Source organism: Bacteroidales bacterium (genome assembly GCA_026418905.1).
Taxonomy (GTDB): domain Bacteria; phylum Bacteroidota; class Bacteroidia; order Bacteroidales; family DTU049; genus JAOAAK01.
Genome location: JAOAAK010000003.1, coordinates 57672 through 115342, shown reverse-complemented (window position 1 = coordinate 115342; position 57671 = coordinate 57672). Strand labels below are relative to the sequence as shown.

The 57671-nt window shown below is 35.7% G+C and carries 51 protein-coding genes and 1 tRNA gene (2 of these 52 cut by a window edge); 30 read left to right on the top strand and 22 right to left on the bottom strand.

All coding sequences use genetic code 11. The features are described from left to right. Positions 1–150, bottom strand: partial view of a DUF1343 domain-containing protein gene (locus N2Z72_00720; protein MCX7696199.1) — the start only. It extends 1050 nt beyond the left edge of the window; 150 of the gene's 1200 nt are visible here — the first part of the coding sequence; it begins with the start codon at positions 148–150; the stop codon falls past the left edge of the window. A 17-nt stretch (positions 151–167) separates the two neighbouring features. On the opposite strand from N2Z72_00720, the gene N2Z72_00715 reads away from it, so the two are divergent. From N2Z72_00715 to N2Z72_00695, 5 genes are read left to right on the top strand one after another with little or no spacing between them, the layout of a single operon-like run. After that, the gene (locus N2Z72_00715; GenBank protein ID MCX7696198.1) at positions 168–2513 is read left to right on the top strand and encodes an MMPL family transporter; all 2346 of its coding nucleotides are present in this window, start codon (positions 168–170) and stop codon (positions 2511–2513) included. 12 nt (positions 2514–2525) lie between these two features. Beyond that, complete coding sequence (gene rfbA / locus N2Z72_00710; GenBank protein ID MCX7696197.1) at positions 2526–3392, top strand: glucose-1-phosphate thymidylyltransferase RfbA; 867 nt, start codon at positions 2526–2528, stop codon at positions 3390–3392. 3 nt (positions 3393–3395) lie between these two features. Further along, complete coding sequence (locus tag N2Z72_00705; protein MCX7696196.1) at positions 3396–4343, top strand: NAD-dependent epimerase/dehydratase family protein; 948 nt, start codon at positions 3396–3398, stop codon at positions 4341–4343. A gap of 2 nt (positions 4344–4345) precedes the next feature. Beyond that, positions 4346–5338, top strand: a complete 993-nt coding sequence (locus tag N2Z72_00700; protein ID MCX7696195.1) for a polyprenyl synthetase family protein — start codon at positions 4346–4348, stop codon at positions 5336–5338. Positions 5339–5342: 4 nt separating this feature from the next. After that, positions 5343–6056: a response regulator transcription factor gene (locus tag N2Z72_00695; GenBank protein MCX7696194.1), complete on the top strand. Its 714-nt coding sequence runs from the start codon at positions 5343–5345 to the stop codon at positions 6054–6056. A 31-nt stretch (positions 6057–6087) separates the two neighbouring features. Here the strand turns inward: N2Z72_00695 and N2Z72_00690 are convergent, their stop codons facing one another. Then, the gene (locus N2Z72_00690; GenBank protein MCX7696193.1) at positions 6088–7671 is read right to left on the bottom strand and encodes a T9SS type A sorting domain-containing protein; all 1584 of its coding nucleotides are present in this window, start codon (positions 7669–7671) and stop codon (positions 6088–6090) included. Positions 7672–7831: 160 nt separating this feature from the next. Between N2Z72_00690 and N2Z72_00685 the strand changes: the two genes are divergently transcribed. Continuing rightward, a complete protein-coding gene (locus N2Z72_00685; protein ID MCX7696192.1) occupies positions 7832–10759 on the top strand; it encodes an FAD-binding oxidoreductase in 2928 nt (975 codons plus the stop codon). Position 10760: 1 nt separating this feature from the next. On the opposite strand, the gene N2Z72_00680 is transcribed toward N2Z72_00685, so the two are convergent. The 3 genes from N2Z72_00680 to mnmD are packed head-to-tail and all read right to left on the bottom strand — an operon-like array spanning position 10761 to position 13091. Beyond that, positions 10761–11927 carry a hypothetical protein gene (locus tag N2Z72_00680; protein ID MCX7696191.1) on the bottom strand — a complete coding sequence of 389 codons (1167 nt, stop codon included), beginning with the start codon at positions 11925–11927 and terminating at the stop codon, positions 10761–10763. Beyond that, positions 11927–12403: an NUDIX domain-containing protein gene (locus tag N2Z72_00675; GenBank protein MCX7696190.1), complete on the bottom strand. Its 477-nt coding sequence runs from the start codon at positions 12401–12403 to the stop codon at positions 11927–11929. Before N2Z72_00675 ends, N2Z72_00680 begins: the two co-directional genes overlap by 1 nt. After that, positions 12363–13091 carry a tRNA (5-methylaminomethyl-2-thiouridine)(34)-methyltransferase MnmD gene (gene mnmD / locus N2Z72_00670; GenBank protein MCX7696189.1) on the bottom strand — a complete coding sequence of 243 codons (729 nt, stop codon included), beginning with the start codon at positions 13089–13091 and terminating at the stop codon, positions 12363–12365. Before mnmD ends, N2Z72_00675 begins: the two co-directional genes overlap by 41 nt. 65 nt (positions 13092–13156) lie before the next feature. Here mnmD and fumC point away from each other — a divergent pair, with 65 nt between their 5' ends. Next, positions 13157–14539 (top strand): class II fumarate hydratase, encoded by a 1383-nt coding sequence (gene fumC, locus N2Z72_00665; GenBank protein ID MCX7696188.1) that lies wholly within the window; start codon positions 13157–13159, stop codon positions 14537–14539. A gap of 4 nt (positions 14540–14543) precedes the next feature. Next, positions 14544–14891, top strand: a complete 348-nt coding sequence (locus tag N2Z72_00660; protein ID MCX7696187.1) for a heavy-metal-associated domain-containing protein — start codon at positions 14544–14546, stop codon at positions 14889–14891. On the opposite strand, the gene N2Z72_00655 is transcribed toward N2Z72_00660, so the two are convergent. Then, on the bottom strand, positions 14892–15716 hold the full coding sequence (locus N2Z72_00655) for a 2,3,4,5-tetrahydropyridine-2,6-dicarboxylate N-succinyltransferase (GenBank protein ID MCX7696186.1): 825 nt from the start codon (positions 15714–15716) through the stop codon (positions 14892–14894). It abuts the gene before it with no gap. Between the two features lie 79 nt (positions 15717–15795). On the opposite strand from N2Z72_00655, the gene N2Z72_00650 reads away from it, so the two are divergent. The 7 genes from N2Z72_00650 (at position 15796) to N2Z72_00620 (ending at position 23855) form a co-directional block, all read left to right on the top strand. Continuing rightward, positions 15796–16311 carry a hypothetical protein gene (locus N2Z72_00650; protein ID MCX7696185.1) on the top strand — a complete coding sequence of 172 codons (516 nt, stop codon included), beginning with the start codon at positions 15796–15798 and terminating at the stop codon, positions 16309–16311. A 32-nt stretch (positions 16312–16343) separates the two neighbouring features. Further along, positions 16344–17141: an alpha/beta hydrolase gene (locus tag N2Z72_00645; protein MCX7696184.1), complete on the top strand. Its 798-nt coding sequence runs from the start codon at positions 16344–16346 to the stop codon at positions 17139–17141. 37 nt (positions 17142–17178) lie between these two features. Continuing rightward, entirely contained in the window at positions 17179–18021 is an 843-nt protein-coding gene (locus tag N2Z72_00640) for a DUF2279 domain-containing protein (protein MCX7696183.1), read from the top strand. Between the two features lie 30 nt (positions 18022–18051). Further along, positions 18052–18588: a hypothetical protein gene (locus N2Z72_00635; protein ID MCX7696182.1), complete on the top strand. Its 537-nt coding sequence runs from the start codon at positions 18052–18054 to the stop codon at positions 18586–18588. Positions 18589–18663: 75 nt separating this feature from the next. Beyond that, on the top strand, positions 18664–21075 hold the full coding sequence (locus N2Z72_00630) for a TonB-dependent receptor plug domain-containing protein (GenBank protein MCX7696181.1): 2412 nt from the start codon (positions 18664–18666) through the stop codon (positions 21073–21075). Between the two features lie 87 nt (positions 21076–21162). After that, positions 21163–21624: a hypothetical protein gene (locus N2Z72_00625; GenBank protein ID MCX7696180.1), complete on the top strand. Its 462-nt coding sequence runs from the start codon at positions 21163–21165 to the stop codon at positions 21622–21624. 8 nt (positions 21625–21632) lie between these two features. Further along, positions 21633–23855, top strand: coding sequence for a gliding motility-associated C-terminal domain-containing protein (locus N2Z72_00620; protein ID MCX7696179.1), 2223 nt, complete (start codon positions 21633–21635; stop codon positions 23853–23855). A 64-nt stretch (positions 23856–23919) separates the two neighbouring features. On the opposite strand, the gene N2Z72_00615 is transcribed toward N2Z72_00620, so the two are convergent. After that, positions 23920–24777, bottom strand: coding sequence for an ion transporter (locus N2Z72_00615; protein MCX7696178.1), 858 nt, complete (start codon positions 24775–24777; stop codon positions 23920–23922). A 257-nt stretch (positions 24778–25034) separates the two neighbouring features. On the opposite strand from N2Z72_00615, the gene dxs reads away from it, so the two are divergent. The 6 genes from dxs to N2Z72_00585 are packed head-to-tail and all read left to right on the top strand — an operon-like array spanning position 25035 to position 31601. Next, positions 25035–26942, top strand: coding sequence for a 1-deoxy-D-xylulose-5-phosphate synthase (gene dxs, locus N2Z72_00610; GenBank protein MCX7696177.1), 1908 nt, complete (start codon positions 25035–25037; stop codon positions 26940–26942). After that, positions 26921–27253, top strand: a complete 333-nt coding sequence (locus tag N2Z72_00605) for a DUF3435 domain-containing protein (protein MCX7696176.1) — start codon at positions 26921–26923, stop codon at positions 27251–27253. The genes dxs and N2Z72_00605 overlap by 22 nt, the downstream gene beginning before the upstream one ends. After that, on the top strand, positions 27246–28028 hold the full coding sequence (locus N2Z72_00600) for a radical SAM protein (GenBank protein ID MCX7696175.1): 783 nt from the start codon (positions 27246–27248) through the stop codon (positions 28026–28028). Before N2Z72_00605 ends, N2Z72_00600 begins: the two co-directional genes overlap by 8 nt. Positions 28029–28032: 4 nt before the next feature. Beyond that, positions 28033–30063, top strand: a complete 2031-nt coding sequence (metG, locus tag N2Z72_00595; GenBank protein ID MCX7696174.1) for a methionine--tRNA ligase — start codon at positions 28033–28035, stop codon at positions 30061–30063. A 14-nt stretch (positions 30064–30077) separates the two neighbouring features. Further along, entirely contained in the window at positions 30078–30830 is a 753-nt protein-coding gene (locus N2Z72_00590) for a hypothetical protein (protein ID MCX7696173.1), read from the top strand. Positions 30831–30833: 3 nt separating this feature from the next. After that, positions 30834–31601 carry an MBL fold metallo-hydrolase gene (locus N2Z72_00585; GenBank protein ID MCX7696172.1) on the top strand — a complete coding sequence of 256 codons (768 nt, stop codon included), beginning with the start codon at positions 30834–30836 and terminating at the stop codon, positions 31599–31601. Here the strand turns inward: N2Z72_00585 and mtnA are convergent. Genes mtnA through N2Z72_00570 form a run of 3 tightly spaced genes read right to left on the bottom strand, consistent with a single transcriptional unit; the run spans position 31598 to position 34987 of the window. Continuing rightward, positions 31598–32653, bottom strand: coding sequence for an S-methyl-5-thioribose-1-phosphate isomerase (gene mtnA / locus N2Z72_00580; GenBank protein ID MCX7696171.1), 1056 nt, complete (start codon positions 32651–32653; stop codon positions 31598–31600). The two genes, N2Z72_00585 and mtnA, sit on opposite strands and share 4 nt — an antisense overlap. A 1-nt stretch (position 32654) precedes the next feature. Beyond that, on the bottom strand, positions 32655–33785 hold the full coding sequence (gene nspC / locus N2Z72_00575; protein MCX7696170.1) for a carboxynorspermidine decarboxylase: 1131 nt from the start codon (positions 33783–33785) through the stop codon (positions 32655–32657). Continuing rightward, positions 33782–34987 carry a saccharopine dehydrogenase family protein gene (locus N2Z72_00570; protein ID MCX7696169.1) on the bottom strand — a complete coding sequence of 402 codons (1206 nt, stop codon included), beginning with the start codon at positions 34985–34987 and terminating at the stop codon, positions 33782–33784. Before N2Z72_00570 ends, nspC begins: the two co-directional genes overlap by 4 nt. Before the next feature lie 81 nt (positions 34988–35068). Here N2Z72_00570 and N2Z72_00565 point away from each other — a divergent pair, with 81 nt between their 5' ends. Together N2Z72_00565 and N2Z72_00560 are read left to right on the top strand one after the other, a co-directional pair. After that, positions 35069–37018, top strand: a complete 1950-nt coding sequence (locus tag N2Z72_00565; protein MCX7696168.1) for a cyanophycinase — start codon at positions 35069–35071, stop codon at positions 37016–37018. Positions 37019–37024: 6 nt separating this feature from the next. Then, positions 37025–38485 (top strand): LptF/LptG family permease, encoded by a 1461-nt coding sequence (locus tag N2Z72_00560; GenBank protein ID MCX7696167.1) that lies wholly within the window; start codon positions 37025–37027, stop codon positions 38483–38485. Here N2Z72_00560 and N2Z72_00555 read toward each other — a convergent pair. From N2Z72_00555 to N2Z72_00530, 6 genes are all read right to left on the bottom strand, one after another. Further along, complete coding sequence (locus N2Z72_00555) at positions 38472–41378, bottom strand: glycosyl hydrolase family 18 protein (protein MCX7696166.1); 2907 nt, start codon at positions 41376–41378, stop codon at positions 38472–38474. The two genes, N2Z72_00560 and N2Z72_00555, sit on opposite strands and share 14 nt — an antisense overlap. 103 nt (positions 41379–41481) lie before the next feature. Next, positions 41482–41862, bottom strand: coding sequence for a DUF4878 domain-containing protein (locus tag N2Z72_00550; GenBank protein MCX7696165.1), 381 nt, complete (start codon positions 41860–41862; stop codon positions 41482–41484). A 49-nt stretch (positions 41863–41911) separates the two neighbouring features. Next, positions 41912–42232 (bottom strand): CCC motif membrane protein, encoded by a 321-nt coding sequence (locus N2Z72_00545; GenBank protein MCX7696164.1) that lies wholly within the window; start codon positions 42230–42232, stop codon positions 41912–41914. Then, positions 42216–42827 (bottom strand): sulfur carrier protein ThiS adenylyltransferase ThiF, encoded by a 612-nt coding sequence (gene thiF / locus N2Z72_00540; GenBank protein ID MCX7696163.1) that lies wholly within the window; start codon positions 42825–42827, stop codon positions 42216–42218. The genes N2Z72_00545 and thiF overlap by 17 nt, the downstream gene beginning before the upstream one ends. Before the next feature lie 48 nt (positions 42828–42875). Then, positions 42876–43136: a hypothetical protein gene (locus N2Z72_00535; protein ID MCX7696162.1), complete on the bottom strand. Its 261-nt coding sequence runs from the start codon at positions 43134–43136 to the stop codon at positions 42876–42878. A 12-nt stretch (positions 43137–43148) separates the two neighbouring features. Then, complete coding sequence (locus N2Z72_00530) at positions 43149–44186, bottom strand: hypothetical protein (protein MCX7696161.1); 1038 nt, start codon at positions 44184–44186, stop codon at positions 43149–43151. A 102-nt stretch (positions 44187–44288) separates the two neighbouring features. Here N2Z72_00530 and N2Z72_00525 point away from each other — a divergent pair, with 102 nt between their 5' ends. Beyond that, a complete protein-coding gene (locus N2Z72_00525; protein MCX7696160.1) occupies positions 44289–46442 on the top strand; it encodes a hypothetical protein in 2154 nt (717 codons plus the stop codon). Positions 46443–46505: 63 nt separating this feature from the next. Here N2Z72_00525 and N2Z72_00520 read toward each other — a convergent pair. Beyond that, positions 46506–46594 (bottom strand) — tRNA-Ser (locus tag N2Z72_00520). Between the two features lie 69 nt (positions 46595–46663). On the opposite strand from N2Z72_00520, the gene N2Z72_00515 reads away from it, so the two are divergent. The 6 genes from N2Z72_00515 to rsgA all read left to right on the top strand — a co-directional run bounded on the left by N2Z72_00515 (position 46664) and on the right by rsgA (position 53027). Continuing rightward, on the top strand, positions 46664–49285 hold the full coding sequence (locus tag N2Z72_00515) for a valine--tRNA ligase (GenBank protein ID MCX7696159.1): 2622 nt from the start codon (positions 46664–46666) through the stop codon (positions 49283–49285). Between the two features lie 3 nt (positions 49286–49288). Next, positions 49289–50212 (top strand): calcium/sodium antiporter, encoded by a 924-nt coding sequence (locus N2Z72_00510; GenBank protein ID MCX7696158.1) that lies wholly within the window; start codon positions 49289–49291, stop codon positions 50210–50212. Between the two features lie 98 nt (positions 50213–50310). Then, positions 50311–51300 carry an endonuclease/exonuclease/phosphatase family protein gene (locus N2Z72_00505; protein MCX7696157.1) on the top strand — a complete coding sequence of 330 codons (990 nt, stop codon included), beginning with the start codon at positions 50311–50313 and terminating at the stop codon, positions 51298–51300. A 1-nt stretch (position 51301) separates the two neighbouring features. Further along, positions 51302–51757 (top strand): D-aminoacyl-tRNA deacylase, encoded by a 456-nt coding sequence (dtd, locus tag N2Z72_00500; GenBank protein ID MCX7696156.1) that lies wholly within the window; start codon positions 51302–51304, stop codon positions 51755–51757. Next, the gene (locus tag N2Z72_00495) at positions 51754–52083 is read left to right on the top strand and encodes a nucleotide pyrophosphohydrolase (protein MCX7696155.1); all 330 of its coding nucleotides are present in this window, start codon (positions 51754–51756) and stop codon (positions 52081–52083) included. Before dtd ends, N2Z72_00495 begins: the two co-directional genes overlap by 4 nt. Before the next feature lie 5 nt (positions 52084–52088). Then, positions 52089–53027 (top strand): ribosome small subunit-dependent GTPase A, encoded by a 939-nt coding sequence (gene rsgA, locus N2Z72_00490; GenBank protein ID MCX7696154.1) that lies wholly within the window; start codon positions 52089–52091, stop codon positions 53025–53027. Between the two features lie 4 nt (positions 53028–53031). Here rsgA and N2Z72_00485 read toward each other — a convergent pair whose 3' ends face one another. The 5 genes in view from N2Z72_00485 to N2Z72_00465 are tightly spaced (at most 40 nt apart) and all read right to left on the bottom strand, a layout consistent with a single transcriptional unit that may run on beyond the window. Continuing rightward, positions 53032–54744 carry an acyl-CoA dehydrogenase family protein gene (locus N2Z72_00485; protein MCX7696153.1) on the bottom strand — a complete coding sequence of 571 codons (1713 nt, stop codon included), beginning with the start codon at positions 54742–54744 and terminating at the stop codon, positions 53032–53034. Between the two features lie 7 nt (positions 54745–54751). Further along, on the bottom strand, positions 54752–55774 hold the full coding sequence (locus N2Z72_00480) for an electron transfer flavoprotein subunit alpha/FixB family protein (protein ID MCX7696152.1): 1023 nt from the start codon (positions 55772–55774) through the stop codon (positions 54752–54754). A gap of 17 nt (positions 55775–55791) precedes the next feature. Beyond that, the gene (locus N2Z72_00475) at positions 55792–56664 is read right to left on the bottom strand and encodes an electron transfer flavoprotein subunit beta/FixA family protein (protein ID MCX7696151.1); all 873 of its coding nucleotides are present in this window, start codon (positions 56662–56664) and stop codon (positions 55792–55794) included. Positions 56665–56704: 40 nt separating this feature from the next. Further along, the gene (locus N2Z72_00470; GenBank protein MCX7696150.1) at positions 56705–57451 is read right to left on the bottom strand and encodes a J domain-containing protein; all 747 of its coding nucleotides are present in this window, start codon (positions 57449–57451) and stop codon (positions 56705–56707) included. A gap of 6 nt (positions 57452–57457) precedes the next feature. Further along, positions 57458–57671 carry the final stretch of a mannose-1-phosphate guanylyltransferase gene (locus N2Z72_00465; GenBank protein ID MCX7696149.1) on the bottom strand. The gene runs 881 nt beyond the window's last position, so the window shows 214 of its 1095 coding nt (coding positions 882–1095); its start codon lies beyond the right edge, outside the window — the gene reads right to left on this strand; the stop codon is at positions 57458–57460.

Here is a 57671-nt window from a genome sequence, read left to right as displayed (position 1 = left end):
AACTTTTTTACCTTGAAGTAGAGGAAAATAAAGATATGTTTGGTCTGCACCTGTCAGAAGACAGGTTTGCTGGCAATTAACAATGTAAGTAAAAGATAAATTGACACATACTATCCAGAAAACTATAATATTTTGGTTTTTTTTTCTCATTTTTGCAAAAAAATACAGTGTATAAAATTATAAATTTTATTCTACGATATAGGTTGACCGTACTTATAACTTTTTCTATACTTACTATTTTTTTAGCTTACAGGGGGGTGTGGGTGCCTATGTCATATGAATACGCTCAAATGTTGCCTCAGAGTGATAGTGAGAGTATAACTTATCAGGAATTCAAAAAGCAGTTTGAAGAAGATGGTGCTATTTTTTTTATTGGCTTCAAAGACTCGGCCATTTTTCGACTTAACCATTACAATGAATTTTCAAAACTTAAAGATAGTATCAGAAAGATTGAAGGTGTTAAACTTGTTCTAAGTTTTCAAGATATCTTATTGCTGAAAAAAGATACAATATCGAAAAAGTTTTTTCTTAAAAAGCTTTTTTCTGATTCATTAAGTCAGGAAAAAATCGATTCCCTTTTTAAAGTAATGAAATCTCTTTTGTTTTACAAAGACTTTCTTTTTACCGATAGTCATGCTTATGTGTTGCTCATATATATCAGTAATGAATTCTTGAATTCGATCAAAAGAAATGAAATTCTATCTAGAATTGAAAAATATTGTCAGCTTTTTTCTGATAAGACGGGAGTTACATTGCATTTTTCCGGAATGCCGTACATCCGCACGATGATTACGGAGCTAGCTAAAATTGATATCAAAAGATTTACGATATGGGCTTTTTTGCTTGTCATGATTTTGTTGCTCATATTTTTCCGTTCGATTCGTATTACAGTAATTTCACTGATAATAGTACTGGCAGGTGTGGCATGGACACTAGGTTTGATGGATATTCTAGGCTTTAAAATTACCATCTTATCTGGTGTTTTGCCTGTTATTATTATTATCATAGGTATAGAAAATGCTGTTTATCTCATCATTCGATATCATCAGGAGGTTACGTGTCACAAAAATCAGGCTCTTGCTTTGGTTAATGTTTTGAAACGAACCGGACTTGCTATTTTTCTTGCCAATTTGACTACAGCCATTGGGTTTGGTTCCTTTATGGTAGCTCCGAGTGTGTTATTTAGAGAATTTGGTCTTATTGCTTTTACTTCTATTTTGTCTATTTTTCTTCTGACCATAGTACTAATCCCTGTTCTTTTCAGTTATTTTCCGCTTCCTTTACCTCGTCACATGCACCATTTATCTTTTAAGTGGCGTAACAAATTCGAGGATTTTATTCTTCGTGTGATAGAAGAAAGGAAAAAAATTATATATTTATCTTTTTCCGTAATTGGTTTAATCAGTGTGGTAGGCATTTTTCTCATTCAAAACCGAAGTAGCATGCTAGATGATGTTCCACAAGATCATAGAATGCTTAAAGATTTTGTTTTCTTCGAAGAAAACTTTTCTGGTGTTTTACCTATGGAGATTACTATTGATACGAAAAAGAAGAAAGGTATATTTAGTCTTTCAACTCTGAGAAGAATCGATTCATTGCAATCTTATATTTCTTCATTTCAAGGTGTTTCAAGACCTATTTCAGTAGTTGATGTGGTAAAGTACGCCAAACAAGCTTTTTACCAGGGTGACTCCTCGATGTATGAATTACCTAATGACTATGAAAAAGGTTTTATTTTATCTTATCTTCCCAACTTAAATAATAAAAAAGAGAACAATACCCATATCATTAAATCTTTTATAGATTCATCTTATCAGATTGTGCGAATTAGTTTTAGATTAAAAAATCTTACTACACCACAAATCAAGGCAATTAAGGACTCTATTGCCGGAAAAATGAAGCAACTATTTCCTGAAGAAAAGTATACATGCAGAATAACAGGTGCATCGGTGGTGTTTGAAAAAGGAACTCGCTATTTGGTTGATAATTTGTTTTACAGTGTTGTTCTAACCATCATAGTTATTACCATTTTAATGTTTTTCCTTTTTAGGGATTATCGCTTGATCTTAATCATCATGATAGCCAATATCTTCCCTCTTGTTTTTACAGCTGGCTTTATGGGTTATACTGGAATACCACTTAAGCCATCTACTATCATTATATATAGTATTGCTCTAGGTATTGCTATCGATTCAGCTATTCAATTATTATCAAGATTTAGGCAGCATCTTCGTTCACATTTATATGATATGAAAACATCTCTTAAGAATGCTTTGCGTGAAACATCTCCTGGGATGATATATTCAGGTATTGTTTTGATGAGTGGTTTTTTCATTTTTGTTTTTTCTTTTTTTGGGGGAACAAGAATTTTAGGCTATCTTGTTACGGTGACGTTGCTTATGGCTATTCTTTCTAATTTGATGTTATTGCCTTCACTCATTTTGTCATATGAAAAATATATTTCCCGAAAAGCCATAGAAGATTCTATGCTTGAATTAGAAGAAAATGAATAAAAATAAATTAAAATGAAAGGTATCATTTTAGCTGGAGGATCAGGAACAAGGTTATATCCATTAACTCTTGCTATGAGCAAGCAGCTGATGCCAGTGTATGATAAGCCTATGATCTATTATCCATTATCCGTACTTATGATGGCTGGAATTAGAGAGATCCTTATCATATCTACACCACAGGATTTACCTCATTTTCAAAGATTGCTTAAGGATGGTAGTCAGTTGGGTTGCTACTTTGAATACAGAGAACAACCCGTACCTAATGGCCTTGCCCAAGCATTTGTCATTGGAGATACTTTTATTGGAAAAGATAAGGTCTGTCTTATACTGGGCGACAATATTTTCTATTCGACGGGTTTACAAGAATTGTTGCAGAAAGCTACTGATCCCGATGGAGGCATCATTTTTGCCTATCATGTTTCTGATCCTGAAAGATATGGGGTAGTTGAGTTTGATGAAAATATGAATGCCGTTTCCATAGAGGAAAAGCCAAAACAACCTAAATCGAATTATGCAGTTCCTGGTTTGTATTTTTATGATAATTCAGTCATCGAAGTTGCTAAAAATTTGAAACCTAGTGCTCGGGGAGAATACGAAATTACAGATGTGAATAAATACTACCTTGAACAAAGAAAATTGAAAGTGATCAAATTGGGTCGAGGTACAGCTTGGCTTGATACAGGAACATTTAGTTCACTTCTCCAAGCTAGCCTTTTTGTTGAAGTCATTGAAAGCCGACAAGGTTTAAAAATTGGTTGCATTGAAGAAGTTGCTTATCGTATGAAGTTCATTAACGAAGAGCAACTTTTAAAACTGGCCCAGCCACTTATGAACAGTGGCTATGGCAAATATCTTTTAAACTTGATTCAAAAACCGTAAGTTATGATTTATGTTTTGTTGACTGGAGGGGCTGGATTTATAGGAAGTTCCCTTGCTGAAAAACTCCTTGAACATCCTGATATTTTTTTAGTCATTGCAGATAATCTTACCACCGGGTCTATTCAGAAGGTGCCTCAACATCCACGTTGTGTTTTTAAAAAGATAGATGTCAATAATTTTGAAGAAATTGCTTCTTTATTTTATTACTACCCTTTTGAGTATGTTTTCCATTATGCAGCTACAGTTGGAGTACAGCGTACGCTCCAAAACCCTATCAAGGTGCTTAATGATCTACACGGGATTGAAAATATTCTTCGAATTTCAAGGTGTGCACGAGTAAAACGCATTTTTTTCAGTAGTAGTTCGGAAGTTTATGGTGAACCTGTAGAATTCCCTCAGAATGAAGAAACTACTCCGTTAAATTCGAGGTTGCCTTATGCCATCGTTAAAAATGCTTCAGAAGCTTTTCTCAAAGCCTATTACAAAGAATACGGGTTACGCTATACGATCTTTCGATTTTTCAATACATATGGGCCTAAGCAAAGTACAGATTTTGTCATTAGCAGGTTTATAAATCTTGCCCTTAAGAACGAACCCTTGACTATCCATGGTGACGGGAGTCAAACGAGAACTTTTTGCTACATAGATGACAATGTAGATGCAACATACAATGTGTTTTTATCAGTCTTGAAAAACCCTAACACAGACAATCACATTATTAATATTGGCAACGATAGTGAAATATCGATCCTAGATTTAGCTAAATTGATCATACGACTGACAAATTCTGCTTCTTCTTTGAAATTTTTGCCTCCTTTACCAGAAGGCGACATGACTAGGAGATTACCGGATATAACCAAAATGAAAGAATTTCTCCAGCGTCCTTTAATTTCTTTGGAACAAGGAATAAATTATATTTTAGAAAATCCTATTTTCATTTTAAACATGTAATCATGGAAGACATTTCTCCTTCACAATACTTGCATGAACTACAAAAAAAATTTCAGATTGAGCTGGAAAAAATAGATCTCAACTACGAACCACGTGAGCTATACGAACCCATTCAATATGCACTAAAAAATGGAGGAAAACGCTTAAGACCTCTTTTGGTACTTTTAGCAGCAGATTTTTTCAATGCTCGTTTCGATGATGCTATGAATGCAGCAATTGCAGTAGAAATATTTCATAATTTTACTCTTGTCCATGACGATATTATGGATCGGGCCGATCTTAGGAGAGGTCAGCCATCTGTCTTTAAGAAATATGGGTTAAATTCCGCTATCCTTTCTGGTGATACCATGTTTGCTCATGCTTATAAATATGTTACCAAGATTTCTGAAGAAAAGTTAGTTGGAGCTTTGAAAATTTTCAATCAAATATCTATTCAAGTCTGTGAAGGGCAGCAAATGGATATGAATTTCGAGGAAAGAAAAAGGATCGAACTAAATGAATACTTGAAGATGATTGAGCTAAAAACAGCTGTAGTAATTGGTGGATGTTTAAAATTAGGTGCATTTCTTGGAGAAAGCAATGAGGACACACTAGATTTGTTGTATAACTTAGGTCTTCATATTGGTTTATTGTTTCAAATTCAGGATGATTGGATGGATGTATATGGCGATGAGGTTTCTTTTGGCAAGAAAAAAGGTAATGATATTATTGATGCAAAAAAAACTATTTTGTACGTCTTGGCAACTAAATCGCTGACTAGCAATGAATTAGAACAATTTATACGACTTTATCATAACAGAAACATTCTTGAAACTGAAAAAATTGAACTTGTCAAACATTATTTCAATCGTCTAAATATCGAAGAAAAGGTTTTTCGTCTTCTAGATTCATACCGTGAAAATGCATTGAACCTTGTTCATCAATTGGATCTTGCTAGTGATAAAAAAAATATCTTTGTATATTTGCTTAATTTTATTTTTAATAGAAAATATTAATAAGATGGATAAAATAAAAGTTTTATTGGTTGATGATCATCAATTATATTGTGAAGGAATGCAAGCCCTTTCGAAGTATTCTAACGTAATTGATATCTACGATATTTGTCAAAATCCCATTGATTTTCTCAATCGCTTAAAACGTGGTGAGAAGCCAGAAGTTGTACTTATGGACGTCAATATGCCAGAAATGAATGGGATTCAGACCACAGAAAAAGCATTGGAAATTCATCCAGATTTAAAAATCATAGCTTTATCTATGCATAGGGAAGATTATTATGTCGAAAAAATGTTAACAGCAGGAATCAAAGGATATGTTCTAAAAAATATTTCTTTTCAGGAATTGGAAAAAGCAATCCAGTTTGTATATGCAGATAAGAATTACTTCAGTCAGGAATTATTCGAACAAATCGTAAATATGATTAAATTCCCTCAAAAATCTGAGGACAAAGAATGTCCTTTTTCAGATAGAGAGATTGAAATTATAAAACTCATTTGTCAAGGCTATACCAATCAAGAAATTGCAGATAAATTATTTATCAGTGCCAGAACCGTCGATGTTCATCGCAGCAACATACTTAAAAAGGCAAACGTTCGAAACACAGCTCAATTAGTAACATATGCTATAAAAAATGGATATTTTACCATTGATGACTACAATGATGAAATTCTTCTTCAAGTCCAAGAGAAGCGAAAAAAAAAGCGTGATGAATATTAGTCTTCATCACGCTTAATTATAAAAAGATAACTTATTGTTTAATAAATGGCTTTGTCAAGATTTGCTTATCTTTCGTTATGATGCTTAAATAATACAAGCCTGAAGACAGTTGTTGAATGTCAAGCTGACGAGAATTATACTCTTGGCTTAGTATTACTTTACCTTTTGCATCTCTTATGATAAATCGATCGATAGAAAGCTCTTCTTTAAAAGATATAATAAGAAAATTGCTGGTTGGATTTGGATATATGAAAAAACTTTCATCTTTAATCAATGCAGGAATTGTCGAGATGTCTACCATATGGTAAAAATGTTGATACTTCGAATTCTCAACCCATTGATTGTTAACATTATCATAATCATAATATTTTTCAATGATAATTTCATTTAAAGTACCATAAGAATATAAACCCTTATAAGTAGGAATCCACGTGGTTAAAACATTATCCCAATAGAATGATATGGTAGAATCTAAGTTTGAACCAGTATAATAATTATTAGTTTTATAGTTATTGACAAGCTGAGTCCCATCCCATACTTGTGTCAGCATTTGTATAAGATTTCCTTGGGCGTCATAAGAATAAGTAACTTTATTTACTTCGTACCATGAAGTTCCATTCCATCCGTAGTAGATAAAAAATAGAGTTTGACCCTGTGAATTGTAAAAATTAGCATGTTTGTAGTTAGGATCCCAGGTGTTGGTACCTACATTCCAACTATAAGCAATGGAAGAATCAACAGCTGGATTGTAGTAAAACAGTTGCTTGAAGGAGCTATCCCAAACATTGGTATTCCAGTTCAGATAGAATCTTTTAATTATCCTATTGTTTGAATCGTATATATTAATTGTTTTGTTAGTGTTTACCCAATTGGTGCCATCCCAAAATTGACTTATGCTTTGTTGAAGGAGGTTACCATTAAAGGAATAAAGTTCTTTAAAACTATTCGTAAATTGAGAAGTATTTATATCGTAGAATTGATAGGTAATGCTTGTAAGATTATTATTGGCGTCGTACGAAAAGATTCTTTTTTGTGTAGGGTCATACACCTGAGTTGATAAATTATAATTATAACTAATATGTTGTGAAGGGCAAGAATCATTGATTAATGTATAAACATCTTTTGTTTTATAAGTAAATTGACTTGTAGGATAATTGTAATTTCCTTGGATTTGCTTAGTTATTATTTGAATAGGATATGGAATCTGATAGTTATATTTACCCGTATATTTGATGTAATAAAGAGTATCATCCCATGCATTTATGGCCAGGCTCCAGGGTCTTTCTAGCCTGCTCTCTTCAGGGGCTCCTGAATGGGTTCCAAAATAAGTAAAATTAGTTTTGCTATAGTAATGCCATTGATTATTGATGGTGTCATACTGAAGATATTTTCTTTCAGCTTCTAAAAATGGACTTGCATTGGGAACTCTTGCACTTACAATCATTTTTTGAAACAAAAGACTAAAATTAGCACCTATCCAGTAATAGCTGGAGTCAAGACAGGGAACATTCATAGTTTTCAAAGGCATAGAACTGAAACGCTTTACATTGCCCTGACCAAAGGCTAAAAGCCATAAGATCATGACTACGACGATTGAATAAAATAACTTTTTCATAGGTTAAAATTTTAGAATTGTTTATCAAAATTATACAAGATTTTCATTTAAAAAAAAAAGATTGATATATGTCAAAAGGTTTAACCTTTTTTGTTTTTTGAAGTCTTAGCATTCACATGTTCTACAATGTAAAACTCTATATTTTTGCGAAAATTTTTTGATGGATCTACATATAGAGACTTTAGCTCGAGAAGGTTTTGATGTTGAAACAAGTTTGTTGTATCGGAGACTTTACGCTACTGATGCATCCGTCTATAAGGAATATCCTCAGGCGGTGGTTTACCCAAAGCACTGGCAAGATGTAAAAAATTTGGTTGATTTAGCAAATCAGAAAGGATTTTCTTTAATTGCTCGTGGGGCTGGAACTTCGTTGGCCGGTCAGGTAGTTGGGAATGGTGTGGTAATAGATTTTTCTCGCTACATGACTCACATCATTGAATTAAATGTAGAAGAACATTGGGTTCGCATTGAACCAGGTGTTATATTGGATGAGCTTAATCGTTTCTTACGTCCTTATCATTTATTTTTTGGTCCTGAAACAAGCACTTCTTCTCGTTGCACGTTGGGTGGAATGTTAGGTAATAATTCTTGTGGTTCGCGTAGTCTGATATACGGTTCTGTGCGTGATCATGTTATTGAGGTAGATGCGATTTTGTCGGATGGATCACTCGTAAATTTTGGTCCATTAACTATTTCTGAATGGGAAAAAAAATTGAATCTAACCTCACTCGAGGGTGAAATTTATCGTCAAATTCATTCAATTATATCCGATGAAAAAAAACGTAATTTGATTAATACTAAGTTTCCTCATCCAGAAATTAAAAGGAGAAATGCTGGTTATCCCTTGGACATTTTTTTTCAGATGGAACCATATGGGGGGAATGAAAAATTCAATTTGGCTAAATTTTTGGCTGGTAGTGAGGGGACATTGGCCCTTGTAACGAACATGAAGCTTAATCTTGTTTCTCTTCCTCCTTCTCAGAGTGGCGTGGTTTGCGTTCATTGTCATACCTTGAAGGAGGCATTGCTTGGGAATTTGGTCGCCTTGGAAACCAGTCCAACGGCAGTTGAATTGATGGATAAAACTATTTTGGATCTAGCTTCGAAAAATCCCTTGCAACATCAGAACCGATCCTTTGTCGAAGGAGATCCTGCTGCTATTCTGCTGGTTGAGTATGCTGAGGAGTCAGAGGAAAAGCTTTTTGAAAAAGTAAAAGAATTAGTAGAAAAACTAAAACAGAAGAGTATAGGTTATTATTTTCCTTTTTTACGAGGAAAGGAAAGTCAAAAAATTTGGGACTTACGTAAAGCTGGCCTAGGAGTCTTAACTAACCATCCAGGGGATGCCAAACCAGTTGCCGTGATTGAAGACGTAGCTGTTCGACCAGAAGATTTACCAGCATTTGTCGAAGATATACAACAAGTTTTTGATCGATTAAACCTTTTTTGCGTTTATTATGCTCACGTTGGGGCAGGGGAACTTCATCTGCGACCCATGTTGAATTTGAAAGACGTCCGAGATGTTATTAAATTCAAAGAAATAGCCTATGAAACTGCTGAAATTGTAAAAAAGTATCGCGGTTCAATAAGTGGGGAACATGGAGATGGAAGACTTAGGGCTGAGTTATTGCCAATCGTTTTTGGTCCAGAGATCATAGATTTATTTAAAGCTATAAAAAAAACTTTCGATCCAAACGGTATTTTAAATCCTGGCAAAATTTTAGATGCACCACCTCTTACTTCCCATCTACGATACGAAACCGGGAAACTTCATCCTACTATACCTACTCTGTTAGATTTTAGTCAAGATGGTGGCATACTGAGAGCGGTCGAAAGATGTAATGGAAGCGGAGATTGCCGGAAACCTCATACAGCACGTGGAGGTATGTGTCCAAGCTATCAAGCAACATGGGATGAGAAGAATTCGACTCGTGCTCGTGCAAATACTCTTCGGGAAATACTTACGCTTAACCAAAATCCCAATCCATTTAATCATCCGGATTTATATAAAGTCTTAGATTTATGTCTTTCTTGTAAACTTTGCAAAGCTGAATGTCCATCTAACATTGACATGGCAGCATACAAAGCCGAATTTCTTTTTCAATGGTACAAAAATCATCGTGTACCGCTTCGAACATTAATCGTTGCCTATTTCGATACGGTAATGGCTATTTTACAACCCTTTTCTAAAATATATAATAAATTTAGATCAATTCGCTGGTTTTCTCGTTTATCACTGGGTTTACTAGGATTTTCACCAGAAAGAAAATTGTTTAAGCTTTCTTCCTTTTCGTTTCGACGTTGGGCAAGAAAAAACTTAACAAAATTCAATGCTTCTTCAAAAAAATTTAAACGAGTATATCTTTTTGTGGATGAATTTACCAATCGTCAAGATGTGGAATTAGGAATTGTTACTGTTAAATTGCTTACGTCTCTAGGTTACGAAGTGATTATACCTAAACATGACATAAGTGGTCGTACGTTCATATCGAAGGGTTTACTAGCTAGAGCACAAAAAATAGCCGAAAAAAATGTAAAAACACTTGCATCGCTTGTTTCAGAAAAGGAGCCCCTTGTCGGAATTGAACCTTCTGCCATTCTAAGTTTCCGAGATGAATATCCTCAACTTTGCAGAGGGGAGCTAAAAAATGAAGCTATGCGACTTGCCTCTTGCTCTCTTTTACTTGAAGAATTGATTGTCAAAGATTATGAAGAAGGTTACATATCTAGGAATTGCTTTACTACGGAAGAGAAAGTAATCTACTTTCATGGCCATTGTCAGCAAAAAGCACTTGTGGGAACTGATGTTACAAGAAAATTCTTATCTATTCCAGAAAATTACGAGGTACATGAAATTCCCTCAGGTTGTTGTGGAATGGCAGGCTCTTTTGGTTATGAAAAGGAGCATTATTCCATTAGTAGGAAAATTGGAGAATTAATACTCTTTCCTTTTGTTCGTAAAATCAAAGATGGTGAATACGTTGTTGCTTCTGGAATAAGCTGCCGACAGCAGATCATGGATGGCACTCAACGAGTTGCTCTACATCCTGTTGAAATCTTATGGGATGCTTTCAAGAATAAAGGATGATTTATTTTTGAGGTTTTATGAAATGATTTCTAATGTTCTCACAAAAATTAAGAAAAATGAGACGTGGGTTGCCATTGCGCTCAATTTCCCTAATTGCCTTGTCTGCTTCAATTACGAACGCGAAATAAAATTCAGGAGTAACAAATTTTGAGAATTTTTCAAAAAATTCTCTATCTGGGAGAAGTAAAGTGTCGGGGGGAGAAATATTAAAATGTAACTTTAATGCATCGGAAATAAAATAAGAGGATTCGATGATGAGTTGTTTTTGCTGGTCACGACTAAATTGGGCAAATTCATGAGTGAGTTCAAGTAATTTGCTAGGTAAAAATTGATAAGTAGCTCTCATCCAATTTCGAAAAAAATTCAAGATGAATTCCCATTGTTCTTTGTAAAGTAAGTATTCAACAGCCTTGCTAGCATTGTTTCTTGCAAAGTATGAAGCAGAAATAAGAACTTCTCTATTAAAATTTGAAAAATGTCGGTTCAAGAATTCAAGAATATGCTGAGTTGAAATAGGTGGAATATGCCACTGTTGTAACCTTGAAAGAATGGTGGGAAGGATCTGATCTTTATTTTCTGATACGAGTAAAAAAATGGTATTTAAAGGTGGTTCTTCGAGAATTTTCAAGAGTTTGGGAGCAGCTTGATATTGTATATATTCAGGTAGCCAGATCAAAATAATTTTATATTCTGATTCTGCAGGAGTTAATTCTATGTATTCCATCAGTTGCTCGATAGTTTTTACGTTGATGATACCGAGTTTTTTCTTTTCTTCATTGCGAGCATTATGAGTAAAAAGAAGCCAACTGTAAAAATCTACCATCCCATGATGTTGAATGATGTATGATCTAAATTCTTTCATATAATCAAAAGAAGTAAGTGGGCTTGATCCTTCATCAGCTTGAAATGGAAAAATGCAATAAAAGTCGGGATGTGTCAAAGTTTGCATTTTCCGACAAGATATGCATGTTCCACAACTATCCTCTTGATCTTGTTCGTTAGAACGCTTTTTGCACAAAATATAGCTTGCAAAAGCCCATGCAAGAGCCATTTTTCCGTTTCCTGCTGGACCCCAAAAAAGCTGGGCGTGAGCAAGTTTTTTTTGTTGTACGTTGTGAATAAGTTTCTTTATGATATCCTTTAGAAAAGGAAGATTATTAAAAGTCATTATTGATGATATTTTTTTAAAAAAATGAACCAGCTATCTTTGTCGCTTTCAAAGCTAAGTAAATTTTCAACATCTTGAAAGGGTACCCAAAAGAATACAAATTCGCTATGTTTTAACTTGGGGAGTTGTATCTCTTTCCTCAACAATGGGAAGTCTTTGTATTTTTGAACTTTAACTCGATAGTAAATTGGAATTACTTGAGTATTGGGGTAAAAAATTGAAAAGATAACTTTATGAGGAATATGAATCAGTTCTGCATCTTTTATTTCAATAGACATTTCTTCCTTAAACTCGCGATGCAACGTTTGAATGGGCGATTCGCCTGGCTCGAGTCCTCCACCAGGAAACTTAAAGAAACTGCGATCATACCAATTTTCGTAAGAAATTAAAATATGTTCATTCTCAGAAATCAGACCATATACTCTGATAGAAAGCTTAATATTTTGAGCATTCATCTTTAGAAGTTTGATGTTCATGAATTTTTGCCAAAGGCTTTATGGCTCGGAGCATTTCACGCTTTTTTCCAAAACCACTTAACCTTTCTACAATAAAACCGATACTTTCAAGGTTTCTTCGTACTTCTCCTTTAGAAACATATGTAACTAAAAAACCTTCGAACTGCATAGCTTCGAAAATTTTACGAAATACATCTTGAGTCCATAAAGAGGGTTGAGCACTAGGGCTAAATGCGTCAAAATAAACAACGTCGAAAGAAAGCTGTTTAAGTGAAACTTCTTCTAAAGGTGCTTGTAGAATTTGCAATACAAGATTATCGTTCATGTATCGTGGGACGACGTAATTCGAAGTAAAAGCTTTCATAAGTATTTCGCGAACTTCTTCATTATTTAAGATGTCGGCATAATTCAATTTGGAAACCTCGGTCCAATGAAGCAGATGAGGTTCAATTCCAATGTAGTGAACTTTAACACCCATTTTTTTTGCTTCTAGAGAAGTTAAAACCATGTTAAGTCCTGTTCCAAATCCTACTTCTAGTATGCGAACTATTTTTTTTTGTGTTGCTTTGGGAACGAATCCTTGTTTGATAAAAACGTGTTGGCTTTCGCCCACAGCTCCAGAAATGCTGTGGAAATGTTCTTGATAATCAGGCGAGAAGAAAGTAGTACTTCCGTCTTCAGTAACAACAATTCGTAGAGTTTGTTTCATTTTTTTCTACAAAGTTCTTAATTTTAGTTAAACATTTTATTTTTGTAAATAAATGAAAATTAATTATGGGTTATAGAATAGAACACGATACAATGGGGGAAGTTAAAGTTCCTGTTGATAAGTATTGGGGTGCTCAAACACAACGTTCCTTAGAGAATTTTAAGATAGGTGGCACCCCGATGCCTGTCGAAGTGATTGAAGCTCTGGCTATAGTTAAAAAAGCAGCGGCTTATGCCAATTATGATCTAGGAGTTCTTTCAAAAGAAAAGGCAGAATTAATTGCACGAGTTTGTGATGAGATCATCAAAGGTGAATTAGCTGATCAGTTTCCTCTAGTGGTTTGGCAAACGGGCTCCGGAACTCAAACCAACATGAACCTCAATGAAGTTATTGCGAATCGAGCTCATGTTTTGATGGGAGGTAAGTTAGATGATACGAAAAAAGTTCTACATCCTAACGACGATGTTAATAAAAGTCAAAGCACCAATGATGTTTTTCCCACGGCCATGCATATATCTGCTTACAAAATGCTGGTTACACATACTGTTCCAGCTTTAGAAAAACTTAGAGATACACTCCAAAGTAAAAGTGAAGAGTTTAAAACGATTGTAAAAACAGGTCGTACACATCTCATGGATGCAACACCATTGACATTAGGACAGGAATTTTCCGGCTATGTCTCTCAGCTGGATCATGGCATCAAAACCATAAAAAATTCTTTTTCCCATTTATTGGAGCTTCCCATTGGGGGAACCGCAGTTGGGACAGGGTTAAATGCTCCCAAGGGGTTTGATGAAAAAGCTGTTGAATATATCTCTCAGTTTACTGGATTCCCATTTGTTGTAGCACAGAACAAGTTTGAGGCCATGTCGGCCCATGATGGTATCGTTGAAGCCAGTTCAGCTTTAAAAACTGTAGCTGTAAGCTTGATGCATATCGCAAATAACATTCGTCTTTTAGCTAGTGGGCCTCGATGTGGAATCGGAGAAGTTATACTTCCAGAAAATGAACCTGGATCGTCCATTATGCCTGGTAAGGTAAATCCTACTCAAGCAGAAGCTATGACCATGGTTTGTGCTCAAGTTATTGGTTGTGATACTGCTATAACCGTAAGTGGGATGCAAGGACATTTTCAATTAAATGTATTTATGCCTGTGATGATATATAACTTTCTCTTTGCTGCTCGTATATTAGGAGATGCATGTTATTCTTTTGCTAATAATTGTGTCGTTGGAATTCAACCTAATGTAAAACGCATCAAAGAAAATTTAAACAATTCACTTATGCTTGTTACTGCTTTAAATCCGTATATTGGATACGAAAAAGCTGCGATGGTAGCTAAAAAAGCTTATAACGAAGATATCACCCTAAAAGAGGCTGCCGTGCAATTGGGGTTCGTCTCTGCCGAGGATTTTGATCGTTGGGTAGATCCATCAAAAATGACATAAACATATGAGAACGTTGTTTTTAGTTTTAATTTTTCTGTGGGGTGGTGTTTTTTTATGTTGCCAAAGCCAGGATAATCCTAACTTAAGAGAAATTCATTTAAAGGTTGGTTTTCATTGTGAAAGAGGAAAAGCACTGATTGAAAACGAATTGTCGCAAAAGGAAGGAATTAAGTTTGTCAAAGCTGATGTGACAACCAAGATCGTTACCATCGTTTATGACAGTACGAAGGTGAACACCCCTCAGATCGTAGAACATTTTCACAAAATTGGGTATCTAACCGACCGCTCACCTGCTGAAACTAAAATCAAGAAAGCTTGTTCACACGGGCATGATGAAGGAGATCATCATTGATCAAACAGGGACATTAAAAAATCTCAATGTTTCGTTAAGAGAAGTTTTGACGTCTGTAGATGGTTTCCTTTCGCCGATGATTAATGCGACGGGAACGTAATACGTTCCAGCACGGAATTCTTTTGGCATACATCCTGAAATTACCACAGATCTAGGTGGCACGTATCCTTGATAAATGATGGATTTCTCTTTAGAGACGTCTATAATTTTAGTGGAAGCAGTAAGGATGACCCCAGCTCCGATCACTGCTTCTCTGCCAATGTGTACTCCTTCAACGATAATCGAACGTGAACCGATGAAACAATAATCTTCTATGATAACTGGCTGAGCTTGTGGTGGTTCTAAAACTCCTCCAATCCCAACCCCTCCACTTAAATGCACGTATTTGCCGATTTGAGCGCAAGAGCCGACTGTAGCCCATGTGTCTATCATTGTCCCTTCATCGACATATGCTCCTATGTTGACATAAGATGGCATCATTACAACACCAGCCGAAATAAATGAACCATATCTAGCAATGGCATGAGGTACTACTCGGACACCTTTTGATCTATAATTAGTTTTAAGGGGAATTTTATCGTAAAATTCAAAAGGTGGGAGTTCGTATAATTTCATTTCCTTCAATTGAAAATAAAGAAGGATGGCCTTTTTGATCCATTCATGAGTTTCCCATTTGTGATTTATTCCAGGAGTTGCTACCCGTATTTTACCTTCATCAAGCAGTGCAATAGTTTCTTCTACTGCATTTTGGTAATTTTTTTCTTTCAGCAGTTCTTTATGTTCGAATGCTTCTTCAATGTTTTGCTTAATTCTGGAAATATCCATATAGAGCCTTTTTCCAAAAGTAACATATTTTCATGACCCAAAATGTTTTATATTTGTCAAAAAAAAGATGGAAGATCTCATGGAAATCGTTAAATTGACTATACCTGCACTCGTGGTTTTTTTGACAGCTTTTTTCTTAATAAAAAATTTTCTCGAATCTCAACAGAATATGCAGGAAAAAATAAGGATAACTGAAAGAGAAAAAATTATCTTACCAGTCCAATTACAAGCATATGAAAGGATGATGTTATATCTTGAAAGAATTAATCCCGAAACTTTAATTTTTAGGTTATTTGATCCAACTCTATCCGTAAATGAGTTTAAACATTTGTTGGTAAAAAACATCCGTGAAGAGTTTGATCATAATTTATCTCAGCAGATTTACATGTCTCATGAAGCTTGGCAGCTTATCCGTTCCGCCAAAGAAGATATGATTCGTATCATCAATGTTGTTCACAGTCGTCTGACTGAAGACTCAACTCCCACCGATTTTATATCAGGTATATTTGAGGAATTTATGAAAAGTGCTGAACCTGCCCTTCAAAAGGCTTCGAGTTTTTTAAAGAAAGAAGCTCATGAAAAGTTTAACCTATAATTCTTGAGCATATGAAAAAGTTAATTTTTTTCATGTCCCTGTTAGCATTTTGTGCGCTTTTTTCTCTTAATCCGGTAAGGGAATATGCAACCACTCCAGCCGATTATGGTTTGAAGTTCGAAGAAGTCTCAATCAAGACTTCGGACAACTATGTATTGTATGGATGGTTATACAAACCCAATCAAGAAGTTTATAAGTTAATTATATTAAGTGACGATGGAGATGGAAATATGGCCGATCTTATTGAACTAGCTAGCTATTTTGTTTCATTAGGTTACAATGTGTTGACCTACGATTATCGTGGTTACGGTAAAAGTCAAGATTTTGAAATAAAGCCGGATTTTTACATTTATGCTCAGTTTGAAAAAGATTTAAACGCAGCTATTGATTACGTGAAAAAATATCATTCTCGCAATAGAACTATCCACCTATATGGTAAGGGAATTGGAGCGGGGTTATCTTTAGCAGTCGGGGCAATGCGGTGTAGTGAGATATCAAGAATTATAGCAGATTCTCCATATTCCACATTGGATGATGTACAAAAAGCTATCAAACAAGTTACTGGAAAAGAAGTTAAGTTACCTCTTGGCTACGACAAAAATATGCTTGAACCTTACTTTGCACTTCAATCCAAAGGTGCTAGTTTGAGTGGAATTTTGCTTATTTACGGAAAAGAAGATCCCATTTACAATGAAACGATGATGAAAAAAATTGCCAAAACAAGACCTTCTTTAGTCCAAATGGAGGGAATCAAAAAGTCTACTTACGAAAATACTTTTTCTATCAATAAGGAGGAATACTATAATCTAATCAAGAAATTTCTATCTTGAAATTCATGTTGCGATCTTTTTTGATGATCTTTTTTTTTTGAACCTGCAAGGACAAGGTGATACATTACCATGGCTACGAAAATGGCACTACCATAGTCTGATGGGGGCTGGTATAGCTGGTGGTTTAACTTACCTTCATTTTGCTTGGTATAAAAACTATACAACAGAATCTTTCCACTTCTTCAATGATTGGCCTGAGTGGTGTGGAATGGATAAGGTAGGTCATTTCTTTACCGCTTTTTACTTCTCAAGGGCAGGATTTAACATGGCTCATTTGGCATCCTACAATAAGCGCCTTTCATTGTATTGGAGTAATTTTTACGCATTGACATTCATGGGTGGTTTTGAAGTACTTGATGGTTTTTCAGAAGGTTGGGGCTTTTCGTGGGGTGATTTGCTTTTTGATATGCTTGGAATCTTGGCTGCTGATGCCTCCTTATTTCTAGATAGTGAAAGGGTATTGATACTGAAGTTTTCTTTTAGCTCAACAAAATATGCCTCGTATAATCCGAAATTGTTAGGGTCGCGTTGGTATTATCAAATTCTAAAAGATTATAATGGTCAGACGTATTGGTTGACGTTTAGGCCTTCATCATTATTTTCACGAATTCCCAAATGGTTTGGTTTTTCTTTTGGTTATGGCGCTGATGGAATGGTGGGTGCTTCCCAAAACCCTTTAGAAATAAATGGCATACCCATACCTCAATTTTCAAGAAAACCTCAATTCTTTTTTTCGATGGATCTATCTCTTGCTCATTTGCCAGTGAAAAATAAATATTTAAAAAAGTTTTTTGAAGCTGTAAATATTTTAAAATTTCCGGCACCAACTCTTGAATTTAATAAACAGGATAAATTTAAATGGCATTGGTTATATTTTTGAAAATTATAAATTTGAAGGGGCAAACAGAAAATGAAATTATTTCTCAAACCCATATGTGCTTTCATTTTACTTATTCTAGTACTTTTTGTATCTATGGGAGATTATTTTGTCTTCAAAACCTTCCAAAACATAGTGTATTTCAGAGCTAAAATCATCATTGCTTCTTCCGAGGAAGAGCATTTAAATCAGTTGTACATTCCATTGAGAGATTTTTGGGCTGGGATGGTACGTTTTGAAAAAAAAGATGAAATTGTTTATCGTGGCAACTGGTACGACATAAAAAAAGCAGAAATTAAAAATGATACGGTTATCCTCCTTGTATACAAGGATGAAAAAGAAAAGTTGTTAGTTGAAAATTGGTTAAAATGCTTCGCCCAAAAAGATCGAACTATTCAAACGTTGGTATTATCAATTTTTCAAATGAAAATTTTTTATCAACACAAGGTAACATGTGTTATTAGCTTAAATTGTCGATTTTTCAAGTTAAAACAGAAAGATAGAATTCTACGAGAAATAGTTTGGGTATTTAATCGAGTTAAGCCACCAGAAGTTTATACTTGGTGTTGACGATATAAAAAAGGTTTACCCTTTTACATTCATTGATTAAATGAATTAAGTTTCAATTTTTAAAAAAGCAAAGTTATGAAAACAAGATTTTTGATTGGGTTTTTATTAACCTCAATATTGGCATTGTTACGTGCCCAGGAAATTAAAATAATTGATAAAAACACTTTGTTGCCATTAAGTAATGTTAAAATCCAGAAATTAAAAACAGAAAAAACAGTTTTTTCTGACGAAAATGGGCGAGTAGATCTAAGTCTGTTTAATGATGAAGATTCGCTAGTATTCACATGTATAGGCTACAAAACTTTTAAAATTACAGCAAAAGAGGCCAAGGCTTCGAAGAAAATTTACATGGAATACGCTGTTATTCCCATCAGAGAAGTTGTAGTGAGTGCAAGCAAATTCAGGGAAAGTAGCGAAGATTTACCTCAATTGCAAAGGATTATCCCTTCAGCTACCATTCATGAAATGTTACCTCAGACCACTGGTGAATTGCTTGAAAATACTGCAACTGCATATGTTCAGCAAAGTCAATTTGGTGGAGGTAGTCCTATTCTGAGAGGATTAGAAGCCAATCGTGTTTTACTTGTCGTTGATGGTATTAGAATGAACAATGCTATCTATCGGAGCGGTCATTTACAAAATATCATCACTGTTGATCCTGAAATGTTGGATAGAGTAGAAGTAATTTACGGGCCAGGCTCAGTAGTATACGGTAGCGATGCTCTTGGAGGGGTGATATCTATGATTACTCCTAATCCTATTTTTTCAAAATCTGGAAAAATGGAAATTCACGGCAAGGCCATGACTAAATACGCCACAGCTTCTGCCGAAACATTTAATTCTTTGGGATTATTCGTTGGTTTGAAAAGAATAGCATCATATACCAACGTTACGTACAAAAATCTTGGAGATTTAAAAACAGGAAACATTCGTAACCCTGCTTACGGCGACTTTGGAAAATGTCTTTATTATTTTCAACGTATAAACGATGTGGATAGCACTGTAGCGAATCCTAATCCAAATATCCAGCGAAATAGTGGATATTGGCAAGCAGATGCCATTCAAAAATTTGCTTTTAAGATCAATGATCATCATAAACTTACAGCAAATGTCCAATACAGTACGAGCAGCAACGTGCCTCGCTATGATAGACTTACTGAGATGTCTGGTGGTAACATGAGGTATGCCGAATGGTACTATGGGCCACAAAACAGGCTTCTGGGAGCTTTGTCTTATGAGGGTCAGCAGCTTGGATTCGCTGACGAAGGACGCGTCGTAGCTGCTTTTCAAAAAATAGATGAAGATAGAATTGTTCGCAGATTCAACAAAGTGGATCGTCGTTACCAAAAAGAAGACGTGAAAGTATATAGTCTGAATTTGGATTTTGCTAAGCAAATAAAGCGTAGCGAATTGCGTTATGGTTTGGAGATGCGATACGATGATGTAAAGTCTCAAGCATACAATGAAAACATCAACACTGGATCAATTCTTTACAATGCCGTATCGCGCTATCCAGATGATTATAACATGATGTATAGTGGGGGAGCGTTTTTGAATCATGCTATCGAATTCGGTTCCAAAGTTGTCCTTACTCAAGGAATACGTTATCAGTATGTTCAACTTAAATCTGCTTGGACCGATACAATGATGAACTTGACAGGTTTTCCATTCGATAACATTGTTGAACAAAAAAATGGTGCTTTCAGTGGAAATTTAGGTGGGGTATTAAAATTACCAAATGGGTGGAGTGTAGCAGTAAATTTTGCTTCAGGTTTTAGAGCACCAAATGTCGATGACGTAGGAAAAGTTAATGATAGCAAAGCAGGAGATCATTTGCTTGTCATTCCATCTCCTACCCTAAAACCTGAGTATGCATATTCCTCAGAGATTACTATTAGAAATGTGAAAGAAAATTGGTGGAACATAGAAAATACAGTTTTTTACACATACCTTGATAATGTAATTGTTTTGAGGCCTGCAAAGCTTAACGGACAAGACTCGGTCATGTTTGGCGGACAACTTTGCCAGGTGCAAGCAAATACCAATGCGGGTAGTGCTTATATTGTTGGTAATCAGTTTAATATGAAGATAAAATTCAATGAAAATATGTTCGCTAAAACATACCTTACCTATACGTATGGACGAGTTGATAAAGAAACTCCACTCGATCACATTCCTCCAGTATATGGTATGACAGAATTTTCGTATCGAAAAAATAAATTTACGGGAATGTTTTACATACGCTATTCCGGCTGGAAAAGATTGAAAGATTATAGTCAAAGTGGTGAGGATAATCTACAATATGCAACTCCATGGGGGATGCCCGGCTGGCATACGCTTAATGTAAAGGCAATATATGACTTATTGCCTAATCTAACTTTTTCTATAGCATTGGAGAATATTATGGATGTACATTATAGAAAATTTGCTAGTGGAATCAGCTCTCCTGGAAGAAACTTGATACTTTCATTTCGAGCTAAATTTTAATTGTTCGTTTTTCATCTAAAAAGACAGCCAATTGATTGGCTGTCTTTTTATTTTTTAAAAAAAATTATAAATTTGAAAAAAATTATTATGAAAAAGATAGGGGGAATATTATTGTTTTTTTTACTTATTGCTCGCGCTCAAAATATAGCAACAAGCGAGGAATGGTACTTCTACCGCGTATACCATTCTATTAAGCTGGATTCAATCAAAGCAATGTATCTTGCAAAAACGGTAGAAAAACTAGGAAATGCTTTGTTTGCTGCGTTTTCACCAAATCATACATATGGGTATGTTGTTCTTAAACAGAACCAAAACATAGATAATGTTTTGGATGTGGTTGAAGCCTATAAACCCGAGTTTGTTTTTTTATCTCACGAAGCTTTTGCCTATGAAGATCACGATATTCTTGTTTTGTTTTTCTGGCGTAGTGGTTTATTTGACGAAAACAAATGGTATAAAAATAAGCTGACTCCAATATATTATGGACCTGATAGAAAAAAATGGGATGAATTATATGGCAAAGTCCTAAGTATTATTAACAAAAAATAAAGGGAACCATGAAAAATATTGGCTTACTTATTTTTTTAATTTTCTGGTTAATAAATGTTTGGGGGCAATGCTCAAATTGTAATGTAAATAATCCCGCAGGTTCGTTTTCGGTAAATATCGGTCAAAAGATTACCGTATCGAATTGCGTGCATGGGGGGGATTATGCTTATTACAATGTGGTGAACGGTGTAACATATATTTGGACCACATGCGGTAATAATGGTTTTGATACGTACTTAACACTATATCAAGGAATGGGTTGTGGTGGTACAGAGTTAGCTCATAATAATAATTTAGGAGGATGTGGCAATAATTCAGCTATTGTATGGACAGCCAATTTTACTGGTACAGTCACTCTTTTGGTGAGCAAATGTACTGGCATATTTGGGTTATGTGGAGGTTTGTGGGGTGGATGTGGTAATACAGGAGGTGCAGAATGTGTTACTTTAACCTTTGAAGCTATAGGTACTACCTGTGCTGATGCTCAACCATTTTGTACGGATACTACTTATTTTTTCCCTATGGCCGTGGGTTCATCAGCTGAAACTGGACCAGAATATGGTTGTCTATGTTCCCAACCTAATCCTATCTGGTACTACATGTTTGTTGACCAACCTGGTGATATTATCATTCATATTTATTCTCCCAATGGTAATGATGTAGATTTTATTTGTTATGGGCCTTTTAATTCTTTAAATGGAGCTTGTAATCAATTAACGGGATGTGCATCATGTGCGAATTGTCCCAACAACACAAGCAATCCTACTTATTATCCCGTAGGCAATGTGGTTGATTGTAGTTACGATCCGGCTTCTGAAGAGTATTTGCATATTTATAATGCTCAAGTGGGGGATTTTTATATACTATTGATAACCAATTTTGAAGATGCTGAAGGGACTTTGGTTTTTGAACAAACTAGTGGAAATGGTGCAGCTAGCTGTGCGGTGGTAACATGCAATATAGACAACTTTCAGATTAATGTTGGTCAATGCAATCCTGCTACGAATACATATAGCGTTAGCGGTACAGTGACCTTCAGTGGACAGCCTACCACTGGTCAGTTAATAGTCCAAGATCAAGCAGGACAAAATGTTACTTTTAATGCTCCATTTACCAGTCCTCAAAATTTTACCATTACTGGTATTCAAGCGGATGGTCAACAACATTATGTAGTTGTATATTTCTCCAACGCACCCACTTGTAATGATACCATTTATTATACAGCTCCTCCTTCATGCAATGTGGTCAATCCTTGCGATGTTCAGGCAGGGCCTGACACAACCATTTGTCCTGGTAAATCTGTGCAACTTTGGGCTACAGGTGCTGACACTTATACGTGGTCACCTGCTACCGGGTTAAACAATCCTAACATTGCTAATCCCATTGCTACTGTTTCGACTACAACTGTTTATACTGTGACAGGCACTGTTACAGCAACTGGTTGCACTGATCAAGCTCAGATAACAATTTCAGTTTACGATATTCATTCGATTATTTCTGCCAATATAACACCTGAAAATTGCGGTCAGAAAGACGGAAGTATTCAGTTAAACGTAGCTGGTGGTTTTCCTCCATACATTTATCAATGGAGTAATGGTGGAAACAGCAATCCACTTCAAAATATTTCAGCAGGCGTATATACTGTGACTGTTTTTGACCAAAATCAATGTGCTGTTACAGGATCTTATACTGTACCTCAATTGGGTGGACCAAAAGCTGACTTTGAGGCAATTCCACCTATTGCTACTGTTGATAATCCAGAAATAAGCTTCATTGATCAAAGCACAGGAGGAACCCAATGCTTTTGGTCTTTCGGTGATGGAACTTTCAGTCAAGACTGCAATCCAATTCATACTTATCCAGGAGAAGGAGAATATCAAGTAATGTTTAAGGTATGTAATCAATTAGGTTGTTGCGATAGTACGTACGGTAAAGTATATGTTCAAAACCTTTTTACACTCTATATTCCTGAAGCTTTTTCACCCAATGAAGATGGAGTTAATGATTATTTTCATGTTTATGGCATGGGTATTAATCCGGAATATTTTGATCTTGCCATTTATGATAAGTGGGGAAAATTAGTTTTCCGTACGACGGACTTCAATGTAAGGTGGGATGGTACTTATAAAGGAAAAATCTTACCCCAGGATTGTTATGTTTATAAGCTGACATATTCTGTTAAAAAGGATGCCTACATTAACACTTATGGAAAGATATGTATCATTCATTAGTTTTTGTTCAGAATGATGAACTAACAGACGTTTTTAACAGAAAATAAAAAGTGAGAATGATTTTTTATTGAGAATTATTGTTTTTTAAGTTTTTAATCTCATTGGTTAATTCTTCAATGCGTTGAAGTATGATTTCATACATATCATCAGTATTGGAAATATTCATTTTTGATTTTTTCTCTTGTAACATTTCTTTTTGGGATTCCTCCATGCTATTGATGATAACTCCTATGAAAAGATTCATTACTATCATAGCCCCTATGAGAATAAAACTGGCAAAATAAAAGAAGGGAATATAGGAAATGACTTTAGGTGAACCTGATGAATTGTCAATAACAATGACATCCATAATTTCAACCCATCCTTCAAGGGTAAGTATTTTGAAAAGAGTAATCATAGCATAATGGAGATTGCCAAAATGAAAAGGATCCTTTTCACCAAAGGCGAAAACTCCAACGATGGCATAAACATAAAACAAAAGCCCTATAAGCACGATGACATATCCCATAGAAGGGATACTTCTGAGTAAAGCAGAAACAATTAGTTTTAACTTTGGTAATGCGGTAATCATTCTGAAAACTCTCAGGACTCGTAAAATTCGCAAAACTGCAAAGATGTGTGTATCACCTGCTGGTATCAAACAAACAGCTACTATTATAAAATCGAAAACATTCCATCCATCTTTGAAATAAGATAGTGGCTTCCTACCTTGAGCCAAAATCTTTAAAATGATTTCAAGTGAAAAAAAGGCAATGATAATTCGATCAGCTATCAATAATTCATGATGAAATTTTTTTACAAATCCCGAATATGTTTCTAACCCTATTACAACAGCTGAAAATAAGATTAGGAAAACAATAAAGTTTTGAAATAAAGAACTCTCTGTTATCAGTTTAGAAACTTCACTAATTTTTTTGAACATAACACATTATTAAAACCATGCAAAAATAAAACATGCAAATTAAGTTTCTGATAGAATTTTTATAAGTCGCGGTAGATTAAAAAAATGATGAATTTTTGCTATGATGTTTTAGTACGATATTGTTTTGCAGATTATCAACGTGGTTTTGTTAAATAACATTAATTGAATTTGATCTCAAGAAGAATATAAGAAGATGGAGTGATAAAAAAAGATATAAAAGATATAAATGATATAACTTTGTTTACGATTCAAGGAAAATGTGGCTAGAAAAAATAAACACTCCAGATGATCTTAAAAAGATTCCACGGGAAAAGTTGCCTCTTCTCGCTGAAGAGATCAGAAATTTTCTTATTGAGATAAATTCAAAACATCCTGGACATTTAGGTGCTAATCTTGGAGTAGTAGAATTAAGCATAGCTCTTCATTATGTGTTTAATTCTCCTCAAGATAAGATTATATGGGATGTTGGTCATCAATCGTATGTTCATAAAATTTTGACAGGTAGGAAAGATCGTTTTCATACTTTAAGGCAACTGGGCGGAATTAGCGGATTTCCCTTACGTGAAGAAAGTGAACATGATGTTTTCGGTACGGGGCATAGCAGTACAAGTTTGTCAGCTGCTTTGGGATTAGCTATGGGAGAAGAATCGTCACAAAATCATTACATTGCTGTTATTGGTGATGGTAGTTTCACAGCTGGTCAGCCATTTGAAGCGTTGAATAACATCAGTCAGGCTAAAGCCAATATTCTTATTATTCTCAATGACAATGGTATGTCAATTGACAAAAACCGCACTGCTCTTGCTCAACATTTTACTCGAATTACAGCTTCCCACACGTATAATTTTATCAAATATCGTTTTTGGCGTTTTTTAAAAGGTACTTGGTTGCACGTGCTTATCACTAATTTGTTTGCAGCTATTAAATGGACTTGGTTTAAAAAAGCTAATATTTTTGAAATTTTTGGTATCCGATATTTTGGGCCTGTTGATGGTCATGATATAAAGAAGCTCATATATGTTTTGAAGGATTTAAAAGATGTCCCAGGACCAAAAGTACTACACGTTTTAACAGTAAAAGGAAAAGGCTTTAAACCTGCTGAAAAGGACCAAATTACCTACCATAGCCCGGGCAAATTTGACATAGAAACAGGTAAAGTTTGTGATGAAGATCAAGAAAATAAGCCACCCAAGATGCATGTGGTTTTTGGAAAGACTCTTTTAAAATTAGCTGAGACAAACCCTAAGATTGTGGCTATCACACCAGCCATGCTAACTGGAAGTGCATTGACATTCATGAAAGAAAAATTTCCGGATCGTGTATTTGATGTGGGTATTGCGGAACAACATGCTGTTACTTTCGCTGCAGGTCTTGCATTGGCAGGAAAAATACCTTATTGTACTATTTATTCCACTTTTTTACAACGAGGCTATGACCAACTTATCCATGATGTAGCTCTGCAAAGAGCTCCTGTCGTTATGTGCATCGATCGAGGAGGTCTCGTCGGGGAAGATGGAGCAACTCACCAGGGAATTTTTGATCTTGCTTATCTTCGCCTTATCCCCAATATTATCATTGGTGCTCCTATGGATGAATTTGAACTTCAGGATATGTTGTATACGGCACAAGCTATCGACTTAAATAAACCTTTTGCAATTCGTTATCCTCGTGGCGAGGCACATCATCTAAAATGGGAAAAAACATGGGAAGTTTTACCTGTCGGTAAAGCACAACTTTTGCACGAAGGATGTACCATTGGAATAGCCACCATTGGAGCCCCTGGTTTAGATGTTCTTTCTCTTTATGATAGATTAGAAGCTAAAAATATATCATTTACTCATTATAACATGCGTTTTTTAAAGCCTATCGATCAAGATGCTCTCCGACATTTATGTGAAAAGCATGCTGTCATTGTTACCGTGGAGGATGGTGTTATCGATGGTGGTCTTGGTTCGACTATTGCTGAATATATAGCCGAACATAATTATGGAGTTCGTCTCATTAGACTCGGGGTTCCAGATAGATTCGTCGAACATGGTTCTATTTTTGAATTGAAAGAAAAATTAGGTTACGATGCAAATGGAATTTTTCGCGTAATTTTGAATGAACATTTATTGTTTCACTATAAAAAAATGAATGAACCATGGCAAGCAAAAGAGTATTGAAGAAAAGGATTAAGAGGATAGCAGGAATTTTTGTTGCTGACGCTCTTATAATGAGCGATATTTACCCTCAGAAGGATGATAAAATTCAAGAATTACTTGATCAAACTCAGCAAGAATACCAGGAGGTACTTGATGCACTTAACCATCGATTTTTTCGTGGTAAACGTTTGAAAAAGCATGAACGTTACCAAAAAAGAAAAGAAGCAAAATCTCTCTATAAAAAGCAACTTAAAGAAAATGTTGAAAATTTCATGAAAGCCATAGACCATGCATATAAGGAATTTGGAAACTTGATTGATAAGAATGAATAGACTTTATCATCAGCTCGTTTTTGGCCCAGTTCACAGTCGTAGGTTAGGAAAGTCGCTAGGAATTAATATCGTATTGCCTCAACATAAATTTTGCAATTTCAACTGTATTTACTGCGAATGTGGTCTTAGTGACGTTTCCGTGCCCGACAAATTTGCTTTCCCTACCGTAACAGAGATGGCGCAAATTCTTGAAGAAAGGTTGTCATTTCTTAAAAAAAAAGGTGAAAGTATTGATTCTATAACTTTTTCTGGTAATGGAGAACCGACCCTACATCCTGATTTTTTAGAAATAGTTAAAGCAGTCAAGAGAATTCGGCAAATTTATTATCCTGAAGCAAAGATATCGGTTCTTTCTAATTCCACTATGTTGCATAAAAGTGAAGTCAAAGAGGCTCTCTCACTCATTGAAAATCCAATTCTTAAATTGGATGCACCCACACCAGAACTTTTTTATGAAATTAATCAACCTAGTTCAGGTATTGATTTTAAAAGTATAGTCCATCATTTAAAAAGTTTAACCTTTCCTTTTTATTTACAGACCATTTTTCTTGAATATCAAAAGGAAAATGGAGTTGTTATAAAAAATTATGACACCCACATATTAGAAAAGTGGTTTACTTTAATTGATAAGTTTTTCCTCAAAGGATGGATGATTTATCCCGTGGATCGTCCAACACCATATTTAGGGATTAGAAAACTGACACCTGATGAGATGGGACAAATTTATCAATTTTTAGCTACCCAAATTCAAGTTCCCATCATGATTAATTATTAAGGTTATGGAAAAAAAGTGGAAAAGATATCTTGTCACAACGGCTTTGCCATATGCAAATGGACCTATTCACATCGGTCATTTAGCTGGTGTATATGTTCCAGCAGATATTTATGTACGTTTTCTTCGCAAAACGGGCGAGGATGTTCTTTTTATCGGAGGAAGTGATGAACACGGAGTTCCCATTACTATTCGAGCTATGCAAGAAGGGAAAACGCCTCAGGAAGTGGTTGATTTCTATCATGATCTCATATGTAAATCTTTCGAAGAGTTTGGTATCTCTTTCGATATTTATTCTCGAACTAGCTTGCCAATTCATCATGAGACCTCATCTTCTTTTTTTAAAAAGCTTTACGAAGAGGGTAAGCTGATTGAAATAGAAACAGAACAATATTACGATGAAGAAGCTTCTATGTTTTTGGCAGATAGATATATTCGTGGAACTTGTCCTAAATGTGGTTACGAATCTGCCTATGGAGACCAATGTGAAAAATGTGGATCTTCTTTAAGTCCTGAAGAACTCCTAAATCCTACTTCAATTTTGTCCAACAAACCTCCTGTGAGGAAAAAAACAAAACATTGGTATTTGCCTCTTGATAAGTATGAAGAATGGCTAAGGCATTGGATTCTCGAAGAACATCAGGAATGGAAACCTAATGTATACGGGCAATGTAAAAGTTGGTTAGATGCTGGTTTAAAGCCTAGAGCAGTTACTCGAGATTTGACGTGGGGGGTCAAAGTTCCTATAGAAGGTTATGAAAACAAAGTTCTTTACGTATGGTTTGATGCACCCATTGGTTACATTTCAGCCACAAAGCACTGGAGCCATCTTACTGGTAAGAGCTGGGAACCCTATTGGAAAGATAATGACACACGACTGATTCATTTCATTGGGAAAGATAACATTGTTTTTCATTGCATTATTTTTCCTGCAATGCTTAAAGCTCATGGGGAATTCATTTTACCAGACAATGTCCCTGCTAATGAATTTTTAAATCTTGAAAACGATAAAATAAGCACTTCTCGCAATTGGGCAGTTTGGCTACATGAGTATCTACAAGATTTTCCAGGTCTACAGGATGCTCTTCGTTACATGCTTACTATTGTATCTCCTGAAACTAAGGATAATAATTTTTCTTGGAAGGAATTTCAGACTCACGTCAACGGAGAACTCGTTGATGTTTATAGTAACTTTGTCCATCGTACCCTTTCTCTTATTCATAGTTATTACGACGGAATTGCACCGGCTCAGAACAAGCCTCAAGAACTTGAAAAGCTTTTGCAAGAGGTAAGGATAATTAAAGAGAATATTTTTCAAGCTCTTCATGAATTTCGCTTCAGAGATGCTATGTATCAATTTATACAAATAGCTCGATTGGGCAATAAATATCTAACCGATAAAGAACCATGGAAATTACAAAAGGCTGATGCTAAAGAAGCTGAAGGTATTCTTTTTAATGCTTTGCAACTTGTAGCAAACCTCTATGTGCTGAGTGAAATTTTTTTGCCATTCAGTGCACAGAAATTACAACATATGTTACGGATTGATTCGTTGTCATGGGACAAGGTAGGAAGCATTCTTATACCTCCTGGTCATCAACTGAATAAACCTCAAAAACTTTTCGAACGTATTACAGACGAAATGGTGGAAAAGCAAACTCAAAAATTAAAAAAAGATAAATCCTCATCGTCGATCTCACAAATCAAGCCTACCATTAACATTGAGGACTTTGAGAAATTAGACCTAAGGGTAGTGCGCGTGCTTCATGCTGAAAAAATAGAGAAATCTGACAAATTGCTAAAGCTTGAAGTTGACCTTGGGTTCGAAAAACGTTTTGTTGTTTCAGGTGTAGCTCCATCGATTCATCCTTCTGAATTAATTGGGAAAAAGGTGGTTTTACTTGCCAATTTGAAGAAAAAAAACATACGAAATGTTGAATCCCATGGAATGATTTTATACGCTTTGCATGAGGATGGCACTTATGGACTTGTAGAAGTTACAAGTGAAAAATCCACCCCAGGAAATTCTATTTCATAAATTTTTATAGGTTCATGAAGGATATTTTGAATAATCGTTTTCTTCACATAATCTTACTTGTTTTCTGGGGGGTGTTGTTTGTATTATTTCTTTTTGCCTTTACCTCTTTAGACATGCTTATTGATAATTTTTTCATTTATCATAGTAATATTTATGATTTATTCTTAGCTATAAGTGGTTCGAAATGGGTAACAATCCTGTTGCTTATTATTATTGCTTTTGCGATTATGTTAAGTTGGATCTTTGCATGGTTTAAGTTCAAGAAAAGTATACATGCTAGAACTTTCTTGATACCTACGATTTTTTCATACCTGGTTACTGTACTAATATTGTTTATGCTAGCTATTCCGTTTTTTACAAAAAGGACTAAGGGTGCCATGCAGGAACTTATTAAGCACGATACTTTCTACGTAAAAGTTTATCCTATGACTCAAAAACATGGATTCTGGTCTTACCCAAGTGTTACTTTTTATCAGGTTGATACGTCCAAGAAATATGCTTTTCTGCATTACAATTTCAATTTAAGAGGACATTCTAACGTATATGTGTATCAAAAATACTGGTCGATAGTACAACATGATACACTTTACATTAATCCTCACCCATGGATATTTGAAAGAAAAATTTTTCAGACCAACATTTCATTTTATTTAAAAAAATCAACTCACTTGAAGTTTGTTAATGCTTATTCTATGTCTTGGTTTATGAATCAAGATCTTAAAAAAATGTATTTGGATACTACTTCAATGATTATGCGTCTGCAATAGATTATGAGGAATAATACTTTCATTTTTTTAGGTACGGGTACTTCTACGGGCGTTCCTGTTCTTGGTTGTAGATGTCGGACGTGTTGTTCGCTGGATTTTCGAGATAAAAGGTTGCGTTCATCAGCTTATATTTTTTATAAAGGTGCGAAAATAATCATTGATTGTGGACCTGATTTTAGACAACAAATGTTACAGAATGGATTGGACGATGTGGACGCAATTTTAATCACTCACGGCCATCGCGATCATATTGGAGGTTTGGACGACATACGAGGGCTTAATTTTATGAAAAATAAAATTATCTCTGTCTATGCTGACGAACACATACGTCACGAGATAAGGCAAGCTTTTCCTTATGTCTTTGATCCTGGTGAATACACTGGTCCACCCATGATCAAATTTTTTCCTTTGCAGTCAACCATAAAAATAGAAAAGGCTATCGTTCAGGCTTTTCAGGTTTGGCATGGGAAGCAGAAAATATGGGGATTCAGATTCGAACGACTTGCTTATATTACTGATGCCAACAAATTAAACGATGATGTTATTGAATTTCTTCAAGGAACGGAAATTTTAATTATTAACGCATTAAGACTCCAGCCGCATGAAACCCATTTTTCGTTACAAGAAGCTCTATCAATCATAGAAAAAGTTAATCCACAAAGAGCCTACCTTACACACATAAGTCATTTTATGCCTCCTTATCGGGAGTTGCGAACACTATTGCCAGAAGGCGTGATAGCAGCTTACGATGGATTTTCATTTGAATTTTAGCTGGAAAGTTCCTGAGGGTGGTGAATTATTCCGTGATTGGTGATGTAGGCACGAATAAAATGAGCAGGAGTTATATCGAATGCGTAATTAACGGTGGGAAAATGAGTGACTGTTTTGGGGAAGAATTTCCACTCTTCATTTACCCAAACCCTTGCACAAAGGACTTCATCAGCGGAGCGTTGTTCTATGGGTATATCTACTCCTGTTTTTAGTTCAAAATCAAAAGTAGATAAGGGTGCGGCAACGTAGAATGGAATTTGATGGTAATGAGCCAGCACAGCGAGGGAATATGTTCCTATTTTATTTGCTACATCTCCGTTCATTGCTATCCTGTCAGCTCCTGTAATAATCATATCAATTTTATTCAAAGCCATTAAATATCCTGCCGAATTATCGGGTAATATGTTAAAGGAAATGTTTTCATGATATAATTCCCACGCAGTTAGCCGAGCACCCTGTAGGAGAGGTTGAGTTTCATCAACCCATATATGAATGGGAATACCTTTTTGTTTTGCCAGAAAAATAGGAGAAAGAGCCGTACCATAATCCCCACAAGCCAACCAACCAGCATTGCAATGGGTCAAAATGTTCACGGGACGATTTACCATGGTATAAAATTCCTCGATAAGCGAAAGCCCATATTCGCCGATGAGTTTAGCTGCTTCGATCTCTTCTTTGGCAAATTCACAAGCGGCTTTAAATGCTATGGAAGGATCATAACTCTCTTTCACCTTTTCCATGACGTAATTAGCTCCTCGCATGAGATTGACAGCAGTTGGTCTAGAATGAATGAGTCGATCGTATTCGAACTGAATACTTTTCTTGTTGTTTCTATGCTGTTCTAAGATAAGCCATATACCGTAAGCAGCTGCTATACCAATGGCAGGAGCTCCTCGGACGGTGAGGTTTTTAATAGCTTCCAGAAGTTCTTCAATGGTTTTGATTTCAACAATTTCAAAGCTAAATGGAAGATTGCGCTGATTGACTAAATAAATTATTTTTTTGTTTTGTTCTGCCCAAACAGATTGGTATGATTTTCCATTGAATAACATATCAAGACAACTTATTTTTGAATTCTAGATAATGAAACTTTCTAAGCAGTTGAAAAGATCCATCTTGCTTGATAATACCAATGGAAGGATGTTTTACTCCGTTGAAAAAAGTTGTCTTTACCATGGTATAGTGAATCATGTCTTCGAAAATAATTTCATCACCTATTTTGAGGGGTTCTGGAAAACTATAATCTCCAATGAAATCGCCAGCAAGGCATGTCATGCCTCCCATGCGGTAAACGTAAGGGAAAACACCTGGTTCGGCAGCATTTCGTATAACGGGCTTATAAGGCATTTCTAGAGTGTCTGGCATATGAGCTGAGAAAGAAACATCAAGCATGGCTGTCTGAATACGGTTGTTTTTTACAATATCCAGCACGGTTGCTTTAAGAAAGCCAGTTTCCCAACCTATAGCTTCTCCGGGTTCCATAATTAATTCCAGCCATGGATAACGGGACTTAAAATCATTGAGTAAGTTAATCAGGTGTTGCACATTGTAAGATTGGTGAGTAATCAGATGTCCCCCTCCTAGATTAAGCCACTGTATTTGAGGAAGATATCCTTTAAATTTGTTTAAAAAATTTTCTAAAACTCTTTCAAGAACGTAAGAGTCTTGTTCACACATAACATGAAAATGCAAGCCAGAAATGCCATCGGGAAGCTGTGATGGCATATATTCTCTGGTAATTCCAAGTCTTGAACCTTTTATGGCAGGATTATAAATATCGTGTTTAATTTCAGAGTATTCTGGATTAACACGTAAACCAGCTAATACACGATTATCTTTAAAGAAATGTTTATATTGCTCCCATTGGTTAAGTGAATTAAAAGTAACGTGAGTAGAAAGACGATATATGAAAGGGAACTCATTAGGCAGATAAACAGGGGCATAACTATGAGCTTTGGTATGCATCTCTTCGTATATAAGCAATGCCTCATTGAGAGAACTAGCAGCTGCTCCGTCTAAATATTCACGTATGATGGGAAAAACATGCCAAAAAGCAAAGCCCTTGAGGGCTAAAATAATTTTTACACCCGTTGCGTCTCGCACTTTTTTAAGCGTAGTAAGATTATCGATAAGTTTTTTTTCTTCTAAAACATAACAAGGGGAAGGAATATGTGCGTATTTCATTTGGCTAAATCAATCGGTAGTGGTTTATCAAGTTCTATATTCCATGGTAGTCCATATTTGTTTAGATCTTCCATGAATGGATCTGGATCTAGTTCTTCAACATTATAAACACCTGGTTTTTTCCATATGCCTTGGATATACAACTTTGCACCTATCATGGCAGGCACACCAGTCGTATAGTTAATTGCTTGAGTTCCTGTTTCTTTGTAGGCTTCTTCATGACTACAATTATTCCAAATATAGCATGTTCTTTCTTTTCCGTCTTTAATACCTTTTAACTGAACACCAATGGAGGTTTGACCTTTGTAGTTGCTCCCAAGCTCTGATGGCTCAGGTAGAACAGCTTTTAAAAATTCAAGTGGAACAATATCTATTCCATTAAAGTTAATAGGTTTAATAGATGTCATGCCTACTTCCTGTAGAACTTCAAGAGCTGTAAGGTAACGTTGAGAAAAAGTCATCCAGAATCTTGCTCGTTTCAGAGTGGGAAAGTTTTTCACCAGGCTTTCTAATTCTTCGTGATACATGAGATATGAATCTTTCGGGCCAATCCCAGGGTATTCGATAATTTTTTTCAATTCTTGAGGTTTTGTTTCAATCCATTGTCCGTTTTCGTAATAACGTCCGTTTTGGGTAACTTCGCGAATGTTGATTTCAGGATTGAAATTCGTAGCAAAATATTTTCCATGATCTCCAGCATTGCAGTCTACAATGTCTAAATAATGAATTTCATCAAAATAATGTTTATGAGCATATGCAACAAATGCCTGAGTAACACCAGGATCAAAACCACAACCAAGAATAGCCATGATTCCAGCTTCTTTGAATTTGTCTTTATAAGCCCATTGCCATTTATAACCGTAAGTAGCTAAATCCTTGGGTTCATAATTAGCCGTATCGAGATATGATACCTGAGTTTGAAGACAAGCATCCATAATAGGTAAATCCTGGTAAGGCAAAGCCACATTGACAACGATTTCCGGCTTAAAATCTTCAATGAGAGAAACAACTTCTTCGGTTCGGTCGGCATCGACAGTTGCCCCGTAAAAATGAGGCTTGTTTATTTTTTTTAATATTTTTTCAACCTTACTATAGGTTCTACTTGCAATTAAAACTTCGCTAAAAATTTCAGGCAATTGTGCCATTTTGTGGGCTACTACAGTCCCCACACCACCTGCACCAATGACCAGAACCTTTGCCATATCGATTATTTTTGCAAAAATGCAAAAAAATATTCGTTTTTAAAAAAGTTTTGTCCATAAGAATACTAATTTTGTGAAAAAATGATAAAGCCAGAACCAGGTATCTATAATGAACCGATTATTATTGAACTTTCTAAAGATGTTGTTGAATACAGCTTTGATGGAGAGAAATTTTTCTCTTATTATGGTCCTTTTTTGCTAGAAAACACCACAACTCTTTATGTAAAAAAAAATCATCATGAAATCCTAACTTTTCATTATGAAATAAATGATTCTACGGCAAATTGCCCTGGTAAAATATTTATTATTGGCGGCGCTGATAAGTCTTTTTCCATTCATCAAGCAATTGTGGAAGCATCTGGTGAAAAAGAAAATACTCGCATCGCATTTATTCCGGCGGGTTCAGCTAATCCCTATGCTGCGGGTATGGATCGTTGGGTGAGATTTGAAAAATATTGTGGTTTGAGGTTAAATTATGATAAGATACCGGTTTTGAATGGGAAATTTGACTTTTCAAGTCTTGACAACAATGAGTGTTTTTGGATTGTTCCCGTTGCTTTGATTGATGACCCCTACACCAATGCTCGACCAACTAACGATCCAGACCATGTCATCAATGATGAAAGTACATATCCAGATATCAATGAATCTTTATGGAAAACTGGTTCAATTAATCCTGGAATTGCAAGCAAATTACTCAAAGGTAACTACCATGTTATTTTCTTAACAGGTGGGAATCAGGCACGTTATGTTGCACTTTTTTTCTATCCTGATGGCCGGGAAACATTGCTTCTGCAAGTTATAAAATACTTACATAAAAAGGGTACAATAATAGCAGGTACTAGTGCTGGAGCAGCTTCTTTATCAAAGTTGATGCTCATGTCGGGAGGAAGTGCTTTTTCATGGTTAGAAGCACCCTACATTGAAAAGTTAAAAGACGAAATCAACGATCCTGAAAGTTTTCCCATTGTAAAAAATGGCTTAATAATAGGAAAAGGATTAGGAATACTCCCGGATAATATGATCGTCGACACGCATTTTAGTCAAAGAGGAAGACAAGGGAGATTGTTGCGTGCTGTTGAGTATTTAGCTGGAAACAATACAGAGATGTGGGGAATAGGCGTAGACGAAGACACAGCAGCTATACTTTCAGCTGATGAGTTACGAGTGGTAGGGAGTGGAACAGTACTGTTAGCAAAAAAGGAAACTAATTTCTCTTTTCTTATTCATTGCCTTTCTCATGGCGACAAGGTGAAAAGATCCGTTCATAAATATTTTGTCGTTCAATCATTGGTTTTCGAAGGTATTGAGGTTGAAAGCAATGACCTTCCTGATTATATCGTAGAACCTGACATTTTCGGAAAGGACAAATTCAATAAACTTATCCAAAATCAACTCGTTTCATCAAATTTGCATTTATCGTATGGTCTGATAATAAATGATAGGGACGAAAATAGTAGTGATGTATATCCTTCGTTAAATTCTTATGAAGCTCTTCCAGCTATGATATTTCACAAAAGATCTGATTCAAAGTGGTACCGAAAAGAAGTGGAGATAAAGAATTTTGGTTTTAAGGACAAACATTATCCCAATATTCAATTGAGTAGTTTCACTCAAATTTCTTATTCCAATATTGTGGCTTCTATAAAAATGGTTGATTTAGTCAATGTTCCATATTTTCTCCATATAGCTCCTTCCATTACTGATAATTTCAACGAAAATAAGGAAACAAAGATTGGTATTTTAGCTCATAGAACTAATATAAACTGGATAGTTCATTTCAGCTTTTACGACTATGCATATGATGACGAAACTAGGTCCTTGATTTTGCTAACGGAACCATGTGCGAAAGGAACTCTGACTATAAACAACAAAATTTTTCAATGTGATGAAAATGGTTTTTGTTTGGTTAGTTTTGATGATATGGCAACAGGAGTTTGGAATTTTCAAACCAAGAAAGGACGTCAGGTTACTTTTAAAATTGATAAGCTTTCAGATTTTTTATTGCTTTTTAGTAATGAAACATTCTAACTTAATATGAAAATATTTCATCGCTGGGTATTATTGTCTTTTGTTAAACCATGGTTGCTTACGTTTTTTCTTTCCATTTTTGTTTTGCTCATGCAATTTTTATGGAAATACATAGATGATTTGGTGGGGAAAGGTATTGAAGGGTGGATGCTGTTTAAACTTCTTTTTTATGCATCAACGACGTTTGTACCAATGGCTTTACCTTTATCGGTGCTATTAGCTTCTCTGATGACTTTTGGTTCATTGGGTGAGCATTATGAACTGATTGCCGTAAAATCTTCTGGGATTTCATTTAGAAAGTTAACTCAACCTTATTTTATTTTTATTACCTTTCTTGCATTGTTTGCTTTTTATTTTAATAACAATATACTGCCTCAAGCAAACCTTAAAATGTATGCATTGCTTTTTAGTGTGCGTGAACAAAAACCAGCTTTTAATCTAAAACCCGGTGTTTTTTATGATGAAATCGAAGGCTATATCATCAAAGTAAGTAAAAAAGGAAAAGATGGCAAAACTCTTGAAAACATTGTAATTTATGACTTAACAAAGCCTGCAGGTGGACTTTCCTTTTTAATTGCTAAAAAAGGCTATATGGAGATTACACCCGATAAGCGAACGCTTATTCTGACTCTTTTTGATGGAGTTAGCTATACAGAGAGGCGGGATGTTGCTCATGCTAATGTTCGCTTTCCTTTTGAACGATTTGTGTTTAAGGAAGAAGTCATCCGTTTTGATTTAAGCGGTTTTGCCAGCATGCAAACCAATGAAGATCTCTTCAAAAGTCATTTTCAGATGATGAATGTCATTCAGCTTTTGAGGCAAATCGATACTTTAAAAAATCAATTTTATCAACGTCTAAATATTTATTGTGAACAAGTATTTAGTGGTTTACACTTTTATTCCAATATGGCTTTTAAACAACAATCTACGATTCAGCATAAAACATATAATATTTCCTCATGGGACGAAATTGACAAGATGTTTACTGAAGAAGAGAAAAAAAATATACGTCGAGATGCTGTTGGAATTGCAAGAATGCATTTGATGTTGGCTGATAATTATAAGCGTGAAAAACAAAATAACCGTGAGTTAATCATGCGGCATTATATTGAATTTCATCGAAAATTTACACTGGCTATTGCGTGTTTAATAATGTTTTTTATAGGTGCACCATTGGGTGCCATCATTCGCAAAGGAGGGTTCGGTCTTCCTTTGGTAGTGTCAATCATTGTGTTTATTTTCTACTACATGATTTCTATAATTTTTGAAAAATTTGTTCGTGAAATGACACTTCCTCCTTTTTGGGGCATGTGGGCATCGACATTTCTTACTTTTCCTATTGGAATATGGCTTATGTATAATGTCATACGAGAAAAACCAATCCTCGAACTGGATGCTTGGACAAAAGCCATCAATAGGCTTTTGATAAAACTGAAAATACTGAAAGAAAAATCTATTTCTTTATAAAGTGCAAATATTCCCCGCTTTCAGTTTTTATAAAATAGAAACCAGCCGATAGGTTAGCAATGTCAATTCTTGTTATGGGGGTATCAAGTAGTATCTCTTTTACTAACTGGCCCGTTACATCAAAGATATGAGCTTTTGTTTCTTTTGAGGCACTAATGAATAGTTCAGAAGTACATGGATTGGGGTAAAGGTATGCGATATTTTTTACATGTTCGATTTCTGTTGGTAAGAGGACACTAATCCCATCTGAACAGGTGGTAGAACTTATTAATCCAGCCTTGTTTTGAGCTTGAATACTTAGAAAATACTGATATCCTGATTCAATATTAGTAAGGAAAGAAAAAGTATCTTGAACCTCAATAGGGCCATAAATAAGTTCGTCGTGACAATGGTTTTTGTAAAGATATAGAATGTATTTTGATAGTCCGCTTTGAGCATCTGTAGATGGTACCCAGGTGGCATTGTAGGTAAGAGGAATAGGTGATATGATTTCGTCATAGTCAGGACCACTTAAACCAAAATCATTCACCGTTAATACGGGTGTTGGTGGAGTGTAATCGACATGTAATTCTTTACTATAAAGGTTAGAAATGAGTTGGTATTTATCGATGACTAGCGATGATACCAAAGCAGCTGGTGTTGTTGGGTTGGGATTCTGAACCCATATTAAATTGTTGGAATCTGTACCAACGGTAAGTAAAACACTGTCGAGGCGATTCAAAAAGACTTTAAAATCATCAAACCAAACTTTACTGTTGCCAGTACGAAGTGAGATAGCTATGCCCTGACGATAAAAAGAAGCATCTGTCCAACTAGTGACAAATGTGTTATTAATCCATACTGCATGATAGCCAGTCATGGGGTTGTATAAAACTTTAGCTTCGTACCATTGCCATGGAGTAAAAGGATAAGTTACATCTTTTATGAGATACATGGTGTTATTGATGTATTTGTACATTTGTACTTTTTGATTATCGCATCTGAACCATGCCATATAGCTATTTCCTCTATTAATTTGGGAAGGATCACTGCAGAAATAATGAAAACCACATCGACGATTGTTGGTATGATCAGGGGAACCAAACCGAAAACGCAAAGAATAAAGGTAAATGTGAGAGCTGTCTTGCTTAAGAGGGAAAGATAAGTTGGTGTTGCCTTCGGAGGAATCAAGCTGGATCAGGGTTGATTGTGAGACAGTCCAATCCCCAACGTATGTAATGGCATTCGTTGGTAGAGAATCATCGAATGTTTCATATAAAAAACCTTGATTAGGATCTCCTCGATAGGTTTGGTTCTTAAATTGTGCTAAATTCCAAAACTGATAAATGACTTCGGTATTGTCTTGATCTTCGAAATAAATCCAAGTTGTATCGGTTATCCATTGGGAATAGGGAAGAATGGATGTGATAGGGGGAATATCATCGTAGATGCATTGATAGGTTGCCATCCATCCTATTTTAGTAGTAGTGCCATTGCTACGGAATCGTATGGTTAGGTATGGCTGCGTTGAGGAAATATTGCCTGGAGAGTTGGTTCCAGAATAACCCCCGATGAGTGGAGAAGATGTGTTTGGTCCGTCGTAAATCCACAAGCTATCATATCCCGCTTCAAGTTCGAATTGATGAAATTGTATCATTACACGGACGGCATTGGTTGGGCGTAAGGTGAAGACAAGATTTTCATTGTCATAATAATTTCTCCCTGGGCCACCCATATCGTAGATGGTGTCGGAACAAGCAACATTCGAACAGGTAGAAAATTTGCTAGCGATAAGGTCCCAAAAATCTGTGTATCCATCATCATAGCCTAATGCCCAAATACCTATACCTGCTAGTCCCCTCATGTTAATAAATTCAAACTTTCTCGCCATGCTTTTGACGTTGTCTACCCAGCACTGATAGTATTTGCCTGCCGACGTGTAAGCCCAATAGTTGCTCATGCTATTAGCTTCCCAACGTTGGTTGGCGGAATTGTAATTTCCAGAAGCATTGGTACGAACAGTTTTGTATGTTCGACTCGATCCTGTAGTCACCGTTGAAGAAGGTATGGTAAGCGATGTAGTTTGCCATTCAATGCCATAATAGGGAACACCCATCAAAAGTTTTTGGGGAGGAATACCTTTATTTAGATAAGAAGTAATGGTTCTGCTATAGTTATAATCAAAACTTCCGAAGGTATAAAGTGGAGCTGAGGGACCTGCAGTTGTACTTCCACTGTAGTAATAATCATACCCCATAATGATAAAATAATCAACGTACGAATTCAAGGCAGCTATGTCCCACACATTGCTCCAGTCGACAGCTGGAAGAGCAACAGTAAGAATAGAGTTAGGGATACGTTGGTGTAGAGAATCTGCGATTTGTTGTATAAAACTAGTTAATTGAGTTTTATAAGTACTACTTACTCCTTCAAAATCGATATTGATTCCATGTGCATTTCTGTTTTGAACTGCATTGAGAACATTGGTAATAAGATTACTTCTTGCAGTAGAAGAAGTAAGAAAAGTTCCATGATTTGAAAAAAGAGTTATGCATAGACTGACTCTTTTGCCCTGATTTAGAGCAGTAGTTACAACAGATGCTGTTGCCCAATTGTGTGTGTTGGTTGGATTGCCTGTAGCAGGATCAAATTCATAGCTGAAATAGCATAGATCCGAGATCAGATTCCATTGATAATTGACCTCCAGACCGTTCGACCAATAAGGATGCCATCCAAAAATAATTTTTTCGAGCTGACATGATGAGTTATTCTTACTTGTTATTGGAGTAGAAGGCTCAAAGGTTATAGAGCCAAATTCTTGTTGATGCAAAAGATGAATTGGAATATATTGAGCTATAATGAAGTTCCTAAAAACAAAAGCCAATGAAAAAACAATAATAATTGCTTTTTTCATTCAAAAGCATTTTTTCAAAAATAATAAAGATTGTTGAATAAATTAATGAAATAAAAAACCTCATCATTTAAATGATGAGGTTCAAAAAAGTTAAAATATTTTTCTAGTCTATGTCCTCAATTTTCCACTTTCCATCTTCTTTTGTCAATTCAGCTTTACCTTCGTTAAAATCAGAATCATCTTTTGCTTTAGCTTTAAATGTGCAGATGGCTTTACTTCCTTTGTCATCTATCTTACATTGTATATCTTTTATTTCGATGGATAGTTCTGATTTTTTATCTGGAGATTCTTTAATAGTTTTTTCCATCTCTTCAAGAGTTTGTTTGACTTTGCCGGTACATAAGTCTTTTGCCTTGTCAAATTCAGCTTTTGATACATACTCGAAGAAATTTTTCACAACCTGTTCAGGTTTTTCTTTATTAGAACAACTGCTTATAGCAATTGTTACAATGATAGCAATTAAAATACTTACTAACTTTTTCATGAGCTTATTTTTTAATAGGGCAAATTTAAAAATTTTTTTATGCATTACATTAGTTAAAAGAAAATGTTTGTTGAATGCTTAATATAGCAATAGCAATAAACACAAATACAAATATGAGTAGAAAAAAAGTAGATAAACCTACACTTATCCAGCCCAAAAGCTTACCCGTTTTGGCATTTTCATATTCTTTGGTATCGTATAAATCTGGTTGTTCTTCGTAGATTTTGATAGCTCTGTTCCCTTCTAAAATAGCTACAACACCTAAAATTAGGCCAATGATGAAAGCTGTAAAAGTTAGGACAATAGAAATTATTCCTAATATGTATGCATTTTGGGCATTCGGAAGCGATGATTTAACTTGGGTTTCCATATTTACAATTTTGAGATTTATTCAACAAAAAATTAATTACTTCTATGGCTTCGAGGGCTGCAGCGATAGATACTTTGGGCGCGAGAGGAGGATTTTCTTCAGATACGTCATTCATAAAATCACCAATTAAAACCAAATTACCATTCCGAACGACTTTAAATTTGTCCAGATGATTCAACCCAGCAAGTCCAGAAACACTTACTAGAAGTTTTTCAGGAAAGTAAGTTTCCACAGTTTCAATGATCATGAGTTTGTGTTCTTTAAGATCAAATGCTTCGACAATAGCATCGCAAGTTGAGAAAATTTCTCTCACTTTTTCGGGTGTTAAAAAAACTTCAAAAGCCTCGATCTGTGCGAATGGGTTAATTCGAAGTAAATTTTCTTTTAGGGTAAAAGCTTTCTTTTGATTTATCTGGTCGTAGAAAAAAAATTGCCTATTTAAATTATTTTCAGTAACCACATCGTAATCAGCTAATATTAACTTTTTTATACCAGTCCTTAAAAGCATTTGGGCACAATTGCTACCCAAACCTCCACATCCAGCAATTCCTACTTGACATTGAGATAAACGTTCTTTTATTTCATTAAATGTCATTTAAATTTTTACGCAAAAATATAAAAAAGTGAGATAAAGTTTATTTTTTTATTTTTTTAATTCTCTGAACATATTTAGTTCTTCCTTTTTTGAAACAGGAGTTATTGGTGGGTGTGGGATGGATGATGCATTTTCCTTCCAATGTGAGATGAGATTCTTAGCTTTCAAGGTATCTTTGTTTGGAATATCCTTTATAGTGGAAAGTTTGTTTGATATTACCGATAGCGAATCTTTGTATATATGCTGGCCTCTTAAAGCGGAAAAAAACAAACATACTAATAAAACGAAAAAAAGCTTTTTCTGTTTCATAATCCATAAAGTTTAAGGTCGATAAACCATTAACATCATCCCTGATTGCAAAGCGGATGTATTATCGCCGGCAGTGATAGCGTTGCCACCAGCGGTATTTGCTCTTCTAGTTTGCAATTCAAAAGTGTAATTTCCATTGGCTGGAACAGTGTACCTACCTGCAATGGAATAAGAAGTAAATGGAGAGTAATTTGAACCAGAGTAATCAACCCCCACTCTTGCCCATGCTCCATCAGGAAAGTCTGCACCATTTACTGCAATTCTTACGTCTATGTAACAATATACAACATCCGTTGTACCATCGCAATTATTATCTGCCATGGCACCTCCATAGCCCCAAGCAAAGACAACATCACCAGCTTGTAAAGCAAGTGTAACAGAGACTCCTGGATGTGTCATCCATGCGTTATTGTTAACACATACATTTGCTGTAGAGTTAAATGCATTTTGATATACAAGAGTTGCAGCAGGAGAAAACCAAACGGGAGGAAGTCCAGCTCCCTGAGATCGAAGGTATTGCCCGCTAGCACCTGCTGTTCCATTTGGCATAAGAGCTCCAGAAAATTGAATATTACCAGTTACGTCCAGTCTTTGGGTAGGGTTCGAAGTCCCTATCCCCACATTACCTGTAGATAAAATTCTCATTCTTTCTACATTATTAGTTCTAAATACTAGAGGTTGATTATCAGTTGTGCCAATAAAATTGTTAACAGGATCCGTGGCAGCATTACCTCTAATGAGCCACGCGTCTTGGGTTGTGATTAATTTTGTCCAAACCGGAGCGGCACTCGTGCCTGAATTGTAGTAATAACCTGTAGGTAAAGCTCCCCCCGTATTGTATACCAGTAAGCTGGTAGCAGGACTTGGGATAGTAACTGCATCGTTAATTCCTGTAAGAGTTACACGAGGTATAAGAATTCCCTTATTCGTAGCTTGCACTTCTAGCATAGCTGAAGCATCAGGAGTAAAAAAAGATGAACCAACTCCTACACTTTGAGCAAAAACATTAGAAAAACTCAATAACAAAAATATAAAAGCTATTTTATCCATAAGTTATACTTTACTACAAAATTACAATTCTTTATAGAAATTTTATAGAAAAAAACAAGTTGGAATTTTAAGTTTTTTATTTTTGCAAAAAAGAGGAAAATTATGAACATAACTGAATTAAAATCCAATAGGAAGTTTTTAAAAAGATTTCAGTATGAAATAACACCTGTTTATAGGGGATATACTGATAAAATTTTGTACATTAATTTGAGTAACTTACAACATGAAATTAAGGATGTACCACCATTGATGAAAGAAAAATTTATTGGTGGGCGCGGGTATGGATTAAAGCTTTTGTGGGATGCTGTTACTCCTAAAACTCGTTGGAATGATCCTGAAAATGAGATTATCATTTCTGGCGGTCCCCTTTGTGGAATAACTCAATATAGCGGGGCAGGAAAATCCATTGTTGTAACTCTCAGCCCAACAACAGAAATTCCCATTGACAGTAATGTAGGTGGTTTCTTTGGCCCTTTTTTGAAAATATGTGGCTTTGATGCACTGGAATTACAAGGGATTGCCGATAGAGACGTAATAATCTTTCTAGACGGAACCACAGGTGTCGTTGAAATTTTTGAGGATCCTGGCCTTTCGAAGGATTCTCATTTGCTGGTGGAAGAATTGACTGAAATGTTTGCTTATGATGAAAAAGATAAAAGAAACATTGGAGTTGTTAGCACTGGTTCTGCAGCAGAAACCAGCCTTATTGGAATGCTTAACTTTAGTTTTTATGATCCAAAGCGAAAAAAAGTACGCGTCAAACAAGCTGGTCGTGGCGGGACAGGCACAGTATTTCGGCATAAACGCATTAAAGCACTTGTGGCAAAAGTTTCCGGTGTGTCGGCCAATTTCAACAATGTAGTAGATATTCAAACTATCATCGAAAGGGGATTGCGTTTAAAGAAAGAAATAGATGAATTAGATGCCGTTCAAAATGAAATGCGTTCTAAGGGTACGGCTCATCTTACCAACATCATGGGTGATTATGACTTGTTACCAACTCATAATTTTCGATATGGAACTCATCCTGATGTTCATAAGGTTCATAGCGATATATACAAGGAGTATTTTACACAAAATATATTTGATGGGTGTTGGCTGGGATGTCACTTGAGTTGTTCCAAAGGCGTAGATGATTTTGAATTGAAAACTGGACCATTCAAAGGACATAAAGTTTTGGTGGATGGTCCCGAGTATGAAACGACAGCTTCTTTGGGGTCAACCATGGGAATTTTTGATCCGGAGTTTACGATAGAGGCTAACTTTTATTGTGATACATATGGTGTTTGTACGATCACATGGGGAAATATCGTGGGGTTTTTGATGGAATGTTATGAAACCGGTATTTTGAACAAAGAAAGAACAGGGGGTCTTGAACTTAATTTCGGTAACAAAGAAGCTGCCATGGAACTTCTTCATCAGTTAGCTCGCGGAGAAGGATTTGGAAAAATTGCGGGATTGGGGGTGAAAAAACTCAAAGAAATGTTTATCGAAAAAGGTTGGGGCGATCCTCAATTTATTCAAGATATTGCTATGGAAAACAAAGGTCTAGAATATAGCCTCTATGTTTCTAAAGAATCTCTTGCACAACAAGGAGGATATGCTCTTACCAATAAAGGTCCTCAGCACGATGAAGCTTGGCTCATTTTTATGGATATGGTAAATAATCAGATACCAACTTTTGAAGATAAAGCTGAAGCTTTGTATTATTTTCCAATCTTTAGAACCTGGTTTAGTTTACAGGGACTTTGCAAACTACCTTGGAATGACATCGAACCCGCCAATAATGCTGAAACTGATGAACCTCACAAAATTCCAGAACATGTCGATAATTACGTAGCCATTTATTCAGCTGTTACGGGTAAGCCTTTTAGTAAGGAAGAACTAATTTTACAAAGTGAACGCGTCTATAATTTTCAACGCGTATTTAATATCCGTATGGGAAAAGGACTTCGTAAACATGACCAACAACCCTATAGAGCTGCTGGTCCGGTGACTGAAGAAGAATATTTAAGTCGTCAGGATAGATACGATAAACAGCTTCAGGAAATCTTGGGATTAGATACTCGTCAGATGACCTTACAGGAAAAAATGAAAGCACTTCGAAAATATCGTGAGGAGCAGTATGAAAAATTGGTAGATGCTGTTTACAAACGTCGTGGTTGGAACAAAAACGGTGTGCCCACAATTGAACATTTAAAGAAAATAGGGATGGATTTACCTGAAGTTATCGAAGTTGTGGCTCCTTTGCAGTAAAAGATGATTCCTTATAATAAAGAAGCCGCCCATGGGCGGCTTTCTTTATTATGAACTCTTGAGCGGAGAGTGAGGGATTCGAACCCCCGGTCCCGCGGTGACGGGACAACGGTTTTCAAGACCGCCGCAATCGACCACTCTGCCAACTCTCCATGGCAAAAATACAAAAAATCTCAAAGCAAATATGAGTTTTTTTACTTTTGCATAAAATTTTACCTCTTATGCAATTAGCTTCCAAATACGATCCATCTCTCGTTGAAGACAAATGGTATGCTTTCTGGATGGAAAAAGGTTATTTCTATTCTTATCCTGACAAAAGAGTTCCTTATACCATTGTCATACCTCCCCCTAACGTAACGGGGGTATTGCATATGGGACATATGCTTAACAATACCTTGCAGGATGTTCTGATCAGGCGTGCAAGAATGCTTGGGTTTAACGCTTGCTGGGTACCTGGAACTGATCATGCATCGATTGCCACCGAAGCTAAAGTTGTTCAAAAACTCCAAGCAGAAGGTATCGAAAAACATCAACTTACGAGAGAGGAGTTCTTAAAACATGCCTGGGAATGGAAAGAAAAACACGGAGGGATTATCCTCGAACAACTAAAAAAATTAGGAGCATCACTTGATTGGAATCGAACACGTTTTACGATGGATCCCAAATATTATGAGTCTGTTATTCATGTTTTTGTAAGATTGTACGAGGAAGGCCTTATTTACAAAGGATATCGTATGATCAATTGGGATCCACAGGCGTTGACTGCTCTAAGTGATGAAGAAGTCATTTATAAAGAAGTAAGTGGGAAACTTTATTATGTTAGATATTACTTCGTTGAAGATCCAACACGTTATCTTGTTATTGCTACGACACGTCCAGAAACTATATTGGCTGATACAGCAGTATGTGTCAATCCAAATGATGAAAGGTACAAATCTTACATAGGTAAGAAGGTTTACGTTCCATTAGTTCGGAGACCAGTCTCTGTCATAGCTGACGAATATGTAGATATGGAATTTGGTACTGGATGCTTGAAGATTACACCTGCCCACGATCCGAATGATTATGAAATTGGATTAAAGCATCAACTGGAGGTCATTGATATTTTTACAGAAAGAGCTACTTTAAATGAAAAAGCTCAAATTCTTGTAGGAAAAGATCGATTTGAAGCCCGAAAAGAGATTGTTCATTTACTCGATAACCAACAACATATAGAGAAAATTGAAGATTATATCCATAAAGTTGGATTTAGTGAGCGAACCGATGTAATAATCGAACCCCGACTTAGCGAACAATGGTTTCTTAGCATGAAAGAACTTGCTAAACCTGCATTAGACGTAGTGATGAAGGATGAAGTGAAATTTTATCCCGCTAAGTTTAAGAATACTTATCGTCATTGGATGGAAAATGTAAAGGACTGGTGTATTAGTCGTCAGTTATGGTGGGGGCATCGCATACCAGCATGGTATTTACCAGATGGAAGTTACGTAGTAGCTCATCATGAAGGAGAAGCCTTGCAAAAAGCTCGAGAAAAAAATCCCAATATTGATTTGTCAGATTTAAAGCAAGATGAAGATGTTCTTGACACTTGGTTCAGTAGTTGGATATGGCCTCTTGCCGTTTTCGATGGTATTCTTGATTCAAACAACGAAGATTTTAAATATTATTATCCAACCAATGATTTGGTAACTGCACCTGAGATTATGTTCTTTTGGGTAGCACGTATGATCATGGCAGGTTTGCATTTTCAACAAAAAATACCTTTCAAAAATGTTTATTACACTGGTATTGTAAGAGATAAGATAGGGCGAAAAATGAGTAAATCGCTTGGAAACAGCCCCGAACCTCTTGATCTTATTGCCAGGTATGGTGCAGATGGAGTTCGTTTTGGAGTTTTGTTCTGTTCTCCTGCTGGTAACGATCTTTTGTTTGATGAATCGCTCTGCGAACAAGGAAGAAATTTCAGTAATAAAATTTGGAATGCACTTCGATTGGTTAAATCGTGGCACGTTAGCCATGAAATTTCTTCTCCAGAGTATGCTGAGCTTGCTATTCAATGGTTTTACCATAATTTGCAATCGAACAAAATACAAATTGAAGAAAATTTCAACAATTTTAGAATTTCTGATTCTTTACATCTGCTTTATCAGCTCATTTGGGATGATTTTTGTTCCTGGTACCTTGAAATTGTGAAGCCATCTTTCGGTAATCCTGTAGATTCAAAAACCTACCAACAAACTATTTCTTATTTTAAGGAATTGATGATGCTGCTGCATCCTTTCATGCCTTTTATTACAGAAGAAGTTTGGCAAGCCCTAAGAGATTCCGAAGATCCTGAAAGTATCATGATTTCACGGTGGTTAAAAGCGGAGAATTTCGACAAAACAATTTTAGATGAATTTGAGTTTATTAAAGAATTGGTTTCAACTATTCGTGGTTTTAGAAAACAAAATGATGTTCCCACTCATGAAAAAATTGCCGCACAATTTGCACCTCGTGAAATGAAAGAAACTATCTTGAAATATGCCCCGATAGTCAAAAAGCTGACAAATTTGGAAAGCTTAATTGAAGTGAATGAAAAACCTAAAGATCATTTATTGTACATGGTTCGCACAGAGTCTTTTTTCTTTCCGACAAAATCATTGAACATCGAAGAGGAAAAAAATAGGTTGTTAGAAGAACTTGCTTACTATGAGGGGTTTCTTGCAAGTGTACAAAAAAAACTATCCAATGAATCGTTCTTAAGCAAGGCGCCAGCAGAAATTGTTCAGAAAGAAAAGAAAAAAGAAGCTGATGCTCTCGAAAAAATAAAGGCCATCAAAGAAAAATTAAAAATATTGTAGTATATGATTGGTTGGAAGGTGATATTTTTGCTTTTAAGCATTGGTCTGTTATACTTGTTTTCCGAGTTGCTTATCCGTGGAGCGAAAGAGCTTGGAATAAAATTAGGCTTTAGCCGGTTTGTTATAGGAGTTGTTATTCTTGGTTTTGGCACCAGCTCCCCTGAGCTCTTTGTTAGTACCGTTGCTAGTTTAAAAAATTTTCCTCAAATAGCTTTGGGCAATATTGTTGGCTCTAATATTTTTAACATATTACTCATACTTGGATTAACTTCGCTATTAAAGCCGATTAAAATAAATGATCAAAGTTTTCGCTACGATTTTCCCGTGCTTTTAGTAGTTACGATTTTGTATGCCACATTGATTTTTTTCAATTTTTTTGAACGATGGATTGGTTTTATTGCATTGATTCTTTTTATTTCTTACATGTGGTTCTTGTTCAAAAAAAGTACTTATGAGGTAGATGATGATATGATTTCAAAATTTCCATTGCTTGTTAATATCGTTTTTGTCATTGGTGGATTAGTAGGGTTATATTTTTCTTCTGATCTGTTAATTACTTCGGCTTCCTTTATTGCTCGTTATGCAGGCATAGAAGAAAAAGTCATTTCATTGACTGTTGTTGCTGTTGGTACGAGTTTACCTGAACTGGCAGTTTCTCTTGTTTCTATCTTTAAAAAAGAATATGATTTTGCCGTCGGAAATATTGTAGGCTCTAATATTTTTAATGCTTTGCTTATTGGAGGTTTGTCTGTTGTATTTTCTTCCAAAATTTCAACTACCTTCGAATGGCTTGATGCATTAGTTTTCTTCATGTCAGTAGTGTTTTTATGGCTTTTTGGTAGAACTCAATTTAAGATATCACGAGCAGAAGGGGCAATTTTGCTTTCATTCGGAATCGCTTATACATTTTACTTGTACTTATCATGATAACGTTTAAAAAAGCTATAAGTTTTTTTTCATGGCTATTTTTGATAGTTATAATTTTGCTCTGTAGTTATATTGTAAGTATTTTGGTTATAAATTCCATGCACCGTTATCGACCTTTACCTGAGGAAAGCCTCCTATTGTATCGAGGAGATCAAACTTCATATAATTACCCACAATTTTACGATACCATTTCGATCTTAACGTGGAATATAGGATATGCTGGACTCGGAAAAAACGAAAATTTTTTTTACGATGGAGGAAATATGGTGATTCCTCCCCAAGGTTCATATGAAAAGAACTTTTCCGGTATAATCCAGACATTGCAGAACATGGATTCTATTGCTTTATTATTATTGCAAGAAGTAGACTTCAACGCTCGAAGAAGCTATTATGTTAATCAATTCAAAATCATCAGAGATATTTTACCCTCATATTGGTCAGCATCGGCTAAAAATTATCAAGCTTTTTTTGTGCCTGTGCCTTTTTTTAAGCCGATGGGACATGTTCATAGTGGATTAGTAAGCCTATCTAAATATTACCCTTTAGAAAATAAGCGTCTTGCTTTTCCCATGCTATTTTCATGGCCTAAATCACTTTTTATGCTTCAACGTTGCCTATTGGTACAGAAGTTTTATGTTCAGGGAAGTGGTAAGTATTTATATGTAGTTAATTTACATCTTTCGGCTTTTTCTGAAGCTGATTTGATGAGGATTTACGAGATGCAATTGTTGCGCAGTTATGTTTTGAAATGGTATCAAGATGGAAATTATGTAATCGTAGGTGGTGATTGGAACGTTAATCCACCTGGATTTAAGCTTGCTTACAAAACAGGTTATCAAGGTGTGACTTCAGGCATTCCTGTTTTGAAAGATTTTATGCCTGTGGGATGGAAATGGGTTTACGATTCAATCATACCCACCAATCGTGCCGTTGATAAATCGTACGAACCAACCAAAACTCCTGTTACTACGCTTGATTATTTTCTTGTTTCACCTAACATAGAAGTTCTTGATGTTAAAACTTTTGAATATAATTTTGAATTTAGTGATCACCAGCCCGTATACATGAAGTGTTGTTTTATACGTTAGTATGAGAGCTTTAATTCAGCGTGTTGCTAAGGCTTCTGTGTGGGTTGATGGAAAAGAAGTTGGGAAAATTAGTAGAGGCTTGCTAGTTTTTCTCGGAATTGAGCAAAGCGACACTTCTGACGACATTCCTTGGCTAGCAAATAAAATAGTTGGTTTAAGAATCTTTGCTGATAGTGATGGTAAGATGAATCTTTCAGTTCGAGATGTGGATGGAGAAATATTGCTTATTAGTCAGTTCACACTTCATGCAATGACAAAAAAAGGTTATCGTCCGTCATTTGCTCGGGCTATGGAACCAGTTTTAGCCGAGAAACTTTTTCATTTATTTATCAATGAAATGAAAAGAATTTGTCCAGGAAAAATCCATACGGGCGTTTTCGGAGCTTACATGCAAGTTGAACTTGTCAACGATGGTCCCGTGACCATTATGATTGATACCCAAAATAAGGATTTATGACATTGAATGAGTGGCAGAAAAAGGTAGACGATTGGATTAAAAAACATGGAGTACGTTATTTCAATGAAATAACTAATACACTTATTCTCATGGAAGAAGTAGGTGAATTTGCTCGTCATGTGTCTCGAAAATATGGTGAACAATCATACAAATCAAATGAAAATCCTGATGATATCAAGAAGGAATTAATGGATATTTTTTTTGTCATCACATGCCTTGCTAATCAAATGGGGATAAATTTGGAGGATGAATTAATGAATCATATTTCACACAAAGCTCAACGGGATCATTCGAGGCATCATTCAAATTCAAAATTAAGGAAGTAAACCATATGTCGGAAGTGCTTGAAGGTGTTGTCGTTTATTGTGTGGGGAAAAACTATTATGTACTTTCTAATTTCAAAACATATCCGTGTGTATTGCGTGGTAAATTAAAACTTGAATTTCATTATTCAACCAATCCTATCACGGTCGGGGATATAGTTAAGTTTGAATGGAGCAGTGAAATGGGCATAGGTAAAATTTTTCATGTGGAAGAAAGAAAAAATGCCATCATTAGGCGAGCTACCAACGAATCAAAAATACTTCACGTCATAGCTGCTAACATTGATCTTGCATGTCTAATTGTTACTCCACTCATGCCATATACATCTACTGGATTTATCGATCGCTTTCTCATCACTGCCGAAGCTTATCATATACCAGCTATCCTGGTGTTTAATAAATATGACCTTTATCAAAACGATGCTTCAATCATAGAACCTTATATCGAAATCTATCATAAATTTGCTGGGTATTCGTACGTGCTTGTTTCTGCTACAACGGGATTTGGATTAAAAAAGTTCTACGAACACATCTGTGGGAAAACCGTTCTTCTTGCCGGTAATAGTGGCGTAGGGAAATCAACTTTGATTAATGCACTTGAGCCGAGTCTTCGATTAAAGGTTGCAGATATTTCTAGAAAATATCTTAAAGGTAAACATACCACAACTTTTACTCAATTGCATCTTTTAAAGGATGGAACTCGTGTAATCGATACACCAGGAATTAAAGAATTTGGAGTTGTTAATTTTGAACCCTGGGAACTAGGACATTGGTATCGCGAATTTGAACCTTACATTAATAAATGTTCTTTCAGCAACTGTACGCATTGGCATGAACCAGGTTGTGCTGTCCGAAGAGCTACAGAAGAGGGAAAAATTCACCCTGAACGATATAACAATTATTTAAAAATCTTACAAAACATTAAAGATAGTGAGCAAATCAGTTAAATCTTCAGATAATAGCTTTGAAATGACTTAGCGTAGTATCAAGTACGTGTCCGATATAATGAGAAAGAGCTATGTTTTGACTACGCCCAAAGTGGATGAATATTGTAGCAGATTCACGGTATGAAGGTTCTCTGTTGGCATCCGTTAAAAGAAGTTGTCCCATGATAATATGGCCAGCCATTTCGACCAACCTTCTAGCATGAAAATCAATAAGTTCGTCGTTGTTAGTATCTTTTATTTTTTGAACAGTTTTCACGTATTGATCATACATTTTTTTCAGGATTTGCCGTAGATGTTCAAGTTCAGGTGAAATTGGTTCTTTAAATTTTTCTTCCATCCATGCCTGATAGGTACCGTTAAGCACGCCACGAATGGCAGCAACAACCTGCAATTGAGATGTGCCTTCATAAATGTTGGTGATTCTAGCGTCGCGATAATATCGTTCAAGGGGATAATCTTTCATATATCCGGAACCCCCTAAGACTTGAATTGCGTCGTAAGTAATCTGATTAGCATATTCGGTAGTAAAAAGCTTAGTCAGAGGTGTAAATACATCGGCATATTTCTGATAATATTTTAGTTCATTTCTTTCCTCTGGCTCAAGCTTGCGATGATTGGAAAGATGTGTAAGTCCTTTATAAATATCCACATATCTTGTAGTTTCGTAAAGAAGAGTTCTTCCCGCATCGATTTTGGCTTTCATCATGGCAAGCATTTCGTACACGGGAGGGAAATAGATAATAGCTTTATTAAACTGTTCACGCTCATGAGCATATTTATATGCTTCACGGAAAGCTGCCTCAGCAATACCTACTGCTTGTGCTGAAACACCTATTCTAGCTGCATTCATCAGAGCCATTACGTACTTTATGAGTCCAAGTTTTCTCTCTCCTATGAGTTTTGCTGGAGCATTTCTAAAAACTAATTCACACGTAGGGGAACCCTTAATACCTAGCTTATTTTCCAATCTACGAATCGTTACAGCTTTGTGTTTTCTTTCGTATAAAAACAATGAAAGACCTCGTCCATCTTTCGTGCCTTCTTCTGACCTTGCCAGTACAAGCGAAATATCTGCATCTCCGTTGGTAATAAAGCGTTTAACACCATTCAAATACCATGTATTGCTTTTTTCATCATAGGTGGCTTTGAGTTGAACAGATTGAAGGTCGCTGCCAGCATCGGGTTCGGTGAGATCCATGGCTGCAGTGTATCCATAAAGAGGAAAGAGGGGCAAATATTGTTCTTTGATTTCATCGGAGGCAAATTCATGTATAGTTTCGGCACAGTCCTGCAAACCCCATATGTTACTAAAGCTAGCATCAGCTCTCGCGATAATTTCGTTTGACATGACAAAGGGAAGAATCGGAATGTTTAATCCCTTGTATTTTCTTGGAAGAGTCATTCCAATAAGTCCAGCTTTTTTCAAAGCATCGTAGTTTTTTTTGGTTCCTTCAGCATAGTGTACTTCATTATTAATGATTTTAGCTCCCTCATGATCGACAGATTCGGCATTTGGTGCAATAATTTCAGCTGATATTTCACCGATAATACTTAATATTTTTTCGTAACCGTCCATTGCGTCTTCGAAATCCAACGGAGCATCTTCATAAAGTTCCTTTTCTTCAAAGTCATTTTCCCTAATTCGTACGATTTTTTCCATCAAAGGATGGTATAAATGAAAACGTAAAGAAGGATTGTCTGTATAAAAATTTTCCATAACTTTCTTATTTTGAATTCTTTTTGTAATATGTGATCATTTTGGGAATCACTTCAACGACATCGCCGATGATTACATAATCAGCTATCTGATTAATAGGTGCGTCAGGATCCGTATTAATAGAGATGATAGTTGCCGATTCAGCCATGCCTGCGCGGTGTTGAACAGCGCCGGAAATGCCACAAGCGATGTATAATTTTGGACGAACCGTTACTCCTGTCTGTCCTATCTGTCTTTCTTTTTCAGCAAAACCTGCATCTACAGCAGCACGTGAAGCACCCACCTCACCTCCTAACACTTCCGCCAATTCGAATAGCAATTTAAAATTTTCCTTACTTCCCATGCCATAGCCGCCAGCAACAATGATAGGTGCATTTTTGATGTTAACCTTTGGTGGATCAATGTGCCTCTCAATTATATCTACAATAAAGTATTCCTCTTTTAAAAGAGAATTTACGTCGTAATGAACAACTTCAGTATTCACAGGAGAAGAAAGAGGTTCTTTTTTCATGACACCTTCACGAACGGTTGCCATTTGTGGTCGTGTCTCGGGGTTGATGATGGTGGCTATGATATTACCTCCGAAAGCAGGGCGGATTTGATAAAGAAGATTTTTATATGTTGTACCTGTTTTGGTATCGACGTGATCGCCTATTTCTAAGGCAGTGCAGTCAGCCGTCAGCCCACATTTTAGTTTTGATGCTATTCGTGGTGCTAAATCTCGGCCCGTTGGAGTTGCACCAAACAAAGCTATTTGAGGTTTTTCTTTTTCAAATACATGTACAATGAGCTCTGCAAATGGTAAAGTTCTATATGGAAATAATTTAGGATGGGATAAAAGATGAAGAACTTGCACGCCGTAAGGGGCAACTTCCTGAACAATGCTTTCATCAACGTCTCCAAGTAAAATGGCTTCAAGTTTAGTATTTAGATCGGAGGCCAGTTTCCTAGCTTTGGTGCATAATTCAAGGCTAACATCTGCAACATGTCTTTCTTCTGTCAATTCACAAAAAACGAATACACTGTTCACGGCTTTAATATTTGGGTTTAACCTAAAATACGAGATTCAATTAATTTTTTCATAAGTAAATCAATATCTTCATCTTTAGCTGAAAAAACTTGAGATTCTTTAGCAGTAAGAACGACATTTTCTATCTTCTTAACTTTTGTTGGTGAACCACTGAGACCTAACCACTTTTGATCTGCTTCGATATCTTCAACTCCCCATTCAGGAATAACCAAATATGGTCTTTTTTCGTAGAGTTCGTTATATTCACTCGATTCTTCTTGTAGTTCAGTGATAGATTTTGCTTTTTTGTACTTAAGAACCATCAGAGCATTATAAGATCTGCATGGATCGGCTGTGTTATTTACTGTAATTAAAACAGGGTATGGGGAAGAAACAATTTCTATTCCTCTTTCAAGACGTCGTTTGACTATAATTTTTTCATTGGTAATAGTTTCAAGAGACTCAGCATAAGTGATTTGGGGAATATTTAATTTTTCAGCTACTTGAGGACCAACTTGAGCTGTATCGCCATCTATAGCTTGTCTTCCTGCTATTACAAGATGGAATGGAGAAAGTTTTTGAATGGCTCTAGACAAAACGTAGGATGTAGCTAATGTGTCGCTACCAGCAAATCGTTTATCTGTAATCAAAATTCCTTTGTCAATACCCCTGTAAAGGCCTTCACGTATGATTTCGGCTGCTCTTGGAGGACCCATAGTGATTAAAATAATTTCGACGTCATCTAAGGTTTCTTTGATTTTCAAAGCGAATTCCAGGGCATGCAAATCTTCGGGATTGAATATGGCAGGTAAAGCAGCTCGGTTTACAGTTCCATCTGCTTTCATCGCATCTTTGCCTACTTTTCGCGTATCTGGAACTTGCTTAGCAAGAACAATGATTCGAAAACTCATGATTGAACAATTTGTCACAAAAATAGAAAGATTTTGTAATTTATTGTAGAAAAATGAGTGAAAGCAAGATAGATAGGAATAGAACAACAATGAAAATCATTAATACTATTTTTCCTTCAAGATTTTTCAGGGGAATCCAAATTGCAACTATATTAAGCACAATTAAAAGAATAGGTAAAATTATATATTCATCATATGAATTCGTAATTTTACTTTGGGTCCCATCCTCAAATCTGATTTTTTTAACTAGCTTAAAGATATGAGTTTTATATAGGTGAATGCATTGGCCTGCTTTTTCAGCATCTTCGGGTGTTAGGTAAATGATTGAATTACAAGCTCTAAACCCATAATTTAAAACTTCAAGTTCGCAGTTATACGATCGCAAGGGGAGTACCCAGTAATCAAGAAGAAGAATTACAGCAAAAAGAATGAAAAAAGAACTAAGCCATCTAGGAAGAAAAAGTTTTTGTATAGGTAAACTGGATAATGCCATTTCTTCACGAAGAATTTCTTCGTACCTCATTCTGATATACTGGCGAATTCGCTCTTTGATGTATGCTTCAGCATCAAAGACCTCAGTTTGTGAAGTGGTAACTTTGAAGTTTTTTCGCTCATGATACAATTTTATATGTTCGTATGCATCCAGAATCTGGATGAATATTTCCTTAGCCTCAGGTGAGGGATTTTTATCGGGATGATATTGCATAACGAGCTTTCGGAAAGAACTTTTGACTTCTTCCCACGAAGCATTTGGCGGCAGGTTAAGGATGTGGTAATATTTTTCCACCCCAAATTATATGAATTCCTCTCCTTTCTCAAGTAAAATGTCATTGACGTAGTGGCGGATATTTTGCTCGTCTTCTTTTCTAACAATCATTAAAATATCTGAAGTGTCCACAATGATGTAATCTTTTAGACCCTGAATTAATGCGAGTTTATGAGGAGGTATGTGAATAATACAATTTTGGGTGTTGTAAAGCATAATGTGTTCACCTGTTGTGGCATTT

Excerpts from the sequence above, each read along its gene's own strand:
- N2Z72_00475 (MCX7696151.1), bottom strand. The coding sequence starts at position 56,664 with ATGAGTTTTCGAATCATTGTTCTTGCTAAGCAAGTTCCAGATACGCGA.
- N2Z72_00530 (MCX7696161.1), bottom strand. The coding sequence starts at position 44,186 with ATGGATAAAATAGCTTTTATATTTTTGTTATTGAGTTTTTCTAATGTT.
- N2Z72_00505 (MCX7696157.1), top strand. The coding sequence starts at position 50,311 with ATGCACCGTTATCGACCTTTACCTGAGGAAAGCCTCCTATTGTATCGA.
- N2Z72_00550 (MCX7696165.1), bottom strand. The coding sequence starts at position 41,862 with ATGAAAAAGTTAGTAAGTATTTTAATTGCTATCATTGTAACAATTGCT.
- N2Z72_00535 (MCX7696162.1), bottom strand. The coding sequence starts at position 43,136 with ATGAAACAGAAAAAGCTTTTTTTCGTTTTATTAGTATGTTTGTTTTTT.
- N2Z72_00560 (MCX7696167.1), top strand. The coding sequence starts at position 37,025 with ATGAAAATATTTCATCGCTGGGTATTATTGTCTTTTGTTAAACCATGG.
- N2Z72_00630 (MCX7696181.1), top strand. The coding sequence starts at position 18,664 with ATGAAAACAAGATTTTTGATTGGGTTTTTATTAACCTCAATATTGGCA.
- mtnA (MCX7696171.1), bottom strand. The coding sequence starts at position 32,653 with ATGTTATTCAATGGAAAATCATACCAATCTGTTTGGGCAGAACAAAAC.
- dtd (MCX7696156.1), top strand. The coding sequence starts at position 51,302 with ATGAGAGCTTTAATTCAGCGTGTTGCTAAGGCTTCTGTGTGGGTTGAT.
- N2Z72_00620 (MCX7696179.1), top strand. The coding sequence starts at position 21,633 with ATGAAAAATATTGGCTTACTTATTTTTTTAATTTTCTGGTTAATAAAT.
- N2Z72_00590 (MCX7696173.1), top strand. The coding sequence starts at position 30,078 with ATGAAGGATATTTTGAATAATCGTTTTCTTCACATAATCTTACTTGTT.
- N2Z72_00565 (MCX7696168.1), top strand. The coding sequence starts at position 35,069 with ATGATAAAGCCAGAACCAGGTATCTATAATGAACCGATTATTATTGAA.
- N2Z72_00545 (MCX7696164.1), bottom strand. The coding sequence starts at position 42,232 with ATGGAAACCCAAGTTAAATCATCGCTTCCGAATGCCCAAAATGCATAC.
- N2Z72_00660 (MCX7696187.1), top strand. The coding sequence starts at position 14,544 with ATGAGAACGTTGTTTTTAGTTTTAATTTTTCTGTGGGGTGGTGTTTTT.
- metG (MCX7696174.1), top strand. The coding sequence starts at position 28,033 with ATGGAAAAAAAGTGGAAAAGATATCTTGTCACAACGGCTTTGCCATAT.
- N2Z72_00650 (MCX7696185.1), top strand. The coding sequence starts at position 15,796 with ATGGAAATCGTTAAATTGACTATACCTGCACTCGTGGTTTTTTTGACA.
- mnmD (MCX7696189.1), bottom strand. The coding sequence starts at position 13,091 with ATGAAACAAACTCTACGAATTGTTGTTACTGAAGACGGAAGTACTACT.
- rsgA (MCX7696154.1), top strand. The coding sequence starts at position 52,089 with ATGTCGGAAGTGCTTGAAGGTGTTGTCGTTTATTGTGTGGGGAAAAAC.
- N2Z72_00515 (MCX7696159.1), top strand. The coding sequence starts at position 46,664 with ATGCAATTAGCTTCCAAATACGATCCATCTCTCGTTGAAGACAAATGG.
- N2Z72_00695 (MCX7696194.1), top strand. The coding sequence starts at position 5,343 with ATGGATAAAATAAAAGTTTTATTGGTTGATGATCATCAATTATATTGT.
- N2Z72_00585 (MCX7696172.1), top strand. The coding sequence starts at position 30,834 with ATGAGGAATAATACTTTCATTTTTTTAGGTACGGGTACTTCTACGGGC.
- N2Z72_00680 (MCX7696191.1), bottom strand. The coding sequence starts at position 11,927 with ATGACTTTTAATAATCTTCCTTTTCTAAAGGATATCATAAAGAAACTT.
- fumC (MCX7696188.1), top strand. The coding sequence starts at position 13,157 with ATGGGTTATAGAATAGAACACGATACAATGGGGGAAGTTAAAGTTCCT.
- nspC (MCX7696170.1), bottom strand. The coding sequence starts at position 33,785 with ATGAAATACGCACATATTCCTTCCCCTTGTTATGTTTTAGAAGAAAAA.
- N2Z72_00485 (MCX7696153.1), bottom strand. The coding sequence starts at position 54,744 with ATGGAAAATTTTTATACAGACAATCCTTCTTTACGTTTTCATTTATAC.
- N2Z72_00645 (MCX7696184.1), top strand. The coding sequence starts at position 16,344 with ATGTCCCTGTTAGCATTTTGTGCGCTTTTTTCTCTTAATCCGGTAAGG.
- N2Z72_00495 (MCX7696155.1), top strand. The coding sequence starts at position 51,754 with ATGACATTGAATGAGTGGCAGAAAAAGGTAGACGATTGGATTAAAAAA.
- N2Z72_00615 (MCX7696178.1), bottom strand. The coding sequence starts at position 24,777 with ATGTTCAAAAAAATTAGTGAAGTTTCTAAACTGATAACAGAGAGTTCT.
- thiF (MCX7696163.1), bottom strand. The coding sequence starts at position 42,827 with ATGACATTTAATGAAATAAAAGAACGTTTATCTCAATGTCAAGTAGGA.
- N2Z72_00525 (MCX7696160.1), top strand. The coding sequence starts at position 44,289 with ATGAACATAACTGAATTAAAATCCAATAGGAAGTTTTTAAAAAGATTT.
- dxs (MCX7696177.1), top strand. The coding sequence starts at position 25,035 with ATGTGGCTAGAAAAAATAAACACTCCAGATGATCTTAAAAAGATTCCA.
- N2Z72_00555 (MCX7696166.1), bottom strand. The coding sequence starts at position 41,378 with ATGAAAAAAGCAATTATTATTGTTTTTTCATTGGCTTTTGTTTTTAGG.
- rfbA (MCX7696197.1), top strand. The coding sequence starts at position 2,526 with ATGAAAGGTATCATTTTAGCTGGAGGATCAGGAACAAGGTTATATCCA.
- N2Z72_00570 (MCX7696169.1), bottom strand. The coding sequence starts at position 34,987 with ATGGCAAAGGTTCTGGTCATTGGTGCAGGTGGTGTGGGGACTGTAGTA.
- N2Z72_00675 (MCX7696190.1), bottom strand. The coding sequence starts at position 12,403 with ATGAACATCAAACTTCTAAAGATGAATGCTCAAAATATTAAGCTTTCT.
- N2Z72_00635 (MCX7696182.1), top strand. The coding sequence starts at position 18,052 with ATGAAATTATTTCTCAAACCCATATGTGCTTTCATTTTACTTATTCTA.
- N2Z72_00510 (MCX7696158.1), top strand. The coding sequence starts at position 49,289 with ATGATTGGTTGGAAGGTGATATTTTTGCTTTTAAGCATTGGTCTGTTA.
- N2Z72_00605 (MCX7696176.1), top strand. The coding sequence starts at position 26,921 with ATGGCAAGCAAAAGAGTATTGAAGAAAAGGATTAAGAGGATAGCAGGA.
- N2Z72_00685 (MCX7696192.1), top strand. The coding sequence starts at position 7,832 with ATGGATCTACATATAGAGACTTTAGCTCGAGAAGGTTTTGATGTTGAA.
- N2Z72_00655 (MCX7696186.1), bottom strand. The coding sequence starts at position 15,716 with ATGGATATTTCCAGAATTAAGCAAAACATTGAAGAAGCATTCGAACAT.
- N2Z72_00600 (MCX7696175.1), top strand. The coding sequence starts at position 27,246 with ATGAATAGACTTTATCATCAGCTCGTTTTTGGCCCAGTTCACAGTCGT.
- N2Z72_00705 (MCX7696196.1), top strand. The coding sequence starts at position 3,396 with ATGATTTATGTTTTGTTGACTGGAGGGGCTGGATTTATAGGAAGTTCC.
- N2Z72_00700 (MCX7696195.1), top strand. The coding sequence starts at position 4,346 with ATGGAAGACATTTCTCCTTCACAATACTTGCATGAACTACAAAAAAAA.
- N2Z72_00625 (MCX7696180.1), top strand. The coding sequence starts at position 21,163 with ATGAAAAAGATAGGGGGAATATTATTGTTTTTTTTACTTATTGCTCGC.
- N2Z72_00690 (MCX7696193.1), bottom strand. The coding sequence starts at position 7,671 with ATGAAAAAGTTATTTTATTCAATCGTCGTAGTCATGATCTTATGGCTT.